The organism is Acinetobacter seifertii (genome assembly GCF_016064815.1).
GTDB lineage: Bacteria > Pseudomonadota > Gammaproteobacteria > Pseudomonadales > Moraxellaceae > Acinetobacter > Acinetobacter seifertii.
The window spans coordinates 2,076,173-2,133,843 of the sequence record NZ_CP065820.1 but is presented as its reverse complement, the minus strand read 5'-3'; the positions used below and the strand labels follow the sequence as shown (position 1 = coordinate 2,133,843).

Annotated in this window: 44 protein-coding genes (2 of these 44 running past the window's edge); 30 read left to right on the top strand and 14 right to left on the bottom strand. The window is 37.6% G+C overall.

The window, feature by feature from the left end:
* Positions 1 to 2,206, bottom strand: the 5' portion of a protein-coding gene (locus tag I8T81_RS09840) for a multidrug efflux RND transporter permease subunit (protein ID WP_198071013.1). 944 nt of this gene lie to the left of the window's left edge; 2,206 of the gene's 3,150 nt are visible here — the first part of the coding sequence; it begins with the start codon at positions 2,204 to 2,206; its stop codon lies off the left edge, out of view.
* A gap of 217 nt (positions 2,207 to 2,423) precedes the next feature.
* On the opposite strand from I8T81_RS09840, the gene I8T81_RS09835 reads away from it, so the two are divergent.
* Both I8T81_RS09835 and I8T81_RS09830 read left to right on the top strand, forming a co-directional pair.
* Positions 2,424 to 4,385 (top strand): TonB-dependent receptor plug domain-containing protein, encoded by a 1,962-nt coding sequence (locus I8T81_RS09835; protein WP_039253706.1) that lies wholly within the window; start codon positions 2,424 to 2,426, stop codon positions 4,383 to 4,385.
* Between the two features lie 140 nt (positions 4,386 to 4,525).
* On the top strand, positions 4,526 to 4,927 hold the full coding sequence (locus I8T81_RS09830; protein ID WP_198071012.1) for a transcriptional repressor: 402 nt from the start codon (positions 4,526 to 4,528) through the stop codon (positions 4,925 to 4,927).
* A 71-nt stretch (positions 4,928 to 4,998) separates the two neighbouring features.
* On the opposite strand, the gene I8T81_RS09825 is transcribed toward I8T81_RS09830, so the two are convergent.
* A complete protein-coding gene (locus I8T81_RS09825) occupies positions 4,999 to 6,780 on the bottom strand; it encodes a bifunctional metallophosphatase/5'-nucleotidase (RefSeq protein ID WP_198071011.1) in 1,782 nt (593 codons plus the stop codon).
* A 308-nt stretch (positions 6,781 to 7,088) separates the two neighbouring features.
* Here I8T81_RS09825 and ppk1 point away from each other — a divergent pair, with 308 nt between their 5' ends.
* The 9 genes from ppk1 to I8T81_RS09780 all read left to right on the top strand — a co-directional run bounded on the left by ppk1 (position 7,089) and on the right by I8T81_RS09780 (position 14,951).
* Complete coding sequence (gene ppk1, locus I8T81_RS09820; protein WP_198071010.1) at positions 7,089 to 9,164, top strand: polyphosphate kinase 1; 2,076 nt, start codon at positions 7,089 to 7,091, stop codon at positions 9,162 to 9,164.
* 224 nt (positions 9,165 to 9,388) lie between these two features.
* The gene (gene pqqA, locus I8T81_RS09815; protein ID WP_001982218.1) at positions 9,389 to 9,463 is read left to right on the top strand and encodes a pyrroloquinoline quinone precursor peptide PqqA; all 75 of its coding nucleotides are present in this window, start codon (positions 9,389 to 9,391) and stop codon (positions 9,461 to 9,463) included.
* A 75-nt stretch (positions 9,464 to 9,538) separates the two neighbouring features.
* Complete coding sequence (gene pqqB, locus I8T81_RS09810; RefSeq protein ID WP_198071009.1) at positions 9,539 to 10,450, top strand: pyrroloquinoline quinone biosynthesis protein PqqB; 912 nt, start codon at positions 9,539 to 9,541, stop codon at positions 10,448 to 10,450.
* An 8-nt stretch (positions 10,451 to 10,458) separates the two neighbouring features.
* Positions 10,459 to 11,217, top strand: coding sequence for a pyrroloquinoline-quinone synthase PqqC (gene pqqC / locus I8T81_RS09805; RefSeq protein WP_198071008.1), 759 nt, complete (start codon positions 10,459 to 10,461; stop codon positions 11,215 to 11,217).
* Entirely contained in the window at positions 11,214 to 11,498 is a 285-nt protein-coding gene (gene pqqD / locus I8T81_RS09800) for a pyrroloquinoline quinone biosynthesis peptide chaperone PqqD (RefSeq protein ID WP_039253697.1), read from the top strand. The genes pqqC and pqqD overlap by 4 nt, the downstream gene beginning before the upstream one ends.
* Positions 11,495 to 12,649 (top strand): pyrroloquinoline quinone biosynthesis protein PqqE, encoded by a 1,155-nt coding sequence (pqqE, locus tag I8T81_RS09795; RefSeq protein ID WP_198071007.1) that lies wholly within the window; start codon positions 11,495 to 11,497, stop codon positions 12,647 to 12,649. The genes pqqD and pqqE overlap by 4 nt, the downstream gene beginning before the upstream one ends.
* 16 nt (positions 12,650 to 12,665) lie before the next feature.
* Positions 12,666 to 13,718: a dipeptidase gene (locus I8T81_RS09790; RefSeq protein ID WP_086496784.1), complete on the top strand. Its 1,053-nt coding sequence runs from the start codon at positions 12,666 to 12,668 to the stop codon at positions 13,716 to 13,718.
* Positions 13,719 to 14,294: 576 nt separating this feature from the next.
* On the top strand, positions 14,295 to 14,471 hold the full coding sequence (locus tag I8T81_RS09785; protein ID WP_039253692.1) for a hypothetical protein: 177 nt from the start codon (positions 14,295 to 14,297) through the stop codon (positions 14,469 to 14,471).
* A gap of 243 nt (positions 14,472 to 14,714) precedes the next feature.
* Positions 14,715 to 14,951: a hypothetical protein gene (locus I8T81_RS09780; RefSeq protein WP_198071006.1), complete on the top strand. Its 237-nt coding sequence runs from the start codon at positions 14,715 to 14,717 to the stop codon at positions 14,949 to 14,951.
* 77 nt (positions 14,952 to 15,028) lie between these two features.
* Here the strand turns inward: I8T81_RS09780 and I8T81_RS09775 are convergent, their stop codons facing one another.
* Together I8T81_RS09775 and I8T81_RS09770 are read right to left on the bottom strand one after the other, a co-directional pair.
* Positions 15,029 to 18,136: an efflux RND transporter permease subunit gene (locus tag I8T81_RS09775; protein WP_198071005.1), complete on the bottom strand. Its 3,108-nt coding sequence runs from the start codon at positions 18,134 to 18,136 to the stop codon at positions 15,029 to 15,031.
* A complete protein-coding gene (locus I8T81_RS09770; RefSeq protein ID WP_198071004.1) occupies positions 18,133 to 19,299 on the bottom strand; it encodes an efflux RND transporter periplasmic adaptor subunit in 1,167 nt (388 codons plus the stop codon). The genes I8T81_RS09775 and I8T81_RS09770 overlap by 4 nt, the downstream gene beginning before the upstream one ends.
* A gap of 143 nt (positions 19,300 to 19,442) precedes the next feature.
* On the opposite strand from I8T81_RS09770, the gene adeR reads away from it, so the two are divergent.
* The 3 genes from adeR to I8T81_RS09755 all read left to right on the top strand — a co-directional run bounded on the left by adeR (position 19,443) and on the right by I8T81_RS09755 (position 21,930).
* On the top strand, positions 19,443 to 20,174 hold the full coding sequence (gene adeR, locus I8T81_RS09765) for an efflux system response regulator transcription factor AdeR (protein ID WP_198071003.1): 732 nt from the start codon (positions 19,443 to 19,445) through the stop codon (positions 20,172 to 20,174).
* Positions 20,164 to 21,231 carry a two-component sensor histidine kinase AdeS gene (gene adeS, locus I8T81_RS09760; protein WP_198071002.1) on the top strand — a complete coding sequence of 356 codons (1,068 nt, stop codon included), beginning with the start codon at positions 20,164 to 20,166 and terminating at the stop codon, positions 21,229 to 21,231. The genes adeR and adeS overlap by 11 nt, the downstream gene beginning before the upstream one ends.
* A gap of 111 nt (positions 21,232 to 21,342) precedes the next feature.
* Complete coding sequence (locus tag I8T81_RS09755) at positions 21,343 to 21,930, top strand: uracil-DNA glycosylase family protein (protein WP_191011619.1); 588 nt, start codon at positions 21,343 to 21,345, stop codon at positions 21,928 to 21,930.
* 10 nt (positions 21,931 to 21,940) lie between these two features.
* Here the strand turns inward: I8T81_RS09755 and I8T81_RS09750 are convergent, their stop codons facing one another.
* Positions 21,941 to 23,506 carry a phospholipase D family protein gene (locus tag I8T81_RS09750; protein WP_100192906.1) on the bottom strand — a complete coding sequence of 522 codons (1,566 nt, stop codon included), beginning with the start codon at positions 23,504 to 23,506 and terminating at the stop codon, positions 21,941 to 21,943.
* Between the two features lie 413 nt (positions 23,507 to 23,919).
* Here I8T81_RS09750 and panB point away from each other — a divergent pair, with 413 nt between their 5' ends.
* Complete coding sequence (gene panB / locus I8T81_RS09745; protein ID WP_191106298.1) at positions 23,920 to 24,711, top strand: 3-methyl-2-oxobutanoate hydroxymethyltransferase; 792 nt, start codon at positions 23,920 to 23,922, stop codon at positions 24,709 to 24,711.
* A gap of 308 nt (positions 24,712 to 25,019) precedes the next feature.
* Entirely contained in the window at positions 25,020 to 25,487 is a 468-nt protein-coding gene (locus I8T81_RS09740) for a hypothetical protein (RefSeq protein ID WP_049065054.1), read from the top strand.
* A 113-nt stretch (positions 25,488 to 25,600) separates the two neighbouring features.
* Here the strand turns inward: I8T81_RS09740 and I8T81_RS09735 are convergent, their stop codons facing one another.
* Entirely contained in the window at positions 25,601 to 26,761 is a 1,161-nt protein-coding gene (locus I8T81_RS09735; protein WP_198071001.1) for a catalase family protein, read from the bottom strand.
* Between the two features lie 183 nt (positions 26,762 to 26,944).
* Here I8T81_RS09735 and I8T81_RS09730 point away from each other — a divergent pair, with 183 nt between their 5' ends.
* Positions 26,945 to 28,816 carry a non-contractile tail sheath protein gene (locus tag I8T81_RS09730; protein WP_198071000.1) on the top strand — a complete coding sequence of 624 codons (1,872 nt, stop codon included), beginning with the start codon at positions 26,945 to 26,947 and terminating at the stop codon, positions 28,814 to 28,816.
* A gap of 227 nt (positions 28,817 to 29,043) precedes the next feature.
* Entirely contained in the window at positions 29,044 to 30,153 is a 1,110-nt protein-coding gene (locus I8T81_RS09725) for an S-(hydroxymethyl)glutathione dehydrogenase/class III alcohol dehydrogenase (RefSeq protein ID WP_198070999.1), read from the top strand.
* Positions 30,154 to 30,206: 53 nt separating this feature from the next.
* Here the strand turns inward: I8T81_RS09725 and I8T81_RS09720 are convergent, their stop codons facing one another.
* From I8T81_RS09720 to I8T81_RS09695, 6 genes are all read right to left on the bottom strand, one after another.
* On the bottom strand, positions 30,207 to 31,160 hold the full coding sequence (locus I8T81_RS09720; protein WP_198070998.1) for a DUF4882 family protein: 954 nt from the start codon (positions 31,158 to 31,160) through the stop codon (positions 30,207 to 30,209).
* Positions 31,161 to 31,274: 114 nt separating this feature from the next.
* The gene (locus I8T81_RS09715; RefSeq protein WP_191029159.1) at positions 31,275 to 32,291 is read right to left on the bottom strand and encodes a fimbrial protein; all 1,017 of its coding nucleotides are present in this window, start codon (positions 32,289 to 32,291) and stop codon (positions 31,275 to 31,277) included.
* The gene (locus tag I8T81_RS09710) at positions 32,288 to 34,846 is read right to left on the bottom strand and encodes a fimbria/pilus outer membrane usher protein (RefSeq protein ID WP_077169888.1); all 2,559 of its coding nucleotides are present in this window, start codon (positions 34,844 to 34,846) and stop codon (positions 32,288 to 32,290) included. The genes I8T81_RS09715 and I8T81_RS09710 overlap by 4 nt, the downstream gene beginning before the upstream one ends.
* A 59-nt stretch (positions 34,847 to 34,905) precedes the next feature.
* On the bottom strand, positions 34,906 to 35,640 hold the full coding sequence (locus tag I8T81_RS09705; protein ID WP_004701631.1) for a fimbrial biogenesis chaperone: 735 nt from the start codon (positions 35,638 to 35,640) through the stop codon (positions 34,906 to 34,908).
* A gap of 85 nt (positions 35,641 to 35,725) precedes the next feature.
* On the bottom strand, positions 35,726 to 36,259 hold the full coding sequence (locus I8T81_RS09700) for a fimbrial protein (protein WP_004701628.1): 534 nt from the start codon (positions 36,257 to 36,259) through the stop codon (positions 35,726 to 35,728).
* 451 nt (positions 36,260 to 36,710) lie between these two features.
* Entirely contained in the window at positions 36,711 to 37,001 is a 291-nt protein-coding gene (locus I8T81_RS09695; protein WP_198070997.1) for a hypothetical protein, read from the bottom strand.
* A gap of 1,147 nt (positions 37,002 to 38,148) precedes the next feature.
* Between I8T81_RS09695 and I8T81_RS09690 the strand changes: the two genes are divergently transcribed.
* From I8T81_RS09690 to I8T81_RS09655, 8 genes are read left to right on the top strand one after another with little or no spacing between them, the layout of a single operon-like run.
* Positions 38,149 to 39,207 carry an ABC transporter substrate-binding protein gene (locus tag I8T81_RS09690; protein ID WP_198070996.1) on the top strand — a complete coding sequence of 353 codons (1,059 nt, stop codon included), beginning with the start codon at positions 38,149 to 38,151 and terminating at the stop codon, positions 39,205 to 39,207.
* Between the two features lie 13 nt (positions 39,208 to 39,220).
* Positions 39,221 to 39,931, top strand: coding sequence for a class II aldolase/adducin family protein (locus tag I8T81_RS09685; RefSeq protein WP_198070995.1), 711 nt, complete (start codon positions 39,221 to 39,223; stop codon positions 39,929 to 39,931).
* 33 nt (positions 39,932 to 39,964) lie between these two features.
* Positions 39,965 to 41,158, top strand: coding sequence for an LLM class flavin-dependent oxidoreductase (locus I8T81_RS09680; RefSeq protein WP_198070994.1), 1,194 nt, complete (start codon positions 39,965 to 39,967; stop codon positions 41,156 to 41,158).
* A gap of 10 nt (positions 41,159 to 41,168) precedes the next feature.
* A complete protein-coding gene (locus I8T81_RS09675) occupies positions 41,169 to 42,743 on the top strand; it encodes an ABC transporter substrate-binding protein (protein ID WP_198070993.1) in 1,575 nt (524 codons plus the stop codon).
* A 5-nt stretch (positions 42,744 to 42,748) separates the two neighbouring features.
* Entirely contained in the window at positions 42,749 to 43,900 is a 1,152-nt protein-coding gene (locus I8T81_RS09670) for an ABC transporter permease (protein ID WP_198070992.1), read from the top strand.
* Entirely contained in the window at positions 43,897 to 44,745 is an 849-nt protein-coding gene (locus tag I8T81_RS09665) for an ABC transporter permease (protein WP_049063341.1), read from the top strand. Before I8T81_RS09670 ends, I8T81_RS09665 begins: the two co-directional genes overlap by 4 nt.
* 2 nt (positions 44,746 to 44,747) lie before the next feature.
* The gene (locus I8T81_RS09660; protein WP_198070991.1) at positions 44,748 to 46,565 is read left to right on the top strand and encodes an ABC transporter ATP-binding protein; all 1,818 of its coding nucleotides are present in this window, start codon (positions 44,748 to 44,750) and stop codon (positions 46,563 to 46,565) included.
* Positions 46,566 to 46,591: 26 nt separating this feature from the next.
* On the top strand, positions 46,592 to 47,860 hold the full coding sequence (locus tag I8T81_RS09655; protein ID WP_198070990.1) for an acyl-CoA dehydrogenase family protein: 1,269 nt from the start codon (positions 46,592 to 46,594) through the stop codon (positions 47,858 to 47,860).
* Positions 47,861 to 47,914: 54 nt separating this feature from the next.
* Here I8T81_RS09655 and I8T81_RS09650 read toward each other — a convergent pair whose 3' ends face one another.
* Positions 47,915 to 48,967 (bottom strand): ABC transporter substrate-binding protein, encoded by a 1,053-nt coding sequence (locus I8T81_RS09650; protein WP_198070989.1) that lies wholly within the window; start codon positions 48,965 to 48,967, stop codon positions 47,915 to 47,917.
* A gap of 283 nt (positions 48,968 to 49,250) precedes the next feature.
* On the opposite strand from I8T81_RS09650, the gene I8T81_RS09645 reads away from it, so the two are divergent.
* The 4 genes from I8T81_RS09645 to I8T81_RS09625 all read left to right on the top strand — a co-directional run bounded on the left by I8T81_RS09645 (position 49,251) and on the right by I8T81_RS09625 (position 56,850).
* A complete protein-coding gene (locus I8T81_RS09645) occupies positions 49,251 to 51,062 on the top strand; it encodes an ABC transporter ATP-binding protein (RefSeq protein WP_198070988.1) in 1,812 nt (603 codons plus the stop codon).
* Complete coding sequence (locus I8T81_RS09640; RefSeq protein ID WP_198070987.1) at positions 51,059 to 52,891, top strand: ABC transporter ATP-binding protein; 1,833 nt, start codon at positions 51,059 to 51,061, stop codon at positions 52,889 to 52,891. Before I8T81_RS09645 ends, I8T81_RS09640 begins: the two co-directional genes overlap by 4 nt.
* Positions 52,892 to 53,057: 166 nt before the next feature.
* Entirely contained in the window at positions 53,058 to 55,550 is a 2,493-nt protein-coding gene (locus I8T81_RS09630) for a TonB-dependent receptor plug domain-containing protein (protein WP_198070986.1), read from the top strand.
* Between the two features lie 37 nt (positions 55,551 to 55,587).
* Entirely contained in the window at positions 55,588 to 56,850 is a 1,263-nt protein-coding gene (locus I8T81_RS09625) for a lipase family protein (protein ID WP_416667953.1), read from the top strand.
* Positions 56,851 to 56,944: 94 nt separating this feature from the next.
* On the opposite strand, the gene I8T81_RS09620 is transcribed toward I8T81_RS09625, so the two are convergent.
* On the bottom strand, positions 56,945 to 57,671 hold the 3' portion of the coding sequence (locus I8T81_RS09620) for an LLM class flavin-dependent oxidoreductase (protein ID WP_198070985.1). The gene runs 362 nt beyond the window's last position; the window shows 727 of its 1,089 coding nt (coding positions 363-1,089); its start codon lies off the right edge, out of view; the stop codon is at positions 56,945 to 56,947.

Genomic DNA, 57,671 nt, shown 5'->3' with positions numbered 1-57,671 from the left:
CAATCCCTAATATCTTGGCTTTATTCTGGTCGAGTTGAATAAAAACTTCAGCCTTATTTTCATCTACAAGCGGACTTAAATTTTCAAACGCAGGATAATTGTGAGATTCTTTTTCTAAGGCTTTATATTGTTTAATGAGTTCATCACGTCCTTGACCATTTACATCTCTGAGCCAAAGTTCTAAGGCATCAGACTGACCTAAACCAGAAACACTTGCCGGCATACCCACCATAACTTTGGCTGGTAAGTTTTTTTGCAAGTAATTTTGCGCACGCTCACGTATAGCACTTGCAGTATTAGCTTCACCTTTACGTTCATTCCAATGTTTTAAGGAAACAAACGCCATACCTAAATTTGGACCGCTCCCTGAAAAGTTTTGTCCATTGACTACAAGAACAGTACTAATATTTTTAGCTTCATGTTCAAAGAAATAGTTATTAACCACTTTACCTACTTCTTGTGTTTGGCTCATAGACGCACTGTTATGCAAACTATAAGGCACAGCCAATAAACCCTGATCTTCATTTGGAATAAAGCTCGTCGGCAAACTACGATAAATCACAATTAAAACAGCAGATAAAGCTAACACTACAAGACATGAAAGTGCTCTAAATTTGATTAAACTTTTTGCTAAAAAACTAAAACCAACTTTAACTTTTTCAAGTAAAGTCTCAAGTTTTTGTCCCCATTTAGGTTTTTGAATTTGTTTTTTTAGTAAGACAGCACACAAAGCTGGCGTAATAAACATGGCTACCAATAAAGATAACAACATCGCAGCCGCTAGGGTGATTGAAAACTGGCGGTAAATCATGCCCGTTGAACCACTAAAAAAAGCCATGGGAATAAATACGGCGGTTAGTACCAAGGTAATACCAATCAATGCACCGCTAATTTCTTGCATCGATGCTAAGCATGCATTCCGAACACTTAATTGTTGTTCATGCATAAGCCGTTCAACATTTTCAACCACGACAATCGTGTCATCGACCAATAATCCGATTGCTAGAACCAGTGCAAACAGGGTAAGTGTATTAATACTCATTCCAGATAAATACAACACAACAAAGGTACCGCAAATCACAATAGGTACAGTAATGGTGGGAATAAGTGTAGCGCGCCAATTTTGTAAAAAGAGATACATCACAATGACGACTAAAACTACTGCTTCAAGCAAAGTAATGATGACTTGTTTAATCGACTCTTCAATAAACGGTGTATTGTCCCGCGGATAAACTACTTTATATCCAGTGGGTAGATGCTGCTTGAGCTGTTCAATTTTTGCTTTAATTAGACCAGAGGTTTCAATCGCATTCGCATCAGGACTGAGTGAAATGCCTAAACCAGCGGAAGGGTAGCCGTTTAGCGTATTAATACTTTCATAGTTTTCGGCGCCTAACTCGACTCTCGCTACATCTTTTAAATAAACCAGACTCCCATCTACATTGGCTTTAACCACAACCGATTTAAAATCGTTGACTGTTTTTAGCCGAGATCCTGCAGTGACTTTGGCATAAATATTCTGGTCAGAAGCCGAAGGCATGGCACCAATCGAACCTGCAGCAATTTGGGTATTGTAGTCTTCAAGTGCCTGTTCAATATCACTCGGCATAAGTTGATAATTTCTAAGCTGATTTGGATTTAACCAAATACGCATGGCATAACTTGAACCAAATACATCAACTTCACCAATTCCTTGCAATTGTGAGAGCGGCTGTTCAAAGTGATTAACCATATAGTCCGATAATTCGATATTGCTGGCTTTACCTGTCTCATCGTATAGCCCCACAATTAACAGCATATCACCTGTGGTTTTCCAAATATTTACTCCTTGCCGTTGTACTTGCTCGGGAAGACGGTTTAATGCACTGTTAATGCGGTTTTGTACTTGCAGTTGTGCCTTATCAATATCTGTACCAATTTTAAAATGAATATCAATACTGGCCGTTCCTGAAGATTCACTATTTGATGTGAAATAGAGTAAGTTATCCAGTCCTTTGATTTGTTGTTCTAAAATCTGAGTTACGCTTTCTTCAACAGTTTCAGCAGACGCACCTCGGTAATTAGCAACCACTGTGACACTTGGAGGAGCTAAGTTTGGATAACGTTCAACGGGCATTGCACGAATAGAAAAAAAACCAAAAATAAGAATAGTGATGGCAATGACAGATACAAAAATAGGGTGATAAATAAAAAATCGAGAGAGCATTGTTATGTCTACTTTAAGCTTGTTTTCAATAGGTTTTTAGGCACACCAAATTGTAATATTAACTTTTTTAAATCAAACAAACAATAATGATTATCATTATATAAATAATAATTACTTTTATCTTGAACAATAAAAGTCATGAGGCTATCATGCTCGGCACATCATAAATGATAACAATTATCATATGGTAATCGTTATAAAATATAAGGACCGAGAAATGACATTAACGAAAAAGGCGCTGGTGGTCGCTCTCTCAACACTGCTTCCATTCGCAGTCCAAGCAAATACAGATATTGAGCAACAGGGTACAAATGAGCCTGTTCAAAAACTTAAAACTATTGTGGTTTCTGCTGCTTTAAAAGAACAAGATGTAGATAAAGCACCCGCATCGATTAGTGTCATCACAAGTGAAGATATTGAACGTAGTGCGGCACTCAGCCTTGCCGATGTTTTACAAAAACAAGCTGGGGTTTATAACTATAACAGTGGCCAAGATAAAATCGTTATACGGGGAATGCTGAATACCTCGGGGAACTACACCTTAATTCTTTTAAACGGTAAACGCATGTCATCTAATGGCGCCATGTGGCGAGGTAATGACTTTGACTGGAGCGCAATTCCTTTAAATAGCATTGAGCGTGTTGAAGTGATTCGTGGGCCTATGTCATCACTCTATGGTGCAGATGCGATGGGCGGTGTAATTAACATCATTACTAAAAAAGCAGAAGATGGACAATTACACGGTTCTATTTTTGGTCAATATAACCGGGCTGACCGAGGCGATGGTAAAAACCAGTACCGTTATGGATTTAACCTATATGGTGGTTTAACCGATAATTTAAGTTTTACTCTGGCAGGTGACGCTTATAATCGCGATGCGTGGTATAGAAAAGGCCAGCCAGATCCAGATGGTGCATATTTTGTAGAAAAAGACACCAAAAACGTAAATGGTACTTTAAGCTGGAATATTAATGATCAGCAAACTCTAGATTTAGATTTGGGTTATAACAACGATAAACGTCCGCTGACGCAAGATGCAGCTACATCTATTCAAGAATCTGAAATGAAGCGAACCAATGTAGGCATTGCTCACCGTGGTAAATGGGCTTGGGGTAAAACAGAAGCTTATATTGGTAAAGAAACAGCTAAAATCTATGACTATGACAGTGAGTACGATGCGCCGCAAAGCCGTCACTATAAACAAGAAAATTTAATTGGTCGTGCTTTTGCCAACTTTGACTGGCTCATGAATAACACGACTGCTGGTTTCGATTATAAAGACCAGAAAATTACAGACGTTGTAAGTTATATCGGCACTGGAAAAAATCAGCAAAAAAGCTACGGTATTTTTGTGCAAAACGATACCCATATTAATGATGCACTTACCTTAACATTAGGTGGTCGTTACGACGACTTTGATGACTTTGATGGTAAAACGACTGGTAAAGCCTATTTAGCATATCAACTTGCTGAAGGAGTCATACTTAAAGGTGGCGTGGGACAAGCTTATAAAGTTCCGGCTCCTGCTCAGTTAGACATTAACTACTCGATGATTTCATGTGGAGGTAGTTGCCACATTCGAGGTAATCCAAATTTAGCACCTGAAGAAAGTACAAATTATGAAGCATCCTTAATTGTGACCCGTCCAAACTGGAATGCTGGCGTTACAGTTTTCCAAAACGATGTGAAGAACTTGATTGAAGCAATTACCTTGAGTGATGGTGACCCGCGTTTAGTAGGTGATTTTAGAAAAATCTGGACCAATGTCAGTCGTGCAGAACTCAAAGGTGTTGAGCTTACAGGTGGATATGATTTCACTGACAATTTAGGCGTTAAGGCAAACGCAACTTATCTGGATGCGAAAAACAAAACTACAGGTAAAGACTTAACTGAACGACCAGAATGGCTTGCCAATGGCTCTATTTCTTGGGCACCAGTTCAAGACTTTCGTGTAAATGCAGGCGTGAGTTATGTAGGCAAACAAATGTACTCTGCAACTAAGGAGTTACCAGCTTATACGACCTATGACCTTACGTTTACCTCGCCAATTTCGCCACGTTTAACACTGGATTACGGTGTGAAAAACCTGACCGATGTTGACTTGGAAGATAAAAACAAAACTTTTAATACCAAACTTTATGGCCGCAATTACTTTGTGAAAGCGACTTATAGTTTCTAAGTTAAATCTAGACTCAAAGCTTATTCATAGGGGAATAGGCTTTGAGCTTTTCAGTTAGAAAACATCCATAATTTTCAAGTAAATATAGACAAAATAATTTTTAAAACTTTCTATATTTCTAAACTTTAAGGTTAATTAACATGACGACAATATCAAAATCATTATTAAATGGATTACCTATAAAAAAATCGAGAATACAGGTTTTTGAAATTTTAAATCAGAACCCACATGGCTTAAGTGCGGATAGCATTTATGCACAAATTAAAAATGAATATAAAATTACACTAGGCACCATTTACCGAATTTTATCTGAGTTTGAAAATCGCAAACTCGTTAAAAGAGTGTTTTTGGGAAAAAGTAAAAGTATTTATAAGCTCAGAAAAGATAAAATGAGTTGTAACCTGATTTGCCTAAAAACAGCAGAAACTTCAAGTTTTGAGCATGAAAAAGTGAAGGAACTATTGCACGAAGTTATGGATATTATTTTTGCAAATACTGGAGCAAACATCAGTAGTGTAGAACTTAATCTCTATACTGAATAAAAGCTCGTTTAGCTTTTCATATAAAAATAAAGGACAGCTTCGTACTGTCCTTTATACGTCATTAAATGAAATTATTTGATGACTTTAATTCGAGTTGTAGCCGGAATAATGAGTGGTGAATTTTTAGCAACATAGCTCTCAAAGGCATCAATATCTTGACCGCCACCAACACGGTTCTGACCATCCTTTAACACTGTAAAGTTGTCACCACCATCTGCCAAGAAGCTATTGACTGTTACGCGATACAACTTGGTGTCAACTAATGGAGAGCCTGCCACCATAATATTGCTTGCTCTTGGTGAAATAGTTGTATTTGCTGAATATTGATAACTTAGCTCTTTAGAAGGCTGTAAAATTTTAGGTGAACTAGCATTTCCACCAGACCATTGTTGCTCAAGGACATCTCGAATTTGTTTACCGGTTAAACTCAGTGTCACAATAGAGTTACCAAAAGGCTGAACCGCAAAAATATCACCAAAAGTAATTTGGTTATTGTTATTAATTAAGAGGTCGGCACGTACACCACCTGGGTTCATGAGTGTAAAGTCTGAACCTTGGTCGCTTGCTTTAAGAGCAGAGGCTTGTTGTGCATCAGCAATCATATCGCCTAACGGACTTTCACCACTTTCAGCCTGAGTACGGCTCACAACGGCAGTAGACGTTCCAACCACCCGCCCAGAAATAGTTGTTACCGCTTGACGGTATTTATCTAAAATTGCTTCGATACTTGGTGTCTTACTAAATTTTTGATAAAGATCTGTAAGGCTTACAGTGGTTGTACCTGAAGTATAGGCCTCACTTTGTACTGGAACTTGTTTAGCATCTTTTTTAATAATGTCGCCAGTTTTACCATCTAGCTCAATCTTAATATCGGTAATAAGCGTGCCGTATTGGCCAGCGGAAGTCAGTAAGAACGGTTTAGCCGGGTTTTTAGTTGCATAGTCACAAATATAAGATTGATGCGTGTGACCTGAAACAACAATATCAACTGCAGGATTTAAGCGATCTAAAATACCTAAAATCGGCCCACTTAAACCATCACATGTTTTTTGATTAAGCTTAATACTTGGTGCTGCACCTTCATGGACAACCACTACAAAAGCCTGAATTCCTTGTTTTTGTAGTTCAGGAATGAGGGCATTGACTGTATCGGCTTCATCACGAAACTCAACGTCTTTAATACCAGCTGCAGACACAATGCTTGGAGTTGCTTTAAGCGTTAAACCAATAAATGCAACCGGAATTCCGCCATAAGTTTTGACTTTATAGGCTGGAAAAATCGTTTTGCTTGCATCGGTTTTCATTGCGACGTTTGCTGCAAGGAAGTTAAATTTTGCACCACTAAAGTTTTTATTAATTTGGCAGGGTGCTGTGCTTGTATATTGTTGACAGCCACCATTTTGCAAACGGCGTAACTCATCTGTACCGCGATCAAACTCATGGTTACCCACAGCATTAAAGTCAATTTGAATATCATTCATGACATCAATGGTAGATTCATCTAAAAATAGTGAAGAAGTGAGTGGAGAAGCGCTAATTAAGTCACCTGCTGAAACAACAGCATTATTAGGGTTTTGAGCTCTAAGTTTCTTAATTGCGTCTGCAAAGTAACTCACACCCCCAACAGGAATACGTACTGTCTGAGATGCATCATTTGGGTTAGCTGCATCAACGTAGCGTTTAGGCGGTTCTAAATTTCCATGAAAGTCATTAAAAGCTAAAATATCGACAGTCTGATTACTTCGTGGTGCAGATGTATTTGAATCACTGTCATTGTTATCATTACAACCAGCTAATAAAGCCATCGCCAGACATAAAGATGTTGTCTTAAATAATATATTTAAAGTCGTCATTTTTTATCAATTGGTGAATTAAGATGCATAAAAAATACGCATACTGTGTGAATATTTGATGAAAACTAAATCTTAATCAAAATCAGATGATCTTTAAAAAAATAATGCTAAGATGGTGGTAGATAAGCATGATCAAAAGGAAATAGATAAGGCGCTAAAACAGATCGTAATTTTTAAGGTTTTCATAAAAAATTCATGAATTTGCAATAAAACAGTTACAAAATGTCCGGTGAATAAAATCGGTTATACATTACTAAATTAATCTTTTTTTATTCATGTTCACTTTTTATCAATTATAAGAGTCAAGAATGACATCATTACCAACTTTATCTAGCTCAAACCAGCATAATTTAGAGACATATATTAATAGAGAACTCTCTTTATTAGAGTTTCATAAGCGAGTGCTTGCTCAGGCCAAAGATATTGAACACCCATTACTTGAACGTTTAAATTTTTTAATCATTTTTTCACGCAATCTGGATGAGTTTTTCGAAATCCGTGTGGCAAGTTTAATCCAGAAAATTAGCTTAATGAGTCAAGCAACTGGGCCAGAAGGTTTGCCATTAGCAGAAGTATTAAAGCAAATTTCGAAAAATGCTCATGAAGCCGTTGAAGAGCAATATAACATTTTAAATTATACGTTGTTGCCACAGCTACAAGGCTATGGCGTTCACTTTATTCAGCACGGCGATATATTAGAAAAGCATAAAGACTGGATTAAAGAATACTTTTTTAAAGAAGTACAACCTGTAGTCACACCAATTAGTTTAGACCCTGCACATCCATTTCCAAGACTGGTCAATAAAAGTCTTAATTTTATTGTGACTTTAGAAGGTAAAGACGCTTTCGGACGTCAAATTGATTTAGCTATTGTGCCAGCACCGCGTTCGTTACCAAGACTGGTTAAAATTCCAGAGCATATTTCTGGTGGTGCAGAACATTACATTCTGCTCTCGGCTATTATTCATCAGCACATTTCAGATTTATTCCCCGGCATGAAAGCCACAGGTTGTCATCAATTTCGCGTAACCCGAAATGCCGATTTAACCGTTTCAGAAGATGTAGAAGACTTGGCCGTGGCTTTAAAGGGTGAATTGTCTTCACGCCGTTTTGGTCAAGCAGTTCGTTTGGAAGTAGCAAAAAAATGTCCTGAAGAAATTGCTAACTATTTATTAGAGCAATTTGATTTAGATGCAGAACATCTTTATTACGTCGATGGTCCCGTCAACCTAGCCCGCTTTATTTCAAACTTTGATTTGCCAGATTTACGCTATAAACCGTATCAACAAGTTTTACCAAAACTCCTCTATAGCAAAAAGCCAATTTTTGATGTGTTAAAAGCAGGGGATGTTTTACTTCATCATCCGTTTGACTCATTTGCACCTGTCATCAAGTTTCTTCGGGAAGCTGCCCAAGATCCGAATGTCTTGGCAATTAAACAAACCTTATACCGTAGTGGAGCGAACTCGGAAATCGTTCAACTTCTTGCAGAAGCTGCACGTAATGGAAAAGAAGTTACAGCGGTCATTGAGTTACGGGCACGTTTTGACGAAGAGTCCAATATTGAAGTAGCTAACGTATTGCAAGAAGCGGGCGCAGTTGTGGTTTACGGCATTGTTGGTTATAAAACTCACGCTAAAATGATTTTAGTTGTTCGCCGTGAACAAGACAAAATGAAAAGATATGTCCACTTAGGTACAGGCAACTATCATGCGGTGAATGCCAAAATTTATACCGATTTTGGCCTGCTTACGAGTGATGCTGAAATTTGTGAAGACGTGCATAAGATTTTCCAAGAACTTACTGGTATGGGCAAAATGGCAAAGCTTAAAAAACTTTTTCATGCACCGTTTACCTTACACCCACAGTTACTTGAGCTTATTGAGCAGGAAATTAAAAATAGTCTTGCTGGCAAGAAGGCGCATATCATCATTAAAGTGAATGCGCTTACTGAACCACAGCTCATCAGCGCGCTTTATAAAGCCTCTCAAGCAGGTGTACAAATTGATTTAATTATTCGTTCCATTTGCTGTTTAAGACCACAAGTTGCAGGACTGTCAGATAATATTCGGGTACGTTCAATTGTTGGGCGCTATTTAGAACATACACGGGTTTACTATTTTTATAATGATGGCGATACAAAAGTATTTTGCGCTAGTGCAGACTGGATGGAACGAAATTTGTTCTCTCGTATCGAAACGTGTTTTCCAATCGAAAGTAAAAAATTAAAGAAACAAGTGATTGAAGATGGGCTAAACAATTATCTAAAAGATAATCGTCAAGCGTGGGAGCTACAAGCCGATGGAACTTGGGTGCAATATCAGCCTAAAGAGGGGCAAGAGCTTTATATTGCGCAGCAACACTTAATGAACTTAGCCGTGTAAAACATCTGCCATAGCAGAATATTCATTTGCTATGGCTTTTTTAATTTCCTTTTATTGATAAGGAGTTATTAAAATTTGGACAAAAAACACAATTATCGAACAATATCTTGTACCAACCTTATCTACAAACGTGACATTTTTAATTAGAATAAATTTTTAATTGCTTTATAAGATTTGATCAAGTGATTCATTTCACAAGATTAATCCTGACTGGAGAAAAATTTATGCAATGGACAAAACCAGCTTTCACTGATTTACGTATTGGTTTTGAAGTAACAATGTACTTTGAAGCACGTTAATTATTTCTATTCAAATCTGTCATAAGCCCTAGTTTTGTTCTAGGGCTTATGTCTTTCTAATAAGATATTAATTTTATGTATATTTATATTTTAGGTTCAGCAGCTGGAGGCGGCTTCCCTCAGTGGAACTGTAATTGTCCTAATTGTCATGGTGTCCGTACAGGTACGATGAATGCCAAAGTACGTACTCAATCTTCAATTGCGGTTTCAGAAAACGGCGTAGACTGGATTTTATTAAACGCATCACCAGATATCCGTCAGCAATTATTTGACTTTAAAGCAGCTCAACCTGCACGTAAATTACGTGACACGGGCATTACCAACGTTATTTTGATGGATAGCCAGCTTGACCATACCACTGGACTTTTAACTTTACGTGAAGGCTGTCCAATGAATGTGTGGTGTACAGAAATGGTCTATCAAGACCTGACCACAGGTTTTCCAGTTTTTAATATGTTGAAGCATTGGAATGGCGGTCTTCAATACAATGAAATTAATCCTAAACAAGCTTTTAGAATTGATGGTTTCGAAAATCTAGAATTTTTACCTTTAATTATTCAAAGCGCTGCACCACCATATTCACCACATCGCCATGACCCGCATGAAGGCGACAATATTGCCTTAATCATCAAAGATCATAAAACGCTAAAACAGTTGTTCTATGCGCCAGGGCTTGGAAAGATTGACGATCAAATCATGCAGATTATGCAAAATTCAGATTGTGTCATGATTGATGGTACACTCTGGACCGATGATGAAATGCAACAAACGGGTGTAGGTAAAAAAACTGGCCGTGAAATGGGTCATTTATACATTAGTGGTGAAGGTGGTTCGTTGTCTTATTTGAACCAACTCAATACACCGAAAAAAGTACTAATTCATATTAACAATACCAATCCAATTTTAAATGAAGACTCCGCTCAGTTTGCCGAACTAAAGGCAAATGGTGTAGAGGTTGCCTATGATGGCATGCAGATCGAACTCTAAGGTGCGCTATGACACAAACACCTGAAGCTTTAACAACCGAACAATTTAAACAGGCTATTATTGATAAAGGTCAGTATTATCATATCTATCATCCATTTCATCTAATGATGTATGAAGGTAAAGCGACTCAGCAACAAATTCAGGCTTGGGTTGCAAACCGTTATTATTATCAAATCAACATTCCACTCAAAGATGCCGCGATTATGGCAAATTGTCCAGACCAGCGCGTGCGTCAGGAATGGATTCAACGCATGATTGACCAAGATGGTGAATATCCTGATGGTGGTGGTCGAGAGGCATGGCTACGCTTGGCAGAAGCTGTTGGTTTGAGTCGTGAGCAAGTGATTTCCGAAGAATTGGTTTTACCGGGTGTTCGCTTTGCTGTAGATGCCTATGTGAACTTTGCACGTCGTGCATCATGGCGTGAAGCAGCAAGCAGCTCTTTAACTGAATTATTTGCACCGCAGATTCATCAGTCTCGCCTTGAATCATGGCCACAACATTACCCTTGGATTGATGACAAAGGCTATGAATATTTCCGCTCTCGTTTAAGTCAAGCACGCCGTGATGTTGAACATGGTTTAACAATCACACTTGATTCATTTACCACACATGAGCAACAACAAAGAATGCTGGAAATATTGCAGTTTAAACTAGATATTTTATGGAGCATTTTAGATGCCTTAACACTGGCATACGTACACAATGAAGCACCATATCATAGTGTGACTCAAGAACGTGTATGGCATAAAGGACTATTTAAATGAATAAAGAACAATTTGATGTAAATCTTGTGCCAACATGGCGACAAGGTTATCGTTTCCAATTTGAACCCGCTCAAAATGGCTTTGTGATTTTATATCCTGAAGGCATGATCAAGTTAAATGAAAGTGCAGGGGCCATTGGACAATATATTGATGGGAAAAATAACGTTTCTGCCATTATTGCCCAACTTAAGCAACAATTTGGCGATATAGCTGAAATTGATAATGATGTTATTGATTACATGTTAGTTGCCCAGCAACAGCACTGGATTGATTTTATATGACCAATGGTGTTGGTTTACCCCTATGGCTACTAGCGGAGCTAACGTATCGTTGTCCGCTACAATGTCCATATTGTTCAAATCCTTTAGACTACGCACAGCACAAAAATGAATTGACCACGCAAGAGTGGTTTGACGTTTTCGATCAAGCACGTCAAATGGGTGCTGTACAACTCGGTTTTTCAGGTGGTGAACCTTTAGTGCGTCAAGATCTGGAACAGCTTGTGGCGCATGCGCACCAACTTGGGTTTTATACCAACCTCATTACCTCTGGTATGGGCCTTACCGAACAGCGAATTTCCCACTTAAAGCAAGCTGGCCTAGACCATATTCAAATTAGCTTTCAGGCAAGTGACCCAGTTGTTAATGACGCTTTGGCAGGATCGAAACATGCTTTTGAACAAAAGTATGAAATGTGCCGACTTGTTAAGAAATATGATTATCCGATGGTTCTTAATTTTGTGATTCATCGACATAACATTGACCAGATTGATAAGATTATCGAGCTTTGCCTTGAACTTAATGCAGATACAGTCGAGTTAGCAATTTGTCAGTTTTATGGTTGGGCATTTTTAAACCGTCAAGGTTTATTACCAACACAAGAACAACTCATACGTGCTGAACGTATTACCAATGAATATCGCGACAAGTTAAAAGCACAAAATCATCCTTGCAAACTTATTTTTGTAGTGCCTGACTATTACGAAGAAAGACCAAAAGCCTGTATGAATGGCTGGGGCAAAATTTTCTTTACCGTTGCACCAGATGGTATGGCTTTGCCTTGTCACGCCGCTAGACAGTTACCAATTTCTTTCCCAAATGTTCGTGAGCAAAGCCTTTCCAATATTTGGTATGAATCTACAGGTTTTAACCACTTCCGTGGCGATGCATGGATGCCAGAAGGCTGCCGTAGTTGCCCAGATAAAGACCGCGACTTTGGTGGCTGTCGTTGCCAAGCCTATATGTTAACAGGCGATGCAAGCAATGCAGATCCTGTCTGCGGTAAATCGCCATATCATCAGCTTATTGAACAAGCACGTGCCGAGAGTGAACTCGATTCCTCTCTAGAAAAACTAGTGTTCCGTAATACTAAAAATTCAAAGCAATTTACGGTTCAGCAAAACATTCCTGTTCAAAATATTGCAGATGAATAGTGGTGAGAACGTAAATATGAACCATAGCTCAATTCCTGTTTTTGATGGTCATAATGATGTACTAACGCGCCTTTGGTTAAGCGATCATCGCAATCCTGCTCAAGCTTTTATTCAGGAACGTTTAGCAGGGCATCTCGATTTAAAACGCTGTCAAGAAGCGGGTTTTGTTGGCGGTATGTTTGCTATTTTCTTACCACCTTTTGCCTATGTTCAGCAGCACCATCCTAATAAGCTTTTTGACCAAACCTCATCTGACTTCACACAACAGCAAATTGAACAAATTTGTCTGGAACAACTCGATTTAGCAAAACAACTCGCCGAGTATTCTAATGACATTCAAATTTGCACAACTGTTCAGGATATTCAGCACTGCTTAGCAAAACAAAAGTTAGCCATTGTATTGCATATGGAAGGCGCCGAAGCACTACAACTTAATCCAGATTTACTCGATGTATTTTATGATGCAGGGCTTCGTAGCATCGGGCCGCTTTGGAATAGACCCAGTCGTTTTGGACATGGTTTAAACGCTAAGTTTCCCCATTCTCCTGATACAGGGCTAGGTCTTACACACGAGGGCAAAGCATTTATAAAGCGCTGTGCTGATAAAAAAATGGTGATTGATGTTTCCCATATGAACAAAAAAGCTTTTTGGGATACCGCTAACATTCTTCAACAGCCCATTGTCGCGACTCATTCGAATGTCCATGCCTTATGTCCACAAGCCAGAAATCTAACAGATGATCAACTCAAAGCGATCGGAGACTCTAAAGGGATAGTTGGATTAAATTTTGATGTCGCATTTTTACGTAAAGATGGACAGCGTGATGCAAACACATCCATTGATGTCATTTTAGAACATCTAGAATATTTAATAGACGAAATAGGGATAGATCATGTTGGTTTTGGTTCCGACTTTGATGGGGCGCTCATTAGTCATGAAATTGAAGATGTAAGGGGACTACACCTACTCATCGAGAGAATGCAAAAAAGGCACTATTCGCATGAAATCGTTGAAAAAATCTGTTTTTCTAACTGGTTGACTGTGCTTAATCGTATTTTAGATGAATAATCTATCGCTAAACTTATTGAAAATAGCGAATTATTTTACATTTTTTATTGGCCGAAATGACTAGAAAAAGTACAACTGGTTTAATTGTCAACCATTCGGTAAATTAACTAGAATCAATATTACTAAATGTAAGAACATTTGGTATTTCAGGTCTTTAGTGGTTTTCACTTGCGCCCATTTTTTCTTGAGAAGTAGAAATGGGCGTTTTTTATTGCTTATAAAAAATGAGAAGTTCATCACATGATTTGCTAATTAACTGCAAATCATCTCTTTACTATATTGACTAAAAGTTCAGCATTAAATACATTTAAGTTGTATTCAAAGATAAATAAGATTGCTTCAAGCAATTAATAATACTGCTTAATCCTGAAATACAGTAGAAAGCCTATTCTTTTTTTAGAATAGGCTTTTTGCTTTGTATCAAAATTTATTTTGAAACTATTACACTCTTCAATTAACATAAAAATTAAATACCTTACAAAAGCGGCTCAAATCAAAGCCCTTAAATAACAAATAATGTGCTATTAATTTAAGCTGATTTATAAAAAGTTTCTCCGTCGATTGAAGAGGTGTAAAATGTTAAAATCAATTTTAGTACTAGGAACAGGTATTGCAATTGGCATGTGCATGTACAAGAAAAAGCAGAAAAATAGTAAGAGCTTTAGCACAGGTAGTGACACTGACTCATTAATTAATAAAGATAATAACAAAGTTAAAGATGATGGTTCACTCGATAATGCTGTACAAGTTTAGAATTTCATAAGGGTTCATCAGTGAACCCTTCTAATATTTAAAATTAACTTTATCTAAAATAAAAATAAGACTAATAAGTTAATTTAAAAATAAATTTCATGTTATATAAAATTTTATTATTCTTTAATTATTTGAGACATATTTAATAAAACAAAAAGAACACTTTAAATGTTAAACTTTACACATTGTAGCAAAACAAACTCTATTATTTTTTATGTTAAGAATAAGAAAATGGAGACTAAAATGTCTAAACGTCATATTTTAAAAGAAGTTAATGCGAAAAGTATGTGCGGTATGGAAATTGTAGTAGAACAAATTTTCGAAAATACATTTGAAAAAAATTTGGTTTCAAGTGAAATACAACAAAACTGGTTACCTCTTTCCAAGATTGTGATTTCAGACAAAGTCATCAATTTGGATCAAGACAATACCTTTGCTCATCCTAGAACAGGTAAAGTCTTTAAGGTATTAAACTCTTAAATAATCTGCTTTTTAGCATGAATATAAATCTAGAAATGATTGAGGCGAGACACTTAACTGTTTCGCCTCAATGAGTTTTATGAGTTAGTTTTCTTCTTTAAAAATAGTTTTTCTGCTGCTCCCAACACAAAAATAAAGAAGACCGGTACGAAAAATATAGCCAGAATTGTCGCAGAAATCATACCTCCAAACACGCCAGTCCCTAACGCATGCTGGGTTTCAGAACTTGCACCACTTGCAATTACCAGCGGAATCACACCAAAAGTAAAGGCAAGAGAAGTCATTAAAATTGGGCGTAAACGTAACTTCGCTGCCGCAACTGCTGCTTCAATTAAGCTCATACCTTCTTCTTTGAGCATTTTTGCGAACTCAACAATTAAGATCGCATTTTTTGCAGATAAACCAATAATGGTAATCAGACCAATTTTGAAGAAAATATCGTTTGGTATTCCTCTTAACATAATCGCTAAAATAGCACCAAAAATACCTAAAGGAACAACCAACATAACTGAAAGTGGAATTGACCAGCTTTCATAAAGTGCAGCTAACACTAAAAACACGACCAACATCGATAAAGCAATAAGAAATGCCATTTGCGATTCAGACTGTTTTTCCTGCAAAGAAATACCCGTCCATTCATAGCCAATGCCTTGAGGAAGCTTAGCAATCAATTTTTCCATTTCTCGCATTGCATCGCCTGAAGAAACTCCAATATTAGGAACGCCAGAAATACTTAATGAAGGGCGGCCATTATAGCGATTATATTGCTGCGGTAACTTGTTCCACTGCGGAGTGACCACCTCAGATAAAGACACCAGTTGTCCATTTGCACCAGCAACTTTCAAGCTCAAAATATCTTTTAAATGCATACGCGATTGTGCATTGGCTTGAACAATGACTTGTTGCATACGCCCCTGATTTGGGAAGTCATTGATATACATAGATCCCATAGAAGTCGAAATAATATCTGAAACAGAAGCAAAGCTTACACCTAAGGTATTTAATTTCTCACGGTCTATTTTCAAGCTAATATTGTCGCCTTGTGGCAGACCTTCAGGGTAAACCATATAAAACTTTTTGTTTTGAGCCGCCATTTCCATGAGTTTTGTTTGTGCTGCGATTAAAGCTGGCATTCCTAAATTTGCTTTATCTTGTAAGCGCAAACTAAAACCTGAAGAGGTACCTAATTCATCAATGGCTGGAGGAAGTACTGACATCGTTGTACCTTCCTTGCTTTTCGCCATTTCTGCATTAACGAAATTGGTATAGTCGGTTGTAGATTTATTACGTTCACCAAAATCTTTTAAGGTTGTAAAAGCGAGCGCAACGTTTTGACCAGCACCACTAAATCCCCAACCCATAATTGAAATATTGCTTGTTACATCGGACTGTTCATTTAAATGATCTTCAAATTCTTTAACAATTTTTTGAGTGCGTTCAGCAGTTGCATCTGAAGGCAATTGGAACGAAGTTAAAAACCAACCCTGATCTTCTTCAGGCATAAAAGCGGTTGGCCAATATCTCATACCAGCAAAAGTCAAACCTGTAATCACCACAAAAATGATGAGAGTCGGAATCGTATGCTTAACAACTTTTAGCAGAATAACTTCATACTTTTTTGTGACTTTATCAAAGCTTCGATCAAACCATGCGAAAAACCCTTTTTTTTGATGATGAGCATCAATTGGTTTTAGCAACGTTGCACAAAGTGCGGGAGTGAGGGTTAAAGCTAAAAATGCCGAGAATAAAATTGAAACTGACATGGTAATCGTAAACTGACGATAGATAATGCCAACCGAACCACTTGCCAAAGCCATAGGTAGAAATACAGCCGCCAACACTAAGGTAATACCAATAATCGGGCTGGTAATCTCTGTCATGGCCTTAGAGGTAGCCTCTTTGGGCGATAAGCCTTCAGTTGCCATAATCCGTTCAACATTCTCCACCACCACAATCGCGTCATCGACAATAATCCCGATTGCAAGCACCATACCGAACATGGTCAACACATTAATTGAGTAACCTGTCAAAAGCATGATGGTAAAGGTGCCGAGCAGGGCAATTGGCGCTACAATCGCAGGGATTAAGGTGTAGCGAACATTATGAAGAAATACATACATCACAATAAAAACCAGCGCCATGGCTTCAAGTAATGTATGAACTACTTTTTCTATCGAGATTTTAACAAAAGGTGCAGTGTCATAAGGAATACTAAATTGCATACCTTCAGGCAGGTTTGGTTTTAATTCATCAAGTTTCTGTTTTACTGCATCAGCTGTTTTTACTGCATTTGCACCAGGACTAAGCTGAATTGCCGCAGCCGTCGCAGGCTTACCATTTTCTAAAATTGCGAAGTTATATGATTGTGCGCCCATTTCTACATCGGCTACATCAGATAACTTAATATGAGCACCGCTAATATTGCTCTTTAAACTAATATTTTTAAACTGTTCAACTGTTTCGAGTTGACCTTGAGCAGATAACGGCACTGTTATTAGCTGCCCATTGACTAAAGGGCGGTCACCAAGCCGACCCGGTGCAATATCAATGTTATTGCTGCGAATCGCATTGTTTACATCACTAATTGAGAGTCCATAAGAAACCAATTTGTTTGGGTCCACCCAAATCCGCATCGCTTTTTCAGCACCAAAGGATTGAATCTTGCCAACACCTTCAACACGTTTAAGTTCTTCAACCACATTGCGGACCAAGTAATCACTTAAATCGACTTCTGAATAACGATGGTTAGGTGAGTTTAAACCGACCAGCATTAAAAAGCCCGAGGATGATGCTTCGACTGCTAAACCTTGTTGACGAACAACTTGCGGTAAGCGGGCTTCAACCGCTTTAATCTTATTTTGTACGTCGACCTGAGCCATATCGACATCAGTACCGGGTTTAAACGTCGCAGTAATTTCAGCAGTCCCTGACGAATCAGTTGTAGCGCTATAGTAGAGTAAATTTTTTACTCCAGACATTTCCCGTTCAATGAGGGTAATAACACTATCATTAATTGTTTTAGGAGTAGCGCCAGGATAGCTTGCCGTAATATTCACCTGAGGAGGTGCAACACTTGGAAAGCGTGCAATAGGCAACTTTGGAATACTCAGTACGCCAAATAAAATAATAAAAATTGCAATTACCCATGCAAAAACAGGACGGCGAATAAAGAATTGAGACATCATTTAGCATCTCCTTGCTTCACCGTATTTGCTGCCGAAGGGGCTTTCCATGCTGAAATCGCTAGCTTTTGGTTGGGCTGAATACGCTCAATCCCTTCAACGACAACTTTATCTCCAGCATTTAGACCTTTATTGATGAGATAAAATTGTTGATATTGTTGGCCTAGCTCTACAGGGCGTACATCTGCACTACCTTTGGCATTTACAACATAAACTTGTGGGTCGCCATTCATATTGCGCTGAATAGCTTGTTCTGGAACAAGTAAAGCCTGAGGAACAGAGGCGCGTTCAATGTTGACGCGAACATACATGCCCGGTAATAATTTTCGTTCAGGATTAGACACTTCAATACGGATAGTGACATCACCTGTTTCAGGGTCGACATTAATATCTTCAAAAAGCATTTTTGCCGATACGTTATAAGGCTGTCCCAAACTATTTAAGATTTGTACACCTTTTTGATTGTTGGCAGATAACTCGCCACTTTGTAAAGCTTCCTTTAAGCGCTCATATTCACCAATAGATTGTTTTACATCGACATAAACACGGTCAATTTGTTGAATGGTAGCCATTGTATTGCTATCAGCTTGGCTGACTAGAGCACCTTCGGTCACAAACGATTTACCAATACGGCCTGAAATTGGTGCTCGTACTGTGGCGTACTGTAAATTAAGATTTTGACGAGCCAGCAAAGCTTTCATTTGGGCAACATCTGCAATCGCTTGTCGATATTGCGACTCGGCATTACTTACTTCTTGCTTACTAATTGCGTTGCTTGGTAAGAGTTGTTGATAGCGTTCAAGTTGTACTTTTAAACGATTAACTTCTGCTTCAGCTTTGTTTAGGCCAGCTCGATTACTATTTACATCAGCTTCAAAAATCTCCGAGTTTATTTTATATAAAGGTTGTCCAGCCTTAACTTCACTACCTTGTGCGAACAGAACTTTTTCAACAATACCACCTACCTGAGGACGAATTTCGGCTATACGGAAAGCCTGAACACGCGCAGGTAAGTTTTCACTAAAATTCACAGACTGCGGTTGAATTGCTAAAACAGTGACTTTAGCTTCTGGTGCTTGAGCTTGATCTGTCGCTTGTTCTTTACCACAGCCATGCAAAACAAGGCTAATTGAGAGTATGAATGGAACTAAAAAATGCTTCTGCACTTTTGTAACACCTAATGGACTTCTAGATGCTGGCATTATTTTTGATGTGTGTGTAACCAAAATCACTAATATGTGGAAAAAGTGTGGAGACTTAAGAAAAAATGCGCGTATCATAAATCAAATTTTTATCGCGTTTTATTGCTATGTTTGAGTCAACCTTTACGTTTAATTGTCAGGATAAGCTTATTCTTGTGGTAGAAGATGACTATGATATTGGCGATATAATTGAGCATTATTTAAAACGTGAAGGCATGCGTGTTGTGCGTGCCATGAATGGTAAACAAGCCATTGAAATACATACAAGTCAGGCTATTGATTTGGTCATACTCGATATAAAAATGCCCGAATTAAGTGGATGGGAAGTTCTAAATAAAATTCGACAAAAAGCAGCCACACCTGTAATTATGTTGACTGCTTTAGATCAAGAAATTGATAAAGTCATGGCTCTAAGAATTGGGGCAGATGACTTTGTCGTAAAACCATTTAATCCCAATGAAGTGGTTGCACGCGTACAAGCAGTATTACGGCGCACCCAACAAAATCAGCAAATGTCTAACCGAAATCTGATTTATAAAAATATTGAAGTAAATACTGAAATACATACTGCTTATATTCATTTGGGTAATAAGCAACAAGCACTTAATTTGACCCTAACTGAATATAAAATTTTGCTGTTGATGCTACCTCATCCATATAAAGTTTTTACCCGCTCGGAACTGATGAATCATTGTTTGCCAGATCGAGATGCACTTGAACGTACTGTTGATAGCCATGTCAGTAAGTTACGAAAGAAAATGGAAGAGCTAGGTTTAGTGAACATGCTGATTAATGTTCGTGGAGTAGGCTACCGTTTGGATAATCCGCATGAAAAATAAAACCGGCATTAGTAAACAACTGATTATTGCACTTAGCTTTACCAGTCTAATTGTTACGTTGAGTTCGCTCATATTAGGTTATGGTACTTATTATGTTGCGATCGAAGTCGGTCTTATTTCTCTTAAAAAATTAAAAGAGAGCGATGAGTTTTTTCACTACTTAGACGGCATATGGCTGTTCGCCGTACTTCTATTTGGTACGGCATTTTCCATTATATTAGGAATTAAGCTTGCTCAGCGTTTTATTGTGCCAATTAATCTACTAGCAGATGCAGCAAAAAAAATTAGTCAGGGTGATTTAACTGCACGTGTAGAAAGCTCTATGCATCATACTTCTGAAATTGCTGAACTCATGCATAATTTTAATGATATGGCACAAAAGCTTGAAACTTCTGTACAGAACGCTCATGTCTGGAATGCTGCGATTGCACATGAGCTAAGAACACCTGTCACCATTTTACAAGGACGGCTACAGGGTATTATCGATGGTGTTTTTAAACCAGATCCGGTTTTATTTAAAAATTTACTGAGTCAAGTTGAAGGCTTATCAAACCTTGTGGAAGACTTACGCACTCTAAGTCTTTTTGAAAACCAACAACTCAGACTTAATGTTGAAACGATTAATTTTAATGAAACTGCCTATAAAGTCGTGCATATGTTTCAAGAAAAACTACAGACTGCTCAACTTAAAGTAACTTTCAATATTCAGGCACCAGAAGTGAAATGTGATCATAGACGAATTGAACAAGTTTTAATTGCTTTACTTGATAATGCCACGCGATATGCAAATCCGGGCAAGTTAAAAATTTCAACCCAATATCATCAACAGGATTGGGTTTTAGAAATAGAAGATGAAGGCCCAGGCATTTCAGCTGAGCATCATAAAGAATTATTTAATCCTTTTTTTCGGCTTGAGCAATCAAGAAATAAAGAATTAGGTGGAACTGGTTTAGGGCTTTCGGTTGTACAAGCACTAGTGATTGCACATAAAGGAAGGGTAGATTACATCAACGAGAACTCACATAGCATTTTTAAAATCAGCATACCTCAACAATAGGATATGGAATAACTTAACGTTTTGATTAACAGAATTTGCATTTATTGACTCGTGATTAATCTGAAAATGCGTTAAGTTATTTATAAACTTTGAAGTAAATACTGATTTTTTATGATAATTGAGATAGAAACCCATCCACTACAACCATTTTTACCTGAAAATGCTCGTTTACTAATGCTAGGGAGTTTTCCACCACCTCGTAATAAATGGAAGATGGATTTTTATTATCCAAATTTTCAAAATGACATGTGGAGAATTTTTGGCTTAATCTTCTTCCAAGATAAAACCTATTTCTTAAGTGAAAATCAAAAAACATTTAATGAAGAACGTATCCGAGAGTTTTTAACTGAAACAGGTATTGCTATTTTCGATACGGCTTATCAAATTAAACGCCTCAAGGGTAATGCTTCCGATAAATTTCTGGAAATTGTGACTCCAACGGACTTGGCTGCTTTACTTCAGCAAATTCCTTTATGTCAAACGATTATGACGACAGGCGATAAAGCCACTGATACCTTAATTTCGGTTTTACCTGAAAATACGGAAAAACCTTTAATTGGGACATCGACATCAACCTACTTTGCAGACCGAGATATTCATTTATATCGGTTACCATCTTCTTCTAGAGCATATCCTTTGGCACTTGAGAAAAAAGCAGAGGCCTATCAACAATTCTTTAATAAAATCGGATTCTTGTAATATTGAAAAATTACATCATCCATTCAATAGGCAGGTAAGAAACAGCTTTAATCATTGTTCGTTGAAAGCGGCTAGTTCCCGGGTCTTTATTATATTCAATCACTTGCCCATTCGACTGGTAATCGAGCCAGACAATTTGTCCTTCACTATTTAATTTCAGTTGATAGGCCACTTGAGTTAAGTGTTGATCTAACATAACGGAAATTTGGGTTTGTAATTGATTAGACTCAATCACTAAGCCAACTTCGGTATTTAAATAGGTAGAGCGGGGGTCAAAGTTAAAAGAACCAATAAATACTTTGCCGTCTACATCAAAAAATTTAGCATGCAAACTGGATTTATTTTTACCTTTTGCCGGAATAACGCTACCCGTTACGATTTCGTACCAAGTTCTACGCCGCCGTTCTAGCACAGGTTTAAACTCATAAAGCTCAACACCATTTTTAAGCATTTCTACGCGGTATTGACTATAAAAAGCATGTACGATCGCAACATCATTGGCGGCAAAAGAGTTGGTTAAAGCGCGAACTTTGATTCCTTCAACTCGTAGTTGTTTTAAGTAATATGTACCTTGTTGGGTTGGTACAAAATAAGCCGAAGCTAATTCTAAATGCTGCTTAGGTTTACCCATAATAGACATGACTTGCCCATATAGCATTTCATGTTCAGTTGCTGTTCCTAAAATCTTCTTGGGTGAGTCTGCCACAAAGTGTGCTTTAGACCACTGAATAGGATTATGCTCTAAAAGCTCTTTTAAATAACTCTGGGCATCATAAAGCTTATCTTCTGTAAGGCTTTGGCCTTCATGATGTAATTGTTCATAATGCTCTCTTAGAGCTTTTAAATGATGCTCAGCACAAGTTCCAATAATATCGGTTGCATTTACACTTAAGGTACTTTCCCAAAAATCAGTAAATACAGCTTGGGCATGTCTTACAGCATCTCCATAGAACAAAATATCCATATCAGTAAATTGAAACTTACTGCTTGCTTCAAAGTATTCACTACTAATATTCCTACCGCCTGTTACTGCAATAGTGGCATCCGCAATAATAAGTTTATTATGCATGCGGTGATTCACTTTTTTGAAGCGAAAAATATAATCAAATATTCTTAAGTATCTAAATTTATAAGGATTAAAGAGTCTGATTTCAAAGTTAGAGTGCTGTAAAAGACTTCTTAATATGCCATCAAGCTTTATACCGTTTTGATCATCAATTAACAGTCGAACTTTTATTCCTCGATCTGCCGCTTTAAGTAACTCATGCAGAATCAGGTTACCTACAAAATCATTAGTCCAAATATAATATTGTAGATCTATGCTTTCCTTGGCATTTCTAATGACATATATACGTGAGGCGATACTCATAAATGCATCATCGAGGGCTACAAAGGCGGTAAGACCCTGACGCGTTTTTTCTTCTGCTGCATCATCATTCAACCAGCTATTTGTCTTTATCACTATATCTTTCTCATTAGGATCGTATCTATCTGTATAAGAAGGTAAATCAGTAAAACCCCAAGCACTTAAGGCCATAGTACTATATTGCTCGTACATCTGATGAAATTTAGTCATATATTTTGGTTAACATTACCAATTTGACTATTTTTTGCATATTTTTATGAAACTAAAAAGAAAGTGAAAAAAATAGAAGTGAAGCTTATCTTTTACGATGTTAAAAATATATCTATATAATTAATATATATAATTTTTTTAATTAAATCTCTTTAAATATTCAAGTTGAATTTAATAGTTGTAAAATAAAAAATTTAAAATAAAAGGGTGCATAATCCTTTGATAATAATTCATAAATTAAGAAAAAATCGTAATTATATTAATCAATATAATAAAGAAAAATAAATTAATTTTTATCTCATCTTTAGAAGATTTTTCTAATACTGTTATCTTATATATTATTTTTTGGTAAATTTTACCTTTCAAAAAAGACTAACCTTTAAATCCTTCTTTAAAGATTAGAATCATTAGCTATGAAAACGATAACTTTAACGACATTAAAAGCTATGAAAGAACAAAAACAAAAAATAGCTGTTCTGACTTGTTATGACTCTACCTTTGCTAAGGTCGCAAATAATGCAGGAGTAGACGTTTTGCTAGTTGGAGATACTTTAGGTATGGTATTACAGGGATATGACAGCACTTTACCTGTAACAACTGAACAAATGGTATATCACACTGCTTGTGTTAAAAGCGGAAATACTAACGCATTTATTATTTCTGATATGTCATTTATGACCTATGGAACGCTGGAAGATGCGCTAAAAAATGCTGGCCTTTTAATGCAAGCCGGAGCACATATGGTAAAAATCGAAGGAGATTCATGGCTTGCTGAATCAATTCATAAATTAACTCAAAATGGCGTACCTGTATGTGCTCATATTGGGTTAACACCTCAATCTGTAAATGTTTTGGGTGGATTTAAAGTTCAAGGTAAAACTGAAGACCAAGCAAAAAATTTAATTAATACAGCAAAGCATTTAGAAGAAGCTGGAGCAGCAATGCTGTTGATTGAATGTGTACCTTCTGTTGTTGCAACACAAATCAGTCAATCGGTTTCTATACCAGTGATTGGAATTGGTGCTGGTGCCGATACAGATGCTCAAGTACTGGTCTTACATGATATGTTGGGTTTAAACGATAAGCCTGCAAAATTTGTGAAAAATTTCATGGAAGGACAATCAAGTATTGAGTCTGCTATTAAAGAATATGTTAAAGCTGTAAAAGAAGGTTCTTTCCCAAGCGAAGCACATCAATATATTTAGAAAATTGATTTAAACATAAGGGAAGATAATCAAAAGTTCAAAAATGATTATCTTCTTTTTTTTAAATTGATGTAGTTAAGTATTTTGAAAGCTGCTATTACCAACACTAAAAATTTATTGTTAAAAACCGAGACATACCACTTCTTCAGTGTAAATACTGTGAATTATTTATCACTAGAATTTCACAACTACACATTAATTACATTTGGATATTTAAGAATCACAAGAAAACACATGTTTTGTATCATACTTCTTTAAAAGGCTGAGTAAGCAACCGACCAAGAAGGAAGGTAAAAAGGAGATAGGACATGCCCCAATATTTGATGATTGCTGAAAAGGTTTATAAACGATTTAAAGATCAAGATCTTTTTTCAAATATTCCCACCGAACAACTAAACAACTTAATAGCAGTGATTCGTAAAGAAATTAAAGACACCAAGTTTAAGCTTAAATATAACTTCATTGATTTTGAAGAGTGTCTAACCAAACCACTAGATCAGTGCGCCGTTAAAATTGATATTAGTTTGATGCCTAGTTATAAAAATAAAGATGAGTATATTTTATGGCTAGCAGGATTCATTGAAAGAATCACTACTGGTGGAGAAACTAGACTTCCGTCTATTTCAAAGTTAATTCCCCCAGATTTTAAGTTTAATAGTGAGTTTGACCACTATAAAAATTCTTCAGAAACTGCACAGACAAATGATGATGGGGAACTGATCATTAAGTACTTTAAATCGGAAGATTTTAAAAAAATGGTAAAAGAAAGAAAATAATTTAAAGAATATAGAAGTGTTTCCACCACACTTCTATGTATCGCTGTTAAAATTCAGCAACCGCCTTCTGGGGCGGTTTTTTTATTCAAATTTTTTTAAGTTGAGCTAATTTTTCACGGTTCTTGACGTGGAGCAGAATTCATCTCATGTCTAGTTCTACTTATATCTTCGTAAATAATTTTACGCATTCTATTTATTCCACCTAAAGGCTTATGCTCAGGTAAAGCATGCCACGGCGTAAAAGAGAGATTTTCACAAAATTGATTTTGTTCAGGTGTATCAAAGCTCTGTTTTGGTATATGAAGGGTCGCAACTTGGTAAAAAGGTGCGTCGGTTTCTTTCCACTCAGACATTGCATCTTCAACTTGCATTTTATTTGAAGTTCTTGGCTGTATTAAAAATTCCATACAAACATCTTGCTTCTGCAAAGTATCTTTTAAAGCTTCTCTTAAAAAATTATGGCTTGGATGATCAGGGAAAGCTGGGGACACCGCCGAGCAATTTCTTATTGAATATTTAACAGCTTGACGGTCATTACCTAATCCTAATTGATAGGGCACCATAGACCAGTAACGTGCATAGAGTGGATTGGAAATTTTAGAATTACGAGCTCCTAAAGCATTGATTGTTCCTTTAAAACCTAGGGCAAAAGGAATGTGGAGTTTATTAAAGAAACCCTTATTGTTCACATCATGAATAAATGAAAGATATCTTTGACCGTCATTTACAAAAAAGACTGGATGATTGATCATGATAAAATCTTGAGTTGTCGCTTCCTTTTCACTCTCTAAAATTTTGTCACCCGGTACACCTAAGACTTTTATAGCCATGCCGCGGGCATCTTTTTCAATATCTGCTTGAGAAGCATCGTTAGATGCATTTGAAAAGCGAATCCATGCCTCATAGCTTTTATCGGGAACAAATACACCTTTTGCAAGTTGAGTTGGAATATTTTTAAGTACATGAAACTCTGCACGAACACAGCCATGTGCTTTAGGATGTGCATCTCTTAAGGCTTTGCCGGGTGAGTATTCTTTTCGGATAGATTCTTCAATAACTGTGGATATTTGCTGAGCCACTAACTTTTCATTTGGTTGCAGTTTTTCACCCAAGTATGCATCTGGCTCAGGATAAGAGTTTGCAATACTTGAAGAAATAACTGTGGGCTTATTATTTTTATGAAATGCTGTATCACTGCAACCACTTAATAATGATAAAGCTGGAGTCAAAAGTAACACTATTCTAAAGTGTCCTAACCGAGAAGGATTTGGCATTCATTGCTCCTTATTGCAAAGTCCACTTTAGAACTAAAATAATGTGTTAGGTTCATATTATTTTAATAATGATAATAATTATCTACTCTTCGTAGATTAAACTCAATTGTTACTTATCCAAACAATATAAATAAAATAATTATTTAATATAAGACTTCTTAAAGCCATTAAGAGCATTATGACATGATAAATAACTCACAAAATGTACAAAATAATTCTACGGTTTCTCCTCAACCCATTACTCAAAATATACTTATTGACAGGTTCAGTCCAAGCTATTGGACAATAGATGGCCCACAAAGTATGTCTTTTGCTATTACCAATTATGGCAATGGTTTTGAGGCAACTTTCCGTTCACGTATGACCACAGACTTAGCAGGTATTAGTTGGAACTCGTATGACACTAAGGATCATAAACTTTTAGCTTATGAAACCAAGTATAGCTATTCAGGCGTGATATGGGACTTTGACATTGAACTGTCATCCTCTATGCCTGTTTTAAATAATGAGTCATTAACCCCAACTCTAACTGTTTACTATAACGACACTGGGGTAGATAAAATCGCGTATATTGTTCTGTTCAACTACGCCAATAATCCATCTTCAAGATCTGCTCATATTCATATTAATTGGGATACAGTTAAAGCAGGTTTCTCAGCTACAGACAGCTTTCCAATTACAAATATTCAGCGAATTTCATTTTCAGCGTTTACGAGTAGCTATAACGCCCACTCATCTTTGCCCTTGAGTCAGTCAGAAGATGGTTATATTCGTATTACCAATTCAGTCGTTACTGGTACAAATGCACAGTTAAATCTAAGCCGAGTGATTGTACCTCAGCATAATTATGGCTTATGTACTAGCTATGACGACCATTACGATCTGAATCCACAGCGAATAGTAGATAACATGGCTGCTTTGGGATATCACGGTTTTATTAATCATTACTGTGGTATGTCACATTATCCTGAAATGATCTGGAGAAGTGATATTAATAGATTCCAGATTCCAGACACACTCGTTACAGGACAAGATGTCGTTAACCCATGTACCCGTAAATGGCATGAGAAATATGCTCAAGCTCTGCATAATGCAAATATGCAACCCGTTTTTGGGGTAAGTTTTGAAATGTACTCCTTAGGAGCAAATGAGTTTTGGGCACAGCGCGACTGGAATAGTAATTTGGGTAAAACAGGCTACCAGCCTCCAAGTTATTTCTTTAGTTTATGTGATCAAAATGCTTTGGCATACTTACACAAAGTTTTTATTGAGTTTGCAGATACCTTGGTGACGGGCGGGTGTGATGTCAACATGCAAATTGGTGAGCCTTGGTGGTGGTACAACACGGATACGAACTTACCATGTGTCTATGACTATCCAACTAAGTTAGCTTTTAATGCAGATACAGGTTTATATGCGCCGGACTTGGGGACAATTTATGATGCAATGAATAAGACTGGAACGCCGTACGATGAGTTTAAGTCATGGTTACGAAATAAATTAGGACAAACATGCCAAGATATTCGAACAGCGATTAAAGCAAAATATTCAAATGCTCAAGTGTGTCCATTAATCTTTTTCCCATCTATCCGTTCTCCAATACAGACCTTAGCAACTTATATCAACTATCCAAGTGAATACTATTCTTATCCAAATTTTGATTACATCATGACGGAAGCCTATGATTGGCTTTTAGAAGCGAAACTAGATTTAGCTCATCAGGCTGTTTCACAAATACCAACTCAAGATTTAGGCTACCCTGTAAATAAAGTGGCTTATTTATCAGGATTTGTACCAGATGCATCTATTGCTTATATCTACGGATTCGATAAAAACAAACCATATCGTACACCGATCTGGCAACGGATTTTTGGAGATATGCAAAACAACTTATCGCTTGGTCTGATGAAGCAGTTTATCTGGGCATATCCGCAAGTGATGTTTGACTCGATTACGATTGATACTACTCAAGCTCCAAATGGCTTTTTTGTTGAAAATACGCTATATACACCTATTAGTGATAACACACCATATCCACCAGATATTTACCTATAAGTAAAGATAAGCTGTTTAATATATAAACAATTTAATCAGAAGCCTCTTAACATAAGAGGCTTCTTGTTTTTGAAAAACATGCTTGCCTAGACGTGCTTGACTGGCTATGCTGTGATGGATTGTCATGAAAGCCAATTTAATTTAAGCAAAATTAAGCTCTTGTATTACCAATATATAATCTATTTTGCTCGACTATAAATACCGAATGATTTAAAGGAACCCCAAAGATGAAATCTCGTGCAGCTGTCGCCTTTGCCCCAGGAAAACCTTTAGAAATTGTTGAAGTTGATGTTGCACCACCTCAAGTAGGTGAAGTTCTCATAAAAATTACCCATACAGGGGTATGTCATACCGATGCTTTTACACTATCTGGTGACGATCCTGAGGGTGTTTTCCCTGCGATTTTAGGTCATGAAGGCGCAGGTGTCGTAGTTGAAGTGGGTGAGGGCGTAACAAGCGTTCAGCCGGGTGATCATGTTATTCCTCTTTATACTGCAGAATGTAAAGAATGCTTATTCTGTAAATCTGGAAAAACAAACCTATGTGTTGCTGTACGTGCTACACAAGGTAAAGGTGTAATGCCAGATGGAACTACACGTTTTTCATATAATGGTGAGCCGATTTACCACTACATGGGTTGTTCAACTTTTAGTGAATATACAGTAGTTGCTGAAGTATCTTTAGCTAAGATCAATCCTGAGGCGAATCACGAGCAAGTTTGTTTACTTGGATGCGGCGTGACGACTGGTATTGGCGCCGTGCATAACACAGCAAAAGTACAAGAAGGTGACTCGGTTGCAGTATTTGGCTTAGGTGGTATTGGCCTAGCTGTTGTACAAGGTGCACGTCAGGCAAAAGCAGGACGTATTATTGTAATTGACACAAACCCAGATAAATTTGAACTTGCTAAACAGTTTGGTGCTACAGATTTCTTAAACCCAAAAGATTACGATAAGCCTATTCAGCAAGTGATTGTAGAAATGACGGGCTGGGGTGTAGATCATTCATTTGAATGTATTGGTAACGTCAATGTTATGCGCTCGGCTCTAGAGTGCGCACATCGTGGTTGGGGACAATCGGTTATTATTGGTGTAGCGGGTGCAGGTCAAGAAATTTCGACACGCCCATTTCAGTTAGTGACAGGCCGTAAATGGTTAGGTACTGCTTTTGGTGGTGTGAAAGGCCGTACACAACTTCCTAAAATGGTCGAAGATGCGATGAAAGGTGAAATTCAACTTGAACCATTTGTGACTCATACTATGCCTCTACAAGACATTAACGAAGCTTTTGATTTAATGCATGAAGGTAAATCAATTCGTACTGTTATTCATTTTTAAAAAAGAAAAAGGGCTGTGATTCAGCCCTTTTTTATAACTTATAGTTTTATATCTTAGAGGGCATTACCACACATGTCAGTTGTGCCTTGAGGATAGCTAAACTGTAGCGCATTACGGTCAGTAATGAGTTCACTAGATAGTTCATGACCAAGTAAGTGTTCTGAAAAAACACCAGCACTATTAGTTATCATGAAACTAATATTTTCCAATGGAGCAGGTAGCTTCGACGTATAACCTAAATCAACTCCATTTAAAATAAATCCTACTTGCTTAGTAGTTTGATTAATGTATATTCCTAGACGTTGATAATTATCAGTATTTAAATATAGTTTTCTAGAATCATAGTAACTATAAATAGGACCATTCAGATTGCTAAGGCGATAAGTTAAAGAGTAATTTATATTGGGAGGAATTTTCTTAAAATCAGTACTATAAGCTCCTGAATTAAAACCATAATGTAATCGAACTGTGTATTGATTGTTTGTAGTACCTGTTATAAAAATAGTTGATATATAGTTGGACTTATCTAACTCTATTACGGGAACCTTAAGTTCCATTTCTAATGCAATAATGCCTTTTGTAGGTAATAAAAAATCACCTATATCATTTGTTGAATTAAGCTTATTCTTACTTTCGGCCACATATTCTATATAGGGATATTGATCTTTAGGAATTGGATCAATGATAAAACCAAACTCTTGATCTTTGATCAATGGAAATTTTTTGATAGGAGTATCCTCTTCTATATTTTGCATATTCCATAAATCAAAATCTTCTTGATCGGCATCAAAATTATATTGGCAGATTTTACTATAAACAGGCTGTGCCTTTTCAGTTAAGGAGAACTTAGATAATTCTTTCTGATTAGCTAAAAATGTTTGAGGCATTATTGTACTATTTGCTGGTGCTGTAATAGATAAATCATCTGAACTCAAACTAGTATCAGCGTACTTTGCCGCCCATATGAACATAACTATACTAATGCCCAATATACTCATTTTTTTCATAATTATTCCTAATAAATATAAAATTTAGAAAGTTTTGATGAAGTAAAATCTATAGTTAGTTTTTTATAGTTTTTATTTTAAAATTTTATTCTGTTTAAGAGCGATCAAATATGATTAATCATATTCGATCGTTACAGTTGCCATTGCACGAACTTTACCAGCAGTCACATTTGTTGATGTTTGATAATAGCGAGCAGTCATCGGTACGTTATATTGAAGCGTCTGGTTAGAAGTCAAAGTACCTAAGGCCAATTTATCGCCTTTTTTAATGACTTGATTTTTATTTTGATAGTTCCACAGTAATTGTACCCCTACACCATTTGCTTTTTCAGAAGCAGCAGCTGTATTTGCTAAAACCTGATTATTTGTTCCATCTTGAGTAAAATCGTAAGTCAAACTAATAAGATTTTTCTCTTCATAGCCAGTAGGGTTAATACCACCATTACATAGAATGTTCATATCAAATGTTTGTTCACCTTGAGTTGAACCAACGCCTTTGAAACCAGCCTTTGTAACTGTAGGAAGCTGTACAACCTTATTGATATTACCTTGGATTTCACATGAAGATGAAGCAATCGTAATTGCATTACCATAAACAGTACTCGTTAAAAATGGGCGATCCATATTGCCATTAACATAATAACGGCTATATAAACCCGGAACCAAAGTACCAGAACCGGTCTGAGTAGCAGTTTTTACGATCTCAACAACAAAATAACCTTGAGCAAGGTTATAAGTAGTTCCAGGAGTCAAACTACGGGTATATGGATAGTATCCAGAAAAGTTAGTAGCATTTTCAGCTTCACGATATAAACGGATACCGATACCAGGAATATTTGTAGAATAAATACTATTTCCTAGAGAACTTAATGGATAATTTTGAGTTAAGGCAGCTGTAATGGTATCGCTATATGAAGTACAACGTAATGTTGAACCATTTGGATTAATAGGAAAAGTTGCTTTTGTTAGAACTTTGCCAACCGCGTCACTTGGACGTACTACGACTCGGCCAACAGCCATTGAAATATCAACAGTTGTAAAACCAGAACTAAGTGTACAGTATGCATTAGCTTCACCATACACTCCAAGACCGGCAGTAAATAGAGCACCCGTTAATAATATTCTTTTCATTTGCAGACAGCCTCAGTCATTACCACGCTTTGTTGCTTATTTTGCAACTGGTTACTCACATTGTACTCAACCGAACAACGCTCATTGCTTTCATCACCCCATTTTACATAGAGGCGATCTTGAGCTTGTGGGGTACGTAAGTAAATCATACTACCTTGTGCAACAATACCTACAGCTTCGTCTTTTTGGTTAAAGACTTGTGCTGCAAACGGCAAGCTGTTGCCATCTACAGTTTTACTATTAATATAAACTGCATAACCAGTTTTGGTTGCAAAGTCCACTTTAGCAATTGCACCAGCAAACGGTGCAATTCGTTGACTCGTTTCTTCAAGTTCTACTTTGCTAGACATTTCTTGAGGATCAAGCGTAATGTCATTAAGACGGTAAGGAGTAACATATGGGACTACTGCATAACCCGCTTTGTTAATACTTAGACCCACTGTATTGCTTACTTTTGCTCCTGCTGCTTCAGGTGCGTGAACAAGTACCATCGTTTGTCCTTGTTCAGGGCCAAACAAAACACCTTCTGAATGGGCAACAACACTACCGCTTAAGCTCACCATCGCTTGCTGATAAGAGTCAGCTACGCTATAAGAACCACCAACAGTTGTATAGTTGGTACGATAACGACCATTTACGTTAAATGATGGATTTGTATAGTCTTGATGCGACATAGAAGCACCATAACTAAAGCGATCACCCACCATACCACTTGCACCCACTGTACGACTATCTTCAGACGCAGTAATGTTGACATTGACTGAATTCTTTTTAAAGTTCATTGGGAAAGATAGTGTCATCAAGTACTGAGTATCACGTGATTGAGTGTTTGAACCATATTCAACTTGACGGTTAATCGCAGATAAACCATAAGTTAAACCATGGTAATTATTGCTATAACCAACTTGATATTGTTTAGTGGTTTCACTACGGTTCCAATAATCGACCCATGAACCTACCATGTAGAAGTTACCCCAACCTTCAGGAAGACCTTGGTTTAAGGTAATTTGGAATTCACTACGTTGGCGACCAGCAGCGTAAGTATTGATCCCTTTGTCTTCTAAATCTCGAATAAGCAGGGCATCACGTAATTTATAGAAGTTTTCTGTTGAGTAGCGATAAGCTGCAAGTGTTAAATTTGTATTCGTTGGAGAAATTAACTTGCTATAACTTAAACGGAAACTTTGACCTGATTGTGAAGCTTGTTTTTCAAAGTCCGCTTCAGAGTGAGTAACGTCAAATGCAACAGCACCAATAGGGGTTGCAAAAGCAGCACCTAACAATAAGGCTGTATAATTTTCAGAAGCTTGAATTCCAGTATAACCCGTTAAGTAGTTGTTAATACCTTGTTGATATTTACCTTGAACTACCCAAGGATTAAGATCAATATCACGATCACGGAATTGACCGACTGTTAATGAGTAACGGTTCACACCGGGACGTAACATCTGTACAACAGATGCATAAGGCACAGCAAATTTTTGTATTTCACCATTTGCTTCAATAACAGTAACTTCAATTTCCCCACCAAAACCAGTAGGGTATAAGTCGTTAATTTCAAAGTTACCCGGTGCTACTGTTGTTTGATAAATTAGTTGACCTTGTTGGCGAACTTCAACTTTTGCGTTGGTTTTCGCATTACCACGAATACGTGGAGCATACCCCAACATACTGTTCGGTAGCATTCGGTCATCACTTGAAAAATCGATACCACGATAACCATAAGAGTCAAATACTTCGCCGTTGGTAAAGCTATCACCAAGTGTTAAAACGCCGCGATATTTAGGGAATGCTCGCTGTAAATAAGTACTGGTTTCTTCGTAACTTGATTTAGACTGATTTTCAGCAGGAGTGTCTTGCCATTGCCACTGACCATTATGACGTAATTGCCAGCCGGCTAAATTTAATCCGGCTGTAATCCCCATAAATGCATTTGACGTTTCACTTCTATCGTTAGAATTAGTAAACGTTTTATAAGCACTACCATTATAAGATAAAAAGCCTGCATTAATGCCACGATCCCATACACTTGGGTCAACATAACCTTGAGCATTTTTTTGTAATGCGACTTGTGGAATTGAAATATCTACACGTAAGCGAGAGTTATCAAACTCATAAAATGCGTTTTCTACCCATTCTTCGATTTTGTAACACGTATTATTTTCTTTTTGAAGCGGAGCATGCTTAGATAAAACCTCTTGCTTTACGCCGTATTCAAGAAGATTCATTCCTGTAAAGCAAGTTACAGCATTTTGTGTTGGATCTACTGCTTTAAACACCATGCGACGTTTACCAAACCATTGACCATTTACATATACGTCAACGTTATATTCGCCTGGTAAAACAGGATTACCGTATTTAAAACGAGAAATATCAACTTTTTTGGCATCGCCAATTAAGAAAGCAGAATCAAACTCAGCTTCGACAGGAGCACTCGCAGCTGTTTCTTCAGCGTGCACGAATACAGGCATTGTCATTGTAACAACGCCAGAAGCCAAGTAATAACAAATATGGCGTTTTAATAATTTATAAGATTCTTGCCGTTTTTTTGGCATAGCTAAGTCCGCCTACTCACATAATAGGTGCTTAAAATTTATTAAAAATATAAATCTGATTATTGAAGTTTTATCGTGTGTTCGACTCGACCACCGTAGTCATTCACATTAATAAAACTCATATCCTGAACATTGCCATTCTTAAGCTGAACGGATGCATCAGAAAAAGGCTTAACCATTAGCCCTTCAGGTAATAAATCAACTTTTTTATCACCAACTTTCTGAAAAATAGAAGTCATTGTGATATGAAAAGGTGTTGGATTTTTTACCGTTAAGTTTTGACCAGATTTAACCCATTGAAGCTTATCTGCTGCTAAGTTCGCGTCATCTTTAATCGAAGCTGGACGATAGAAGAATTTAATACGTGAGCGAATAGCTAATTGCAGAAAATTATCAGGTGTCGTATCTGCACCCTTGGAAGTTGGTCTTGGTGGAATATCCAAAACGTTCAACCATAAAACTGTTTCTTGCTTCTGATTTAACTGAGAAGCAGTAGGTAGGGCAGTAATACGAAAAGTCTGACTTTTGGTTGCTTCAACACGAGAAATTGGAGGAGCAATCATAAAAGGAACTTTTGATTGATCCGGAGTACTTTTTGGGTCGCCTTCATCAATCCAAGCTTGAACAAGAGCTGGTTTTGAACCGTTATTGCTAACTTGTAGCGTCACTTCACGAGCATCTGATGGATAAATTACACGAGTGCCATGAATTACAATTTCTGCATGAGAGGCAGGTGCGGCTAGCGCTGAAGCAAATGCCAAACCTAACAAAAAATTATAACTGTTCAATTTCATTTCTGGATTCTCAGCCAAGGAAGTTCGGGAAAGCGTACACAAAATAGGGCTTCTATAAAAATATAGAAACCCTATTGTCTATCAATTATTGATAGATAATTGTGTATTGAACAGAAGTGTTCACTTTACCAGCAGTAGAAGCGCCAGTTGCATAGTATTCAGCGTAGTAGTTAAGATCTGCACTACCAGCTGCAGCAACGTCAACCCATTGAGAGTTCGCTTGAGCACCATTTGCACCAGCAGCAAGAACTGGAATTACTTGGTTATTGTTACCTAAAAGTTGAACATTAACGTTTTTAGCACCAGTAGCGTCTTGGTTAAGTAAACGACCAGTATTAAAGTCAACAGTTGCACCTGGTTCGAAATAAGTTGCAACTTTACCTTCTGAACAGTTAGCTAACTTGATTTGGAAAGGAGTACGACCAGCAACATTTCCAGCAGCAGCTAAAGTTTGTTTAGAAACAGTTGGAAGAGTAACTGTGAAGTCTTTACCAGCAGGTGTAACGATGTCACAAGTTTTGTCTGTTACTAAACCATTAATTGTAATTGTACCATCAGCCGCTTGAGCGTTCGCAATCCCTACAACTGAAAGAGCAGCGATCAAAGCAAGTTTTTTCATAGTGTTTTCTCAAAAAGTCTGGATAAAAGTTTAATCTCTTACTTTTCCAGAGGTTGGCATCTTGAAAAGTAATGCGGCGATACTAACATTTTTTCAACAAAATGCAAACCTCATCACACTATTTTTAAATAATAAGAAATAACATGCTGTTTTGAGCTAAACTTAAGCATAGTTCTATCGATCTAATCAATTGTTTTAAAAAAAGAATTGTGTATTAATTAATGTATAAAAAAAATTACATAAGAGAAGTACTAGAAATAATAGATATTTGAAAAAAATCAATAAAACAATTATATACGATAATTTATCTCTTTGCCCAACAAACTGTGAGAAATTAATCATTTTTTAAGATAAAAGGCGAATTGTTTACTATTTTGATCAAATGATAAACGATTCACCTTAATTTCTATGTTAGCACTTTATCTAGAGAAATGAGTCTGGACTAATCATTTTAGTGATAATTTAGAACTACTACTTTTTTATTAGCGGTTATTGTTTCAATACTCGTATCCATTTTTTCAGTATGACTTGCCAATTTGAATACATTGTCTTTATTTAAATATTGAGTATCGATAGTCGTATTCAGAGTATTGATTTGAGCACATGCTTTTTCAACATTTACTGTAGAACAAGTGTCTTCAACAATATTTCCTTTAATCATTATTGTGTTATTTGCATAACAAAATAGTGGGGAAGTGGAAATTACCGCCAAAACCATAAGTTTAAATATATTATTTTTCATTTTATATATACCTATTTATTAAATAGTTAATATAAGAGATACAATAATTTTTATTTAAAAACAATATAAAAATTCGCTTTAACAAAAAATAAATAAATAACATGTGATCTATATCTCATTAATTATTTTATTTATATAAATAGTTAATACTTTATAATTAATTTAATAAAAATGATAATAAAATCACACTTTTATAATAATAATGAATCGCAGTCCATATAAATTTAAATTACTGATAATAAATACTTTTAATAAAAACATGACCTTTCAGCGATAGATTAAACTTATTCTTGTATATTTCTTATTAATAATGAAATTTATATAATATAATTTTTCAATAATCACAAAAATAATTGATAATATAAAATACAAACCTTTAAAGCTCTTTCAAATTTTCAATTAATAAAAATAGCCAAATTTTAAAATATAGTTAAATAATTGAAAAAATTATTTAGAATAAATTAATAGTTTTAAAATTGAACTTTGAAACTACTTAAGGCTCCAAAAGCTAATTCTTGTGCTATGACAACTGCTAGCTACTTGTATGAATTTGTTTTAATCCTTAACTTTGAACAAAAAAAGAATTATCTAATGATTCATAAGGGTAAATATAAAAAAAGCGCCTAATACATAGTCAGCAAACAAGAAGCCAGAGTGGGCGTATGTTTAACTCAACTTGTTCCTTTTTGGTCTTATAAAATTCAATAACTTAAGTAATAAGGTAACAAGTTAAGTTAATTTTTTTTAACTGAACTTGTTACCTTAATGAGCACTAATATAAGGATATTTTTAATGAAGCCTATGTAGAATTGCTTTCAGTCCATAATATTAGTGAGATGAGATAACTGATGTTTTTTTATATATACACATTGAATCCTTAGCTTTCTGATACTTATATCTTGAAGATAGTGTTCTGGCATCCTTAAAAAATCATTGAATTAAAAAGTGGTTATAACAAATATATAGAAAGTTATATTTGTCTAAATTAATTGTTGATAAAACAACACTAGCCTTGAAAAATGATGAAATATAAACATTTTCAATCCTGCCATATTCGCATAAATGATTGAAAATAAATAATAAATTAAATTGGCATAAAAGCTGCTCAATGTAAGTGATGAAAGTGGAATTATCCTAAGGAATCCGTATGTCACTTGTAGTAGATAAAAAAGAAAATTCTAAAGAATTTGTAAAAAACATCCTGTCTGAAATTTGGGTCACTCGATGTCCAGTACCCACAGCAACAGGTATTTCATTAAAACGCGGTACTTTAGTTAAAAAGTTTGAAAAACACGGCATTGATATTGCCGTCTTGCAAGATGCGCGTAAAGGTTTATCGGTCCATCATTTTGATCATCAATTGCCAGCTCTGTTCCGAGAGGGTGGAAATGTACCTGCGTTAGCTGCACGCTCTGAAGGCGCGCCAAGCCGACTCATTGGATTGACTTGGATTGATGAGTGGCAAGTCATTATTGTGCGACCTGATTCAGATATTAGCCAGCCAGAGCATTTAAAAAATGCGAAAGTTGCTTTACCAGAATATGCTGACAAACGTGCTGGCAGTATTTTTAGAGCCATGTCATTGCAAGGTATTCGTGGCGCTTTACAACTTGCCAATCTCACTTTTCGTGATGTGAATTTTATTGAAGTACCTGAACGTGCTGGATCTAAAGAGAATCGTGATGCTAGTACGTATTGGTCAGGTCTTGATGCATTAATTACAGGTGAAGTTGATGCCGTGTATGTAAAAGGAGCTTCTGCTGTTGAAGCTGCAACTAAACGTGGCCTAAAAGTTGGGATTGATTTAGATAAATTTGAAGATGTGACTTCTCGTGTTAATAACGGTACACCTCGTCCAATTACAGTCCATGAAGACCTATTAGAAGATCATTTTGATGTGGTCGTCGATTTTCTTGAAGAGTTGTTTGATACCGCAGATTGGGCACAAGATCATTTAGATGAGGTCTTGGTCATTTTAGAAGATGAAACGATTGCAGGAGCAGAAAGTGTTGCAACAGCCTATCGAAATAATTTTCATAAGTCTTTACATCCGTCATTAAGTGAAGACCGTTTAGAGCTATTAAAACAACAAAAAGATTTTCTTTGGTTGCATGGCTTCTTAGAGCGCGATGTCGATATTGAAACATGGGTTGATCATCGTCCTTTACTCGAAGTTTTAAAACGCCGTCAAAATAAAAAATTTTAAAGAGGATTTGATCATGACAACACTTATTCAAACGCCATTGTCTCGTGAACTCAATGACTTTATCGAATTGAATCGTGAAAAAGCTGAATTTGCTTTTGAAGTATTCCGTGAAACAAGAACAATTACTGCAAACGGAACAGTTAATTTTGTTGAACGTGGACCTGAAAATACCTTAGTCACTTTTAACTATGCAGGGCCGTGGTCTAAAGATAAAAAAAGCAAAGTATTGGTGGAGACAATTGATGGTGAAGTTTTATTGGGAAGAAAAAGTGCAGGTGGCCGCTATAACAAGCTTTTTAAAGAGCATGCAGATGTCACCACAATATCTCATGTACACGCGCCGAATTTAGGCGCTTGGGCTCAAACCCATCGCACTTTACCGATTCGTTATGTGCCTGTTCAACGCTTTCATTTGTTTAAAGAGTTGCCGATTTACATTGATCGCCGTCAAACTGAAGTGGATTTTATTTTAGATCAACTCAAAGTTGATATTGAACATCGGGCCATCTTGGAAGCCAATGGCGGAGCGACTGTATGGGGACGCCAAGGACTACAGGAAACTGCTGAATTTATTTTATTGCTTGAAGAAGGTGCTCAAATTCAGCTGCTCGCTGAACTAGTCGGTGGCAGCCGAGAATACGGGCAAGGGGTTTTACATCAGCAATGGAAAATGAGCGGATTGACTGAAAAAGCAAAATCGCTGGGCTTACTTCCCCTGAATTAGATAAAGATTTAAAAAATAAAGATCGAGAATACTATGGCTGTAAAACTTTTATGGTATCTGACTTCTCCAGATGGACCATATCCTTGGTTGGAATCTGGGCGATGGGATACCGATTATGAACATTTGCAACAGATTGCGATTACCGCAGATCGACTTGGTTTTTACGGTTCACTCATGGGTACAAGTGAGTATGAAACACTTGCTGTTGCTGCAAGTTTAATTCCATTTACTGAACGTTTAAAGTTTCTGGTTGCTCAACATCCCGGAGAAGTTCAGCCAGCAGTTTTGGCAAAATATGCGCAAACTTTTGATGCATTTTCTAAAGGGCGTTTGTTATTTAATGTCGTTAATGGAAATGATAAGGGTTTGGCAGCTTTAGGCATTCACTATACTCATGATGAACGTTATGACTTTAGTAAAGAATACTGGAATGCATTTCAACAAAACTACTTAGGTGATACCTCGGGATTTGAGGGCGAGTTTATTCAAATTGCTCCGCGCTTAGAGGGTGGATCTCCAATGTCCAAATGGCGTGGTCCGACTCAAAAACAAGGTGTTCCGTTGTGGGGAGCTGGAACTTCTGCCAAAGGCGTTCAGCACTCTGTTGAATTGTTAGATGTATATTTAAGTTTTGCGAATACACCGCCGTTACTTGGAGAAAAGTTTAGCAAAGTTGCGGTTGAGGCAGCCAAAATTGGCCGAACTTTAGAATTTGGGACTCGATTACAAATTATTGTTCGAGAAACAGAAGAAGAGGCTTGGCAATATGCTCAGTCGTTACTTGACAAGATTGATGTAAATTATGCAATCGAAGCTGTTAAACGACAGCTTCCTCCAAATGAAAGTTTTGAGAGTTATCAAAGTAACAATCCATCTATTCAAAAGAACTTAGAACAATTACGTCAAGGGGTTTTGCCTCAAGCTAAAGACTTTGAAATTTACCCTAATGTTTGGACTGGCCCATCTTTATTTGGTTTCGATATTTTAAACCCAGCCGCAGGAACTGCCTTAGTGGGTAGTGCTGAAAATATTGCCAAACGGATTAAAGAATACGAAAGCTATGGTGTATCAGCCTTTATCTTATCGGGTTTTCCTTTAATTGGAGAAGCCTATCGGGTAGCAGACTTATTATTTCCATTATTAGAGCTAGATCATGGTTTTGAGTTACCTAAGCTAAATAAAAATTCATCCATTGATTCCCTCTTGAATCAAGAAGTCGTGGTTTAAGGGAGAAGGCATGAATAAAATTACACGTAGAGAACTCATCAAACAGACTGGATTAGGTGTTGGTGCTTTTGCTGCAATAAGCCTTATAGGATGTTCTAAGCCCGATTCTTCATCTTCTGAAAGCGCCACTGCCGCTTCACCCCAAAATGATACGCCGAAAAAAGGTGGTGTTATCAAAATTGGAGTGATTAATGGTAACCAAGCAGGCAACTTAGATGCACATAAACCTATTGGTATGTCCAGTGCATTTAGAGGCTGGCCTTTATATGCAAAGTTATGGGAATGGGGCCGAGATATTCAGCCAAAACTTGCCCTTGCTGAATTTGCTGAACCCAATAATGACGGAACCAAATGGACTATTCGCCTAAAAAAAGGACTCGAATTTCACCACGGTAAAACCATTACAGCCGATGATGTCATTTTCTCTTTACGGCGATTAACCGACCCCAAACTTGCCTCACCATTTGCAGCTTATCTTTATTCTTTGCAAAGAGATGCAATTAAAAAGCGCGATGAATACACCGTTGAAATTCCTTTTTCTCAAGGAAAAGGATTGGTTGCTTTACCAGAAGCATGGATGAGCTGGGGTGGTATTGTTCCTACAGATTACGACCCAGTTAAAAATGTAGTCGGGGCTGGCCCCTTTAAGCTTGAAAGTTTCACACCCGGCCAGCGTTCACGTTTTGTACGTTTTGAAAATTATTGGAAAGAAAATCAACCTTATGCTGATGCAATAGAAATTATTGATTTTAAGGATCAGACAGGGCGTCTTGCTGCTTTGCAATCTGGCCAAATTGATATTGCATCTGGAGTAAGTGCTGAGCATATTGCTTTAATTCAATCTAATAAACGGCTAAATCTAGTTTCATCGGAAACCGATGCTTGGCAATCATTTGATATGAATACATCTAAAGCACCGTTCAATGATCCTCGGGTACGACAAGCTTTTAGATTGATTGCTAATAGAGACGATTTGGTCAAACGTGCTTTAGCTGGGCAAGGACGAGTTGCAAATGACCTTTATTCGTTTAGCGATCCTGTATATGACCACAGTATTGCTCAGCGCAATCAAGATTTGAATAAAGCAAAAGAGTTACTCAAAGAAGCTGGTTTTAATAATAGTTTAACGGTCGATTTATATACAGGCCCAGATAGCAATGCCGCATTAGTTTTTGCTCAACATGCTGCTCAGGCTGGTGTCATTGTTAATGTAAAACAGGTTGAAGCTGCTACTTTTGCGGATGCAGTAAAACAAGATTGGGCCTTTAGTACAGGCTCGAACGTTTCACGTCCTTTCTTATTAACAGTTTTGCAAATTGATGGGCCGGGTGCGGCAAATAATAAAACTCGTTTTAAGAATGAGCGTTTTACGGAACTAGTGCATGCGGCATTGCAACAACCCGATTTGGAAAAACGAAAAGTTCTTGTTCATGAAGCACAGCATATTCAACATGAGCAAGGTGGTTTACTCATTTGGGGCTTTAATAATGTACTTGATGCACATTCGAACCAAATTGGTGGTGTAACTCCTGATCGCACAGGCTTTGCTGCTTGGCGTACAGATGAATTCTGGCGTAGAGGGTAACCGATATGACAATTCAATCCAGCAAAATAGAAGCATCCATTCAACAACCAACAATTGCCAAGTCATTTGAATTTCCTGCATGGTTACCTTGGTTTTTGACACGTTTGGTGTCAGGGGTATTGGTTGTATTTGTTATTAGTCTCATTGTTTTTATTGCGACACAAGCACTTCCATCTGACCCAGCTCGCGTCATTTTAGGGCCAGAAGCGCCTGAAGCGACGGTACAAATACTTCGTGAACAATTGGGATTAAATGATCCGATATTGCTTCAATACTGGCATTGGTTGAGTCAATTGTTACAAGGTAATTTTGGACGGTCGATTGATTCCAATGTGCCTGTTTTAGAAATTATTCAGAATTATTTTGGTAATACAGTTGCACTCACGAGCCTCGTGATTGTTATTACTGTACCACTTTCAGTCGTGTTAGGTGTGTGGCTCTCGCTTCATCGCGATAGCAAACTCGACCGTATTATTGTCTCTAGCTCTATTGTATTTAAAGCGGTGCCAGGGTTCGTTATTGCGATTTGGTTAATGATGTTTTTTTCAACATCAGTTTTACACATATTGCCAGCCGCATCGTTGCTGATTCCTAATGAGTCGCCTTATAGCCAACTAGAGTTTTTAATTTTACCAATTTTAACTTTAGCCTTATCACTTATTCCATATCTGATGCGTTTAGTACGTGGTTCTATGATTGATGCTCTAGAGTCGGAATATGTGACCTCTGCACGACTGCGAGGTATTCCTGAGCGCCGGATTATTTGGAAACATGTTTTACCAAATGCATTAGTTCCCGTGGTGCAGGGTACAGCATTGACCATACGAGTTTTGCTGAGTGGTGCTCTCATTATTGAAGTGGTTTTCAGTTATCCCGGTATTGGTAATGCACTCAATGCAGCAATCGAAATGAGGGATATCCCGACCATTCAAGCAATCGTTTTATTGCTCACCATTTGTGTGGTGGTTGTTAATTTAATTGCAGATTTAATCACGACTTTACTCACACCAAAAATACGAACTGCAAAAAGACATAAAGCACGTTCGCCAGGGCGACGTCAGGCATTACGTTTATGGAAGTCTGGCCGACCAATTACGGTAAAACCTGTCGATCGTCGCAATGCTTTAAAGAATATTCAGCAAGGAGGTGGGAAATGAGCTCACTTCATTGGTACCAAAGAAACTTTTTTCAAACATTAATTCGTGAAAGACAAGTACGTTTTGGATTTGTAGTCACAGCTCTAGTTTTGATTTTTGCACTGATTGGACCGTTATTTGTTGCATTTGAGCCCACTGCATTGGTCGGCATGACTTATGGACCACCCGAAGGAAAATCATTTTTAGGCTATGACTATATTGGTCATGATGTTTGGTCACGTGTACTTGCTGGCGGTGCTTCAATTATCTGGATGACACTGGCTGCCAGTTTGGTCGCATTAGTGATTGGTTCTAGTTTAGGCATATTAGCTGCTTTTGCCCGAAATAAGATTGATCAGTTCGTGACTTGGCTGACTGATGTTTTTATGGCCTTTCCTGATCTTATATTGGTCTTGCTTATTGTTTCGATGTTAGGTCGACAGCCTTGGCTCATTGTTTTAACGGTTTCAATTGCTTTTATTCCTGGGGTCGTACGTCTTGCACGAAGTGTCGCTCTTAATTTAGTGGAACAAGAATATATCGAAGCTGCCCGAATTCTTGGTTATTCAAAAACCTATATTTTATTTCGTGAAATTTTACCCAACATGTTGACGCCTTTACTCATTCATCTGGGTGTGATGCTGACATGGGCAGTGGGTATGTTATCTGGTTTGGCCTTTCTTGGTTATGGTGTAGCGCCTCCAGCAGCAGATTGGGGACTCATGATTAATGAAAATCGCGCAGGTTTATTAGTTCAACCATGGGCCGTGTTTGCTCCTGTCATTTTAATTGCTTTGTTTGCACTTGGAACGAATGTATTGGCAGAGGGAGTTGGACGTGCAGCAGCTCGGATTGAGGAAAAATAAACATGGCAAATACATTTAAAAATACAGTATTGACCGTAACAGACTTAACCGTGGCATTGGTAAACACTGGCAATCATATCGTTTCTAATATTTCATTTAGCTTGAGAGAAGGTGAGGTTCTAGGGCTGGTCGGAGAAAGTGGTTCTGGTAAAACGACATTATCGAGTGCCTTATTGGGCTATGCACGACATGGTGCCAAGATTATTCAAGGCACAATTGAACTGGATGAAGAAGATATTCTCAGTTTAGATGATCATGCTTTACGTCAGGTTCGTGGCTATAAAATTAGTCATGTCGCTCAAGATCCTGGAACGGCACTCAACCCGGCATTAAGTATTGGTCAACATTTATTTGAACTATTAGAAGTCCATCAGGCCCAGTTATCGAGTGCTGAAAAATACCAGAAAGTAGCCAAAATTTTAGATGAAGTGGGGTTACCTCATGATGAGCTATTTCTCAAGCGTTATCCCCATCAACTTTCAGGTGGACAACAACAACGAATTTTATTGGCCTTGGCATTCTTATTACAGCCACGTTTGATTGTTTTAGATGAGCCAACTACTGCCTTAGATGTGACGACGCAGACCTTGGTATTGAACATCATTCGTAAATTATGCCGTGAATATAATGTTGCTGCTATTTATGTATCGCATGATTTAACGGTTGTAAAAGACATTGCAGATCGGGTGATTGTTTTATATTCAGGGCGAATTGCTGAAGATGCGGTATTAACCCAACTATTTGAAACCCCTAAACATCCTTATACGCAAGGTTTACTTAACACCATTCCCGATGTGGCCATTCGTAAATATTTATCTCCAATTGAAGGGCACGCACCGTCACCAAATGAGCGTCCAGCGGGATGTGCTTTTGCAGTACGTTGTACTTTCGCCACCGACATATGCCGTCAAAAACAACCTGAATTAACTCAATTAAAAGATGAGTTTGATCCGCATTTTGTTGCTTGTCACCATTCGGATCATGTTGGCGTGATTAATTTTAAAGAGCTTGATCATCAGGTTATTGAACGAGAAACTGATCGAGAAGCACTACTAAAAGTTGAACATATTAATGCATGGTATGGGCAGCAACAGGCTCTTTTTGATATCTCATTTCAACTCAAAAAAGGTGAATGTTTAGCATTGGTTGGTGAATCTGGCTCAGGTAAGACAACCTTATCACGTGTGATTGCTGGCCTGAATGAAAATGCAGATGGACAAATTACCTTAGCAGATGAAGTCTTGTCATTGCTTGGGCAACAGCGTCATTTGCAGCAGCAACATAAACTGCAATATATCTTTCAAAACCCTTATAAAGCCTTAAATCCAGCACATACGATTGGTCAGACCTTAATTAAAGTCGTGCAGCATTTCTTTGGAGCATCTCGACAAGAAGCCATAGAAAAAGTCACACAGGTACTTAAACAAGTCTCTCTGCCTATACAAGTTCAAGAACTCTATCCTAGAGATTTATCGGGTGGGGAGAGACAACGCGTGGCGATCGCGCGAGCTTTGCTGTGCCAACCTGATGTTTTGATTTGTGATGAGATTACCTCTGCTTTGGATGTTTCAGTTCAGGCATCTATTTTAAAACTGTTACAAGACCTTCAGCAGCAAGGTGTGACCTTACTATTTGTGACCCATAACTTAGGGGTTGTTCGTGCAATCGCAGATCGGGTCGCCGTATTAAAAAATGGACATATTGTTGAATACGGTGAAACAGACCAAGTGCTTAGTCATCCTCAACATATATATACCAAAACTTTGCTTACACATGCGCCAAGCTTGTTTAAAAACAATGTACTTGAAGTTAGCGCATAAAAAGAACAGATTTTCCGGAGTTAAAAATGAACGATATTAACCAACGCAGTTTTTTAGAATTAGTTAGCGTAAGACATATTCAAAGTGAGCAAGAAGCACTTGAGATTGCAAAAGAGGTGGCAAATCAACTGAATCAATTTGCTCGAGATCCAAGTTATAACAAGACAGTACCTTATGATCAGGCGCGTTTAATTTCAGAAGCTGGTTTAACCTCGATTATTGTGCCTAAGCAGTTTGGAGGCTTAGGTGCCAGTATTTCAACATTGGTCAATGTGGTGAAAATTATTTCATCTGCCGATGGTGGTGTAGGGCAGTTATTACAAATTCACTTCACTATGTTCCGAGGAATTTTAACTGGCTATGACGATGAAATTCGTGATCAATTACTTGCCGATGTATTAAGTGGAAAGCGTTTGGGCAATGCACTTGCAGAAGTGGGAGGCAAAGATAAGTTCCAGCATAAAACACGTGTAGAAAGGAATGCAGAAGGACAATTAATTTTAAATGGCAGTAAGTTTTACTCTACGGGCTCTTTACTTGCAGAATGGATTTCTTTATTTGCGGGTAGTGATGATGGACCAGTCTCAATTTTAATTCATCGAGATACACAGGGAGTAGAGTTGCTCGATGACTGGGATGCAATGGGACAAAATAATAGTGTCAGTGGCACTGTTAATTTTAAAGAGGTAGTTGTTGATGAACGTTATGTTGCTAAGCGGAATACAGGCGGTTTAGGCACGGTTTTACGTACGGGACTGACTTGGCCTCAGATTTTACATGCTGCAATGGACACAGGAATTGCCAAGGGGGCATTACAAGGCGGGATTGATTATTTACAACATCATGCTCGTCCTTGGGTGGAAAGTGGCGTCGATTCGCCTACACATGAATCTCATATTATTAAACAAATTGGTGAGTTTGCTGTTTTAGTGCGTTCGGCTGAGGCATTATTAGATCGTTCAGCACAGATTTTTGAACAGCATTTGGCAGATGTAGAAGATGAAGACTTACAAACCGAACTGATTCTATCGGTTGCTGCTACCCGTAGTCAGTCTGATCATGCATCTTTAAAAATTTCGAGTGAAATTTTTGGATTACTCGGCGCAAGTTCAACTTTATCGAAATGGAATCTAGACCGTTTCTGGCGTAATGCACGAACTCACACCACGCATGATCCGATTCGCTGGAGGCTCTATCATGTTGGAAATTATTATTTAAATAATATTCCACCAGGAGAATACAACTCAGTGCTTCTGAAGAAGCAGGCGGAGAATGTGACTAAATTTTCTAAGTAAAATGAAGTCAATAAAAAAGGTTGTCATCAAGACAACCTTTTTGTTTTTGTACTATTAAGCCACTTGAGCTTGAATAAAAATATCCTGCGCCAGCCATTCACGAACATTAATCTGTACAGGAATAAAATTCCAGCGATAGAGAAAGTCACTTAAGTCTTGTAAAGCAATAATAGAAGTCTCATCAAAGTTAGTGTTGAGTTTCAGATGTGCGTCTGCACCATACGCCGCATGAACCCATTGCTCACTACTATTACATTCTTTTGCCAAATAACGATGGGTTTCATCGGCATGGGCATGTGCCCATTGTTCTGCTTGTAAAACAGCATCGACAATCGATTGGGCTTGCTCTGGATATTGTGTTAGAAAATCCTCATCAACAGTGAGCGTTCTTGGTGTTCCATTATTTGAGCGTAAAATAGGGTCTGGATGTGAGCCAATATCAATAATGGTATGCAGGGCGAAGTCATGAGCAATTTGCGCAGCGTGTGCACCTTTTAGGAAAATAGCATCAACATCACCTTTAATTAATGCCACGATCTCTGCACTTGCATTAATTTTGTTGCGATTACCATAAAAACTAGAATCATTTTCTTCAGGTTGTTGTTGCTGTGCGGCTAGAATATCTGCTCGTAAACAATCTACCAACTCAAGATCGCTTACCGTCAAATTCACTGTTTTTAAAGCATTTTCTAAACCACGAATTGCCTGTGCACGCGAGAAATCAATAATTGCATCTTGATTCAGTGGAATACCAAAACGTTTGCCTTTTAAGTCTGCAACAGTTTTGATGTTTGAATCGTAGCGCGTTAACAATAGTTGAACTTCATCCGCCCAAGATAAGCCAATTACTTTCGTTTTTTGACCAGATGAATATGCCCAGATAGCTGGAATACTACCGCCGTGTCGAACTGAGTTGGCAAGGGTGTGGTTAAAATGAGAGTTACGAATATCTTTGGAGTTTGATTCTCGAATTGATTTTATTTCAATTTGCTGCTTATTAAACTTTTCTTTGAGCCAACCTTTTTGAATTGAAATGCCTAGACCAGTTGGTACAGGGCAGCGTGTATACCAAAGTGTGTTTAATGGTTGAGTTTGAAGTGTTGTCATCGTGACATCCTTTTGTGGTTTTCATGCTTTAAAGCAAAATTGATGCCATTCATTAATTTATTGATATTTATAAATTATTTTTAATATCTTTTTTTGTGATGTTGATATATCAAATTTTGTTGCGATTACAACACAAGAATTGCGCTGGTGTTTTAAAACCAACACCCCCATACATAGCACCATATAAAACCAATATAAAACAATGGTTTAAAATATTCTTGGAGACCATTAATTTGGCATGAATCTCGCAATAAAACGGAATCTTAAATTTTTACTATCTTTTATGTTTAAAAATTATCCATTATTACGAAGTTTGGCTTTATATCGTTTTATGCCATTTCGTTTCTTATTGACGGCGACCTTATTTGTTATTGCAAATATCGGGTTAGCACTTCAACAGTATTCAATCGGACATGCGATTGATACCTTAAAACATAGTGAACGAGAAACCCTATTTCAGCATGCTATCACTGATCATTTAAATCCTTGGTTTTGGTTCATTCTACTTACGAGTATTGCCAGTATTAGAGCTATTATTCAGTATCTGGCAGGGTTAAGTGCTTTAACCATTGGCCAGCAACTACTGAGTATTTTAAGAGAAAGAATCTTTAGTCAAGTACAGCATTTAGATGTTTCATGGCACTGGAAACATGGGCTAGGAGAAGTATTATCTCGTACAACACGTGATTCAGATAAATTAAAAGAAGCGCTCATCAATTTTTGGCGTCAAGTGTTTGAGTCAAGCTTGGTTGTTACCGTAACCGTTGGGCTCTTGTGTTGGTATCATCCTTGGCTCGGCCTAGTTCCTTTATTATTTATTTTTTTAGGGCTTTGGGTTCTATTTAAACTGACCAATCAATTGGTGGTTCTGGACCATCAAGTTGCATCTGCATATGAAAAAGTCAGCGACACCTTGGCAGAGAGTGTGAATGGAATTCGGGTAGTTAAAGCTTTTCAACTCGAAGAGAAACTTTTACAACGTTTTAACCATGCTGTAGATCTATTTATTCATCATTCTATTCAGACTATCAAGACAAGTGCGAAACGGTTGCCTATTCCGCAAGTGATTATCGCTGGTTCTTACTTATGGGTTATTGCTTTTGGTGCTTATTTAATTGGTCAAAATCAGTTGCAAGTAGGGCAATTTGTAGCTGCCATTCTCATGGCAAATTTATTGGTGTTTCGCATTGAAAGCATTGGTCAGGTCTTACATATTTTTGCTGATGCGCGTTCGTCCGCGACAAGAATCTGGCAAATGTTAGATGAGAAGTCCGCAATTGAAGATCAACAATATCCTCTAACGTTGCAATCGCGTGATGAGTTAAGCATTAAATTAGAAAATGTCAGCTTTCAGGATAAAACAACAAAAAATTATATTTTAAAGCAATCCAGTGTTGAATTTCGAGCAGGTGAAGTCGTTACTGTTGTCGGTAAAACGGGGGCAGGTAAAACGACTTTGATGAATTTACTCAATCGGTTTATTGACCCGACAGAAGGGCAAGTATTGATTGGCTCTGAGCAAATGGGCTGGACGAATATTAAAGATTTAAGCCTATTTGAATTACGACATTTAGTTCAGATCATTCCTCAAGAAAATTTCTTTTTTAGTGGCACACTGGCAGATAACTTAAGAGTTGCTAAACAAGATGCAACTGAGCAAGAGATGAAAGAGGCTTTACATTTAGCTTCTGCATCTGAACTATTACAAAGACTTGATCATGGCTTAGACACGTTGATTGGGGACAAGGGCGTTACTTTGTCTGGAGGACAAAAACAACGACTTGCCTTGGCCCGTTCTATTTTAAAAAATTCGCCAATTTTAGCGTTAGATGATTCTACCAGTGCCTTAGATGCGACTACAGAAAAACAAGTTTTACAGCGTCTATCAGCGCTGTCTGATAATGGAAACCATTTTAAGAAAACAATCATTATTAACTCTAATAAACAAACCACGATTGCTTTATCTGATCGCGTTATTGTGCTTGATCAGGGTCATATTATTGCCCAAGGCACACATGCTGAATTGGTTCAAGATTGTTTGTTTTATCGAGAGTTGATGGGTTTTCAGTTAGAGCAGCAGGAGATTGATGCATGAATACCAGTGTTAAAAATTTCCGCCCATTTGCAAAATCAGCTGATCTACAAATCGAAGAAAATTTGGCAAATGCCTCAATTCATAGAGGCATGCTAAAAAAACTTATTCCTTTAATTTATCCCATCCGTTACTTGCTCCTAGCTCTAATTGCAGTAGAAATTTTACAAGTGATGAGCGTTTTTGTTCGGCCTTGGGTGGTGAAATATATTTTAGATTCGGGCTTTCAACACATTGCTGGAAAAATGGTATTGAATCAGCCTGTTTTATTCATTGCGATTAGCATTTTAACCTTAAGTTGGATTTGTCGTTTTGCTTTAGCTGGCGTATCAAAATATCTTTCAGGCCGAGCAGCTTTGAAAGTAATTAATGGTTTAAGGCGGTCGTTATTTCAGCATATCCAAAGTTTAAATATTGGTTATTTTGATCGTACCAAGGCTGGCAGGATTATTTCACGGGCTGATCGTGATGTCGAAACACTAGAGCCTGTTTTAATACTAGGACCACCAGAGTTACTTTCGGCAATTTTGCGTTGTGGATTAGCTTCAGTACTGCTTTGGCATATCTATCCACCATTTTTCTGGTGCTTATTTGCGACGCTACCCATTTTATTTGGTATGACCGCTATTTTTAAAAAGTCATCACAAAAACATTGGGGACGAGTTGCGGAAGAACGCAGTCGATTTACTGCTCATTTGGTTGAAACAGTAAATGGAGCAAAAATCATTCAGCAGTTAAATTATACTGAAACCAATCAATCTCGTTATCAAGAGTTATTAAAAGACTTTAATAACTCTATTATTTATGGCAGCAAGCGGACCAGTTGGTTTGCTCCCTTTACAGGTTTGCTTTCGACTCTAGCTACTGCCGGATTCATTGTGATTGGTAGTTATGCTTATAGTGACGGCATGATTAGTATAGGACAATTTGCAGAAAGTATTTTCTATGTGTTTTTATTCTTAGCGCCGTTGCAGGAACTGACTGATCTATTTGAACGTTATGCCAATGGAGCGGCATGTGCGCAGCGAATATTTCTACTTTTAGACACTCAATCTACAATTCAAGAACAACCGAATGCTGTGAAGCTTGAACATTTAAATGGTCATATTCGTTTTCAGTCGGTAGATTTTGCCTATACCAACAAACCTGTTTTACAAAACTTTAATTTAGACATTGAAGCTGGAAAAATAATTGCGATTGTAGGGCCAACAGGACATGGCAAAAGCACCATGGTTCAGTTACTAACGAGATTTTATGAACCCCAGCAAGGTGGAATTTTTCTAGACCGTTATCCAATACACAGTATTCATCTTGCAAGTTTAAGACAGCATGTGAGTATTGTTTTACAAGATAATGTTTTATTTAGTGGAACAATTTTAGATAACTTACGTCTAGTTCAACCTGATGCTTCAGATCAGAAACTTATCCAAGTTATTGAAGACTTAGGAGCGGATGAGATATTGCAACAACTGCCGCAAGGCTATTTAACCGAAGTTGGGGCGCTTGGTAAAAATCTTAGTCATGGACAAAGGCAACTTGTTTGCTTAGTTCGTGCTTATTTGGCAAACCCCAAAATATTAATTCTAGATGAAGCTACCTCTGCAATCGATATTTATACTGAGCAAAAAATACAATATGCGCTCAGACGGCTATGCCAAAATAGAACATGTATTGTCATTGCACATCGGCTGAGTACCATTCGTGAGGCCGACAAAATTGTTGTGATTGAAAATGGCCATGTCGTAGAAGAAGGTTCGCATGAGCAGTTAATACAGCAGCAGTCAGCTTACTTTCAGTTATATCAGTCATATTTACAAAACCAACTTGTTTAAACGATTTGCAAATTTAACAACTGTAGTTTTATAAACATTTTTTTGAATCATTGTTTAAATTTAAACAATGATTCTTTTATTTAATCTTCTTAATACATTGATAATAAATAATAAAATATTTGGCATCGGCTTTGCTATATCGGTCTAGATCGTTAAGGAAGCCAATATGCGTACATATTTTTCTCAATTCATTCTTCACTCCTCAATTTTTGCACTGAGTACACTCACTGCCTCAATTACTTTGGCAAATGATCAAAAGAATTTGCCAGAGAAAGAGGATGCTATCACATTACAATCTGTGGTCGTCACAGGCTCTAGACGAGCAATTAGTAGCTCTCTTGATGCACCTGCACCTGTTGATATTTTAACTGCCAAAGAGTTACAAGAGACTGGTGCAACTGATCTTGCAGCAGCATTAACACGGCTGTCTCCTTCAGTGACTTTACCGAGTTCTCCTGCAGGTGGGTTTGGGGCATCGGTTCCGCCAAGTATTGCACTTAGAGGATTATCTGCTGATCAAACTCTAATTTTAATTAATGGAAAACGTCGACATACATCCGCTTATTTCACCCGCCAAGCCTATGCAGGTGGAAGAGGCGCAGCGGTAACTGATTTAAGTTTAATTCCAGTGAGCGCGATTGAGCGTATAGAAATCTTGCGGGATGGTGCTGCGGCACAATATGGGTCAGATGCAATTGCCGGTGTCGTTAATATTATTTTGAAATCACGAGATCATGGAGGTGGCGTAAGCTATCAAACGGGTGGCTACACTCAAGGAGATGGTGAACAACATAAAGTTAATCTTTGGAAAGGTTTTGCGCTCCCTAATGATGGTGCGTTGACGGTTGCATTGGATTTAGGCAAACGTGAAGCTGCAAGTAACACGGCACCTGATACGCGAACTTTTTATGATGGTTCAACCAAGGCTCAATATACAGAACAAAATACACCCTATAGAACATGGAAATTTGGCTCCCCCGAACAAAAAGATCAAATCAATGTGACTGCCAATCTAGATTTGCCTTTGACAGATGACGTTGCACTTTATGGTTTTAGTAGCTATGGACACCGTAAAACAATAGGGGAAAATTTTTATGAGCCACCAACAACCAAAACAGTACTGAATCAATCCAGCTATTTTAAAGAACGTTATCCAGATGGACGCTCGCCATTGAGCTTAGTCACTGTAGATGATTTTGCAACGACAGTTGGAGTTAAAAAAGGAGAGCAGAAGTCAGGTAAATATGATCTTTATGCGACCTATGGACAAAATAAAGTCAGCACAGAACAAGGCAATGGCATTAACCCAAGCTACGGGCCCAATTCTCCTTCAAACTATGACTTGGGCGAAAATATTTTTTCGCAATTAAATACAGGGCTAGATTATAGCCGTGATATTTCAATTGACTGGTTAGCAAGCCCACTCACGTTGTCTACAGGGGTTTTATATCGTTGGGAGCAATATAAGCAAAATGCAGGTGATCCAATTGCCTATACCCGCGGCCCATATTTTAATCCAAGCACAACTTTGGGCGTTGGTGTTCCGGGAATATATGCCGGAATTACAGACCAAGATGAACGAAAAATCAGCCGTGATGTTTACGGTGTCTATCTAGATTTAGAAGCAGATATTATTAAAGACTTGAATGTTGGGGTAGCAGTCCGGAGTGAAAAATATTCAGACTTTGGTTCGACCACAAACGGAAAATTATTTGCTAAATATGATGTATCACCTAAATTTACGGTACGTGGTTCAGTCAATACAGGATATAGAGCGCCGTCATTGGCACAGCAGGGCTATTCGGCTTATAGCGTACAAACAGTGCAAACACCTTCAGGTTGGCAAGATGTTCAACAAAGAACTTTAGTTGCAGGAAGTGAGGCGGCTTTACTCATTGGCGGAACTTCTCTTAAACCTGAGAAATCGACGAATTATTCTTTAGGTTTTGTTTGGAAGCCACTTGTTAATACATCGGCAACTTTAGACCTTTATCAAATCGATATTAAAAATCGTATTTTGCTTTCAGACAATATTACTGGAAGTGTAATTACCAATGCTTTTGCCAATACACCATATTCAAATATTGCCAATGTGGCGTTCTTTAATAATTTATTAGATACACGTACTCAAGGCTTAGAGCTCGCGCTTAAGCATGATTTAAACCTTGAACAATATGGCAAGTTAAATCTGAATCTCGGTCTGGCATATAACAAAAATGAAATTACCGAAACTAGAGATTCTATTACCGCAAAAGGTGAGCGAATTCCTGTTTCAAGCATTGCAGGACGAAATACACAAAGCCTGATTGAGTCTGCTGCACCGAAAACAAAGCTAACGCTTGGCGCACTTTGGTCAAATCAAGCATGGAGCGTGAATACGGCTGTCCGTCGCTACGATAAGTGGACCACTTTAAATAATACCAATACTGCACTAGACCAAACTTTTGACCCTCAATGGATTGCAGATTTGGATATTGGCTACAAAGCGGATGCATTCGTGCAAGGCCTGAAATTCAATTTAGGGGCGATCAACTTATTTAATAGCCATCCTGATCAAGCCAAAGACTCCTCGGTCGGCAATATTGTCAAATATAGTTTTAATGCGCCTGAAGGAGCATTTGGAACATATTTATATGGCCGCGTAAGTTACGAATTTTAAATCAAAAATGATGAGACAGTTTTTAAGGTAAATAACAATGCAACATACTTTTTTATCAACTCTATGCAAGTTTTCTTTAATCACAACGATGTTAACTTCAAGTTGTTTGGCGACTGCTCAACAAGCTCCAGCGCCTGAAGATAAATATGGAGATGGACGAGTTTCCGAGTTTTACACATGGAAATCGGCTATTCCAGCACAGGCTGGAAAACTATTAAAAACAGAAGCGATTCATAATCCTTATATTCGTTTGGCAAATGACAGTCAGGCTATTCGCATTCTTTACAGTTCTACGAGTGGTAAAGATAGCAAAACACCTATTGTGGTTTCAGGAAGTATTCACTTACCGAAAGGAACTCCACCGAAAGAAGGTTGGCCAGTGGTGCTATGGGCACATGGTACGGTCGGTTTGGCCGATGCTTGTGCGCCGTCTTGGAGTGGACGATCATACCGAGATGTACAATATTTAAATCGTTGGCTTAAAGAAGGATTTGCGGTCGTTGCCACAGATTATGAAGGGTTAGGTGTTGCAGGACCGCACTTGTTAATTAATAACCCAATGCTGGCTTATAGTATTTTAGATAGTGGTAGAGCTGCTTTAAAAACCAAGTTGCCACTCGCTAATAAGTTTGTGATTGTTGGTCAATCACAAGGAGGCGCTGGGGCTGTTGCGGCTTCTTCCTATTCGGCAACGTACGCACCTGACTTAAATATTAAAGGTTCAATTGGTACAGGCGTGATTTATCAAGACCCTGAAGCGACGCCTGAAAAAAATCAGTTAAAGTTAAATCCTTACGAAGTCAGCCCATCACTCGCTTATGGCATCTATAGTTTTTTAGTGACACAAAGTTTATATCCAGAAATTAAAACAGAAGATATTTTCACTCCTGAAGCTGCTCCTTTAGTTGAACAAGCAAGAAATACCTGCTTAACAAGTTTTATGGGCGATATTCAGACCGCAGGACTTTCGCCAGCACAAGCATATAAACCTAATCCGCCGGCAAGTTATAAAAAGCTGCAAGAGAAACAGTCAAATGATTATGGTTATTACCCTACATTAAAAATTAGTCATCCATTATTTATTGGGACAGGAGCAAATGACCGAACTCCAGATGCTCGTTCTCAAATGAAACTGGTGGCAGATGCTTGTAAAGCAGGTACAGTGGTCGAAGGTCATTTGTATCATGGCTTAGGACATAGCGAAACTGTGAATGCCTCATTAAAAGATTCAATTCCGTTTGCTAAAAAGGTGATTGCTGGAGAGAAAATTCAGGCTATTTGTAAACCTGACTTGCAATAAAAGATGGACTAAAGATTTTCTCACTGAAGAAAATCTTTATTAAAAAAAGCCGCTCTTCAAACATATTGAATGGACGGCTTTTTGCTTTAAATGTTTAAGCGATTTGTTTTAATCTTTTGGCTGCCTCTTCACGTACAGCGGGGATAATATAACGACCATAATCGACCGTATCATAGATCGGATCATAGCCCCGATTTAAAAAAGTCGTCACCCCTAAATCTACATAATCGAGTAATGAGGCAATAATGGTGTCTGGTGTACCAACAAGGGCAGTCGTATCGCCATAAGCCCCTACAGCAGTTGCAGTTGGCATCCATAATGCACGGTCATGTCGATCACCTTGCTGGGCTGCTGCTAATAAGCGCTGTGAACCAATGCCTTTGATTTTATGTCCCGATAATGTGCCGTTATTTTGAAAAGTTGGATTATTTTGGATGTCTGCAAGAATTCGTTCTGCTCGTTGCCAAGCAAGTTCTTCAGTTGCACCAATAATAAGACGTACAGATAAGCTAACAGGAGGCTGCGGTTTATTGGCTTTTTCTGCTGCGAGCTTTAATTTAGTAATTTGCTCTTTTACTCCCACCAGTGGTTCACCCCATAGTGAATAGAGATCTGCATGGCGGACTGCAATATCATAAGCGATGTCTGATGAGCCACCGAATGAAATCGGGATTGTACCGTTGACTGGCTTTAATGGGCAAAAAGCATTATCTAACTTAAAGTATTTACCTTCATAGCTAATCGGTTGATCGCTTTTCCAAAGTTTCTGGATGATATCTAGATATTCACCCGTCCGTTCATAGCGCTGAACTTTATCAACA

Excerpts from the sequence above, each read along its gene's own strand:
- I8T81_RS09670 (WP_198070992.1), top strand. The coding sequence starts at position 42,749 with ATGACAATTCAATCCAGCAAAATAGAAGCATCCATTCAACAACCAACA.
- I8T81_RS09640 (WP_198070987.1), top strand. The coding sequence starts at position 51,059 with ATGAATACCAGTGTTAAAAATTTCCGCCCATTTGCAAAATCAGCTGAT.
- ppk1 (WP_198071010.1), top strand. The coding sequence starts at position 7,089 with ATGACATCATTACCAACTTTATCTAGCTCAAACCAGCATAATTTAGAG.
- pqqB (WP_198071009.1), top strand. The coding sequence starts at position 9,539 with ATGTATATTTATATTTTAGGTTCAGCAGCTGGAGGCGGCTTCCCTCAG.
- I8T81_RS09740 (WP_049065054.1), top strand. The coding sequence starts at position 25,020 with ATGCCCCAATATTTGATGATTGCTGAAAAGGTTTATAAACGATTTAAA.
- I8T81_RS09675 (WP_198070993.1), top strand. The coding sequence starts at position 41,169 with ATGAATAAAATTACACGTAGAGAACTCATCAAACAGACTGGATTAGGT.
- I8T81_RS09685 (WP_198070995.1), top strand. The coding sequence starts at position 39,221 with ATGACAACACTTATTCAAACGCCATTGTCTCGTGAACTCAATGACTTT.
- I8T81_RS09720 (WP_198070998.1), bottom strand. The coding sequence starts at position 31,160 with ATGAAAAAAATGAGTATATTGGGCATTAGTATAGTTATGTTCATATGG.
- I8T81_RS09625 (WP_416667953.1), top strand. The coding sequence starts at position 55,588 with ATGCAACATACTTTTTTATCAACTCTATGCAAGTTTTCTTTAATCACA.
- I8T81_RS09630 (WP_198070986.1), top strand. The coding sequence starts at position 53,058 with ATGCGTACATATTTTTCTCAATTCATTCTTCACTCCTCAATTTTTGCA.
- pqqE (WP_198071007.1), top strand. The coding sequence starts at position 11,495 with ATGACCAATGGTGTTGGTTTACCCCTATGGCTACTAGCGGAGCTAACG.
- I8T81_RS09785 (WP_039253692.1), top strand. The coding sequence starts at position 14,295 with ATGTTAAAATCAATTTTAGTACTAGGAACAGGTATTGCAATTGGCATG.
- I8T81_RS09660 (WP_198070991.1), top strand. The coding sequence starts at position 44,748 with ATGGCAAATACATTTAAAAATACAGTATTGACCGTAACAGACTTAACC.
- I8T81_RS09705 (WP_004701631.1), bottom strand. The coding sequence starts at position 35,640 with ATGAAATTGAACAGTTATAATTTTTTGTTAGGTTTGGCATTTGCTTCA.
- I8T81_RS09690 (WP_198070996.1), top strand. The coding sequence starts at position 38,149 with ATGTCACTTGTAGTAGATAAAAAAGAAAATTCTAAAGAATTTGTAAAA.
- I8T81_RS09680 (WP_198070994.1), top strand. The coding sequence starts at position 39,965 with ATGGCTGTAAAACTTTTATGGTATCTGACTTCTCCAGATGGACCATAT.
- I8T81_RS09695 (WP_198070997.1), bottom strand. The coding sequence starts at position 37,001 with ATGAAAAATAATATATTTAAACTTATGGTTTTGGCGGTAATTTCCACT.
- I8T81_RS09775 (WP_198071005.1), bottom strand. The coding sequence starts at position 18,136 with ATGATGTCTCAATTCTTTATTCGCCGTCCTGTTTTTGCATGGGTAATT.
- I8T81_RS09790 (WP_086496784.1), top strand. The coding sequence starts at position 12,666 with ATGAACCATAGCTCAATTCCTGTTTTTGATGGTCATAATGATGTACTA.
- pqqD (WP_039253697.1), top strand. The coding sequence starts at position 11,214 with ATGAATAAAGAACAATTTGATGTAAATCTTGTGCCAACATGGCGACAA.
- adeS (WP_198071002.1), top strand. The coding sequence starts at position 20,164 with ATGAAAAATAAAACCGGCATTAGTAAACAACTGATTATTGCACTTAGC.
- I8T81_RS09710 (WP_077169888.1), bottom strand. The coding sequence starts at position 34,846 with ATGCCAAAAAAACGGCAAGAATCTTATAAATTATTAAAACGCCATATT.
- panB (WP_191106298.1), top strand. The coding sequence starts at position 23,920 with ATGAAAACGATAACTTTAACGACATTAAAAGCTATGAAAGAACAAAAA.
- I8T81_RS09655 (WP_198070990.1), top strand. The coding sequence starts at position 46,592 with ATGAACGATATTAACCAACGCAGTTTTTTAGAATTAGTTAGCGTAAGA.
- I8T81_RS09755 (WP_191011619.1), top strand. The coding sequence starts at position 21,343 with ATGATAATTGAGATAGAAACCCATCCACTACAACCATTTTTACCTGAA.
- I8T81_RS09835 (WP_039253706.1), top strand. The coding sequence starts at position 2,424 with ATGACATTAACGAAAAAGGCGCTGGTGGTCGCTCTCTCAACACTGCTT.
- I8T81_RS09645 (WP_198070988.1), top strand. The coding sequence starts at position 49,251 with ATGTTTAAAAATTATCCATTATTACGAAGTTTGGCTTTATATCGTTTT.
- I8T81_RS09715 (WP_191029159.1), bottom strand. The coding sequence starts at position 32,291 with ATGAAAAGAATATTATTAACGGGTGCTCTATTTACTGCCGGTCTTGGA.
- I8T81_RS09735 (WP_198071001.1), bottom strand. The coding sequence starts at position 26,761 with ATGCCAAATCCTTCTCGGTTAGGACACTTTAGAATAGTGTTACTTTTG.
- I8T81_RS09780 (WP_198071006.1), top strand. The coding sequence starts at position 14,715 with ATGTCTAAACGTCATATTTTAAAAGAAGTTAATGCGAAAAGTATGTGC.
- I8T81_RS09825 (WP_198071011.1), bottom strand. The coding sequence starts at position 6,780 with ATGACGACTTTAAATATATTATTTAAGACAACATCTTTATGTCTGGCG.
- I8T81_RS09725 (WP_198070999.1), top strand. The coding sequence starts at position 29,044 with ATGAAATCTCGTGCAGCTGTCGCCTTTGCCCCAGGAAAACCTTTAGAA.
- I8T81_RS09750 (WP_100192906.1), bottom strand. The coding sequence starts at position 23,506 with ATGACTAAATTTCATCAGATGTACGAGCAATATAGTACTATGGCCTTA.
- I8T81_RS09700 (WP_004701628.1), bottom strand. The coding sequence starts at position 36,259 with ATGAAAAAACTTGCTTTGATCGCTGCTCTTTCAGTTGTAGGGATTGCG.
- pqqC (WP_198071008.1), top strand. The coding sequence starts at position 10,459 with ATGACACAAACACCTGAAGCTTTAACAACCGAACAATTTAAACAGGCT.
- I8T81_RS09730 (WP_198071000.1), top strand. The coding sequence starts at position 26,945 with ATGATAAATAACTCACAAAATGTACAAAATAATTCTACGGTTTCTCCT.
- I8T81_RS09665 (WP_049063341.1), top strand. The coding sequence starts at position 43,897 with ATGAGCTCACTTCATTGGTACCAAAGAAACTTTTTTCAAACATTAATT.
- I8T81_RS09650 (WP_198070989.1), bottom strand. The coding sequence starts at position 48,967 with ATGACAACACTTCAAACTCAACCATTAAACACACTTTGGTATACACGC.
- I8T81_RS09830 (WP_198071012.1), top strand. The coding sequence starts at position 4,526 with ATGACGACAATATCAAAATCATTATTAAATGGATTACCTATAAAAAAA.
- adeR (WP_198071003.1), top strand. The coding sequence starts at position 19,443 with ATGTTTGAGTCAACCTTTACGTTTAATTGTCAGGATAAGCTTATTCTT.